At 69.8% G+C, this 57,080-nt stretch carries 48 protein-coding genes and 1 tRNA gene (1 of these 49 running past the window's edge); 27 read left to right on the top strand and 22 right to left on the bottom strand.

All coding sequences use genetic code 11. The features are described 5' to 3' along the window. Both VGO10_RS01285 and VGO10_RS01280 read right to left on the bottom strand, forming a co-directional pair. Positions 1–351, bottom strand: partial view of a pyridoxamine 5'-phosphate oxidase family protein gene (locus VGO10_RS01285; RefSeq protein ID WP_327464332.1) — the 5' portion only. The gene continues 114 nt to the left of window position 1, outside the view; only the first 351 of its 465 coding nucleotides appear in the window; the start codon lies at positions 349–351; its stop codon lies off the left edge, out of view. A gap of 104 nt (positions 352–455) precedes the next feature. Then, positions 456–2,507, bottom strand: coding sequence for a helix-turn-helix transcriptional regulator (locus tag VGO10_RS01280; RefSeq protein ID WP_327464330.1), 2,052 nt, complete (start codon positions 2,505–2,507; stop codon positions 456–458). A 144-nt stretch (positions 2,508–2,651) separates the two neighbouring features. On the opposite strand from VGO10_RS01280, the gene VGO10_RS01275 reads away from it, so the two are divergent. Beyond that, positions 2,652–3,293 (top strand): response regulator transcription factor, encoded by a 642-nt coding sequence (locus tag VGO10_RS01275; RefSeq protein ID WP_327464328.1) that lies wholly within the window; start codon positions 2,652–2,654, stop codon positions 3,291–3,293. Then, positions 3,290–3,529, top strand: coding sequence for a histidine kinase dimerization/phospho-acceptor domain-containing protein (locus VGO10_RS01270; protein ID WP_327464326.1), 240 nt, complete (start codon positions 3,290–3,292; stop codon positions 3,527–3,529). The genes VGO10_RS01275 and VGO10_RS01270 overlap by 4 nt, the downstream gene beginning before the upstream one ends. Here the strand turns inward: VGO10_RS01270 and VGO10_RS01265 are convergent. Continuing rightward, entirely contained in the window at positions 3,526–4,524 is a 999-nt protein-coding gene (locus VGO10_RS01265; RefSeq protein WP_327464325.1) for a 3'-5' exoribonuclease YhaM family protein, read from the bottom strand. The two genes, VGO10_RS01270 and VGO10_RS01265, sit on opposite strands and share 4 nt — an antisense overlap. Positions 4,525–4,613: 89 nt before the next feature. On the opposite strand from VGO10_RS01265, the gene VGO10_RS01260 reads away from it, so the two are divergent. From VGO10_RS01260 to VGO10_RS01235, 6 genes are all read left to right on the top strand, one after another. Next, a complete protein-coding gene (locus VGO10_RS01260) occupies positions 4,614–5,501 on the top strand; it encodes a DMT family transporter (protein WP_327464323.1) in 888 nt (295 codons plus the stop codon). Positions 5,502–5,550: 49 nt separating this feature from the next. Beyond that, positions 5,551–6,186 (top strand): GntR family transcriptional regulator, encoded by a 636-nt coding sequence (locus VGO10_RS01255; RefSeq protein ID WP_327464320.1) that lies wholly within the window; start codon positions 5,551–5,553, stop codon positions 6,184–6,186. Between the two features lie 60 nt (positions 6,187–6,246). Beyond that, positions 6,247–7,797: an MFS transporter gene (locus tag VGO10_RS01250; RefSeq protein WP_327464318.1), complete on the top strand. Its 1,551-nt coding sequence runs from the start codon at positions 6,247–6,249 to the stop codon at positions 7,795–7,797. Beyond that, positions 7,797–8,672 (top strand): alpha/beta hydrolase, encoded by an 876-nt coding sequence (locus VGO10_RS01245; protein ID WP_327464316.1) that lies wholly within the window; start codon positions 7,797–7,799, stop codon positions 8,670–8,672. Before VGO10_RS01250 ends, VGO10_RS01245 begins: the two co-directional genes overlap by 1 nt. A gap of 89 nt (positions 8,673–8,761) precedes the next feature. Continuing rightward, positions 8,762–9,811: an alpha/beta fold hydrolase gene (locus VGO10_RS01240; RefSeq protein WP_349258907.1), complete on the top strand. Its 1,050-nt coding sequence runs from the start codon at positions 8,762–8,764 to the stop codon at positions 9,809–9,811. 43 nt (positions 9,812–9,854) lie between these two features. After that, on the top strand, positions 9,855–10,844 hold the full coding sequence (locus VGO10_RS01235) for a L,D-transpeptidase family protein (RefSeq protein WP_327464312.1): 990 nt from the start codon (positions 9,855–9,857) through the stop codon (positions 10,842–10,844). Between the two features lie 514 nt (positions 10,845–11,358). On the opposite strand, the gene VGO10_RS01230 is transcribed toward VGO10_RS01235, so the two are convergent. The 3 genes from VGO10_RS01230 to VGO10_RS01220 form a co-directional block, all read right to left on the bottom strand. Then, the gene (locus VGO10_RS01230) at positions 11,359–12,366 is read right to left on the bottom strand and encodes a lysylphosphatidylglycerol synthase transmembrane domain-containing protein (protein ID WP_327464310.1); all 1,008 of its coding nucleotides are present in this window, start codon (positions 12,364–12,366) and stop codon (positions 11,359–11,361) included. A 65-nt stretch (positions 12,367–12,431) separates the two neighbouring features. Further along, entirely contained in the window at positions 12,432–12,692 is a 261-nt protein-coding gene (locus tag VGO10_RS01225) for a hypothetical protein (protein WP_327464309.1), read from the bottom strand. Next, positions 12,689–13,618: a DMT family transporter gene (locus tag VGO10_RS01220; protein WP_327464308.1), complete on the bottom strand. Its 930-nt coding sequence runs from the start codon at positions 13,616–13,618 to the stop codon at positions 12,689–12,691. The genes VGO10_RS01225 and VGO10_RS01220 overlap by 4 nt, the downstream gene beginning before the upstream one ends. A 139-nt stretch (positions 13,619–13,757) precedes the next feature. Between VGO10_RS01220 and VGO10_RS01215 the strand changes: the two genes are divergently transcribed. Genes VGO10_RS01215 through VGO10_RS01205 form a run of 3 tightly spaced genes read left to right on the top strand, consistent with a single transcriptional unit; the run spans position 13,758 to position 15,629 of the window. Then, positions 13,758–14,453 carry a winged helix-turn-helix domain-containing protein gene (locus tag VGO10_RS01215; RefSeq protein WP_327464306.1) on the top strand — a complete coding sequence of 232 codons (696 nt, stop codon included), beginning with the start codon at positions 13,758–13,760 and terminating at the stop codon, positions 14,451–14,453. Next, positions 14,450–15,313: a sterol desaturase family protein gene (locus tag VGO10_RS01210; RefSeq protein ID WP_327464304.1), complete on the top strand. Its 864-nt coding sequence runs from the start codon at positions 14,450–14,452 to the stop codon at positions 15,311–15,313. The genes VGO10_RS01215 and VGO10_RS01210 overlap by 4 nt, the downstream gene beginning before the upstream one ends. A gap of 19 nt (positions 15,314–15,332) precedes the next feature. Further along, positions 15,333–15,629: a glutaredoxin family protein gene (locus tag VGO10_RS01205; RefSeq protein ID WP_327464302.1), complete on the top strand. Its 297-nt coding sequence runs from the start codon at positions 15,333–15,335 to the stop codon at positions 15,627–15,629. On the opposite strand, the gene VGO10_RS01200 is transcribed toward VGO10_RS01205, so the two are convergent. Both VGO10_RS01200 and VGO10_RS01195 read right to left on the bottom strand, forming a co-directional pair. Next, positions 15,626–16,807 (bottom strand): AarF/UbiB family protein, encoded by a 1,182-nt coding sequence (locus VGO10_RS01200; protein WP_327464300.1) that lies wholly within the window; start codon positions 16,805–16,807, stop codon positions 15,626–15,628. The genes VGO10_RS01205 and VGO10_RS01200 overlap by 4 nt on opposite strands. Before the next feature lie 12 nt (positions 16,808–16,819). Further along, a complete protein-coding gene (locus tag VGO10_RS01195) occupies positions 16,820–17,470 on the bottom strand; it encodes an SDR family oxidoreductase (protein ID WP_327464298.1) in 651 nt (216 codons plus the stop codon). A 113-nt stretch (positions 17,471–17,583) separates the two neighbouring features. Between VGO10_RS01195 and VGO10_RS01190 the strand changes: the two genes are divergently transcribed. From VGO10_RS01190 to VGO10_RS01175, 4 genes are all read left to right on the top strand, one after another. Further along, on the top strand, positions 17,584–18,993 hold the full coding sequence (locus VGO10_RS01190; protein ID WP_327464296.1) for an ammonium transporter: 1,410 nt from the start codon (positions 17,584–17,586) through the stop codon (positions 18,991–18,993). Between the two features lie 91 nt (positions 18,994–19,084). Next, positions 19,085–19,477: a helix-turn-helix domain-containing protein gene (locus VGO10_RS01185; protein WP_327464294.1), complete on the top strand. Its 393-nt coding sequence runs from the start codon at positions 19,085–19,087 to the stop codon at positions 19,475–19,477. 13 nt (positions 19,478–19,490) lie between these two features. Further along, positions 19,491–19,913 carry a helix-turn-helix transcriptional regulator gene (locus VGO10_RS01180; protein ID WP_327464292.1) on the top strand — a complete coding sequence of 141 codons (423 nt, stop codon included), beginning with the start codon at positions 19,491–19,493 and terminating at the stop codon, positions 19,911–19,913. Between the two features lie 54 nt (positions 19,914–19,967). Further along, positions 19,968–20,393: a VOC family protein gene (locus VGO10_RS01175; RefSeq protein WP_327464290.1), complete on the top strand. Its 426-nt coding sequence runs from the start codon at positions 19,968–19,970 to the stop codon at positions 20,391–20,393. Here VGO10_RS01175 and VGO10_RS01170 read toward each other — a convergent pair. Beyond that, a complete protein-coding gene (locus VGO10_RS01170; protein ID WP_327464288.1) occupies positions 20,344–21,222 on the bottom strand; it encodes an arylamine N-acetyltransferase family protein in 879 nt (292 codons plus the stop codon). The two genes, VGO10_RS01175 and VGO10_RS01170, sit on opposite strands and share 50 nt — an antisense overlap. 183 nt (positions 21,223–21,405) lie before the next feature. After that, positions 21,406–22,371 carry a hypothetical protein gene (locus tag VGO10_RS01165; RefSeq protein ID WP_327464286.1) on the bottom strand — a complete coding sequence of 322 codons (966 nt, stop codon included), beginning with the start codon at positions 22,369–22,371 and terminating at the stop codon, positions 21,406–21,408. Positions 22,372–22,509: 138 nt separating this feature from the next. Here VGO10_RS01165 and VGO10_RS01160 point away from each other — a divergent pair, with 138 nt between their 5' ends. Together VGO10_RS01160 and VGO10_RS01155 are read left to right on the top strand one after the other, a co-directional pair. Next, positions 22,510–23,517 (top strand): NADP-dependent oxidoreductase, encoded by a 1,008-nt coding sequence (locus VGO10_RS01160; RefSeq protein ID WP_327464284.1) that lies wholly within the window; start codon positions 22,510–22,512, stop codon positions 23,515–23,517. Then, on the top strand, positions 23,517–24,284 hold the full coding sequence (locus VGO10_RS01155) for an SDR family oxidoreductase (RefSeq protein WP_327464282.1): 768 nt from the start codon (positions 23,517–23,519) through the stop codon (positions 24,282–24,284). Before VGO10_RS01160 ends, VGO10_RS01155 begins: the two co-directional genes overlap by 1 nt. 14 nt (positions 24,285–24,298) lie before the next feature. Here the strand turns inward: VGO10_RS01155 and VGO10_RS01150 are convergent, their stop codons facing one another. Then, positions 24,299–25,624: an ammonium transporter gene (locus VGO10_RS01150; RefSeq protein ID WP_327464280.1), complete on the bottom strand. Its 1,326-nt coding sequence runs from the start codon at positions 25,622–25,624 to the stop codon at positions 24,299–24,301. After that, complete coding sequence (locus tag VGO10_RS01145; RefSeq protein ID WP_327464278.1) at positions 25,621–27,834, bottom strand: putative bifunctional diguanylate cyclase/phosphodiesterase; 2,214 nt, start codon at positions 27,832–27,834, stop codon at positions 25,621–25,623. The genes VGO10_RS01150 and VGO10_RS01145 overlap by 4 nt, the downstream gene beginning before the upstream one ends. 84 nt (positions 27,835–27,918) lie before the next feature. On the opposite strand from VGO10_RS01145, the gene VGO10_RS01140 reads away from it, so the two are divergent. From VGO10_RS01140 to VGO10_RS01120, 5 genes are all read left to right on the top strand, one after another. Beyond that, positions 27,919–31,716, top strand: coding sequence for a hypothetical protein (locus VGO10_RS01140; protein ID WP_327464276.1), 3,798 nt, complete (start codon positions 27,919–27,921; stop codon positions 31,714–31,716). Between the two features lie 9 nt (positions 31,717–31,725). Further along, positions 31,726–34,695, top strand: a complete 2,970-nt coding sequence (locus VGO10_RS01135; protein WP_327464274.1) for a hypothetical protein — start codon at positions 31,726–31,728, stop codon at positions 34,693–34,695. Between the two features lie 271 nt (positions 34,696–34,966). Beyond that, entirely contained in the window at positions 34,967–35,641 is a 675-nt protein-coding gene (locus VGO10_RS01130; RefSeq protein WP_327464272.1) for a hypothetical protein, read from the top strand. A 239-nt stretch (positions 35,642–35,880) separates the two neighbouring features. Then, positions 35,881–36,753, top strand: a complete 873-nt coding sequence (locus VGO10_RS01125; protein WP_327464270.1) for a hypothetical protein — start codon at positions 35,881–35,883, stop codon at positions 36,751–36,753. Positions 36,754–37,048: 295 nt separating this feature from the next. After that, positions 37,049–37,903: a hypothetical protein gene (locus VGO10_RS01120; RefSeq protein ID WP_327464268.1), complete on the top strand. Its 855-nt coding sequence runs from the start codon at positions 37,049–37,051 to the stop codon at positions 37,901–37,903. A gap of 508 nt (positions 37,904–38,411) precedes the next feature. Here VGO10_RS01120 and VGO10_RS01115 read toward each other — a convergent pair. Continuing rightward, positions 38,412–38,651, bottom strand: a complete 240-nt coding sequence (locus tag VGO10_RS01115) for a helix-turn-helix transcriptional regulator (RefSeq protein WP_327464266.1) — start codon at positions 38,649–38,651, stop codon at positions 38,412–38,414. A gap of 311 nt (positions 38,652–38,962) precedes the next feature. Then, complete coding sequence (locus tag VGO10_RS01110; protein ID WP_327464264.1) at positions 38,963–40,198, bottom strand: MFS transporter; 1,236 nt, start codon at positions 40,196–40,198, stop codon at positions 38,963–38,965. Between the two features lie 127 nt (positions 40,199–40,325). On the opposite strand from VGO10_RS01110, the gene VGO10_RS01105 reads away from it, so the two are divergent. Both VGO10_RS01105 and VGO10_RS01100 read left to right on the top strand, forming a co-directional pair. Beyond that, positions 40,326–40,673 (top strand): STAS domain-containing protein, encoded by a 348-nt coding sequence (locus tag VGO10_RS01105; RefSeq protein ID WP_327464262.1) that lies wholly within the window; start codon positions 40,326–40,328, stop codon positions 40,671–40,673. Positions 40,674–40,765: 92 nt separating this feature from the next. Continuing rightward, positions 40,766–43,705, top strand: a complete 2,940-nt coding sequence (locus VGO10_RS01100; protein WP_327464260.1) for a hypothetical protein — start codon at positions 40,766–40,768, stop codon at positions 43,703–43,705. A 25-nt stretch (positions 43,706–43,730) separates the two neighbouring features. On the opposite strand, the gene VGO10_RS01095 is transcribed toward VGO10_RS01100, so the two are convergent. Both VGO10_RS01095 and argS (VGO10_RS01090) read right to left on the bottom strand, forming a co-directional pair. Then, positions 43,731–44,672, bottom strand: coding sequence for a hypothetical protein (locus tag VGO10_RS01095; protein ID WP_327464258.1), 942 nt, complete (start codon positions 44,670–44,672; stop codon positions 43,731–43,733). Further along, complete coding sequence (gene argS / locus VGO10_RS01090) at positions 44,669–46,225, bottom strand: arginine--tRNA ligase (protein ID WP_327464256.1); 1,557 nt, start codon at positions 46,223–46,225, stop codon at positions 44,669–44,671. The genes VGO10_RS01095 and argS (VGO10_RS01090) overlap by 4 nt, the downstream gene beginning before the upstream one ends. A 311-nt stretch (positions 46,226–46,536) precedes the next feature. On the opposite strand from argS (VGO10_RS01090), the gene VGO10_RS01085 reads away from it, so the two are divergent. Continuing rightward, a tRNA-Thr gene (locus VGO10_RS01085) sits at positions 46,537–46,609 on the top strand. A 56-nt stretch (positions 46,610–46,665) separates the two neighbouring features. Here the strand turns inward: VGO10_RS01085 and VGO10_RS01080 are convergent. Genes VGO10_RS01080 through argS (VGO10_RS01055) form a run of 6 tightly spaced genes read right to left on the bottom strand, consistent with a single transcriptional unit; the run spans position 46,666 to position 53,772 of the window. Continuing rightward, on the bottom strand, positions 46,666–48,267 hold the full coding sequence (locus VGO10_RS01080; RefSeq protein ID WP_327464254.1) for a PQQ-binding-like beta-propeller repeat protein: 1,602 nt from the start codon (positions 48,265–48,267) through the stop codon (positions 46,666–46,668). Positions 48,268–48,278: 11 nt separating this feature from the next. After that, the gene (locus VGO10_RS01075) at positions 48,279–48,632 is read right to left on the bottom strand and encodes a chorismate mutase (protein ID WP_327464252.1); all 354 of its coding nucleotides are present in this window, start codon (positions 48,630–48,632) and stop codon (positions 48,279–48,281) included. After that, positions 48,629–49,597, bottom strand: a complete 969-nt coding sequence (locus VGO10_RS01070; protein ID WP_327464250.1) for a hypothetical protein — start codon at positions 49,595–49,597, stop codon at positions 48,629–48,631. Before VGO10_RS01070 ends, VGO10_RS01075 begins: the two co-directional genes overlap by 4 nt. 1 nt (position 49,598) lies before the next feature. Continuing rightward, positions 49,599–50,108, bottom strand: a complete 510-nt coding sequence (locus tag VGO10_RS01065; RefSeq protein WP_327464248.1) for a GNAT family N-acetyltransferase — start codon at positions 50,106–50,108, stop codon at positions 49,599–49,601. Further along, positions 50,105–52,273 (bottom strand): aminodeoxychorismate synthase component I, encoded by a 2,169-nt coding sequence (pabB, locus tag VGO10_RS01060; protein ID WP_327464246.1) that lies wholly within the window; start codon positions 52,271–52,273, stop codon positions 50,105–50,107. Before pabB ends, VGO10_RS01065 begins: the two co-directional genes overlap by 4 nt. Next, positions 52,273–53,772, bottom strand: a complete 1,500-nt coding sequence (gene argS / locus VGO10_RS01055; protein WP_327464244.1) for an arginine--tRNA ligase — start codon at positions 53,770–53,772, stop codon at positions 52,273–52,275. Before argS (VGO10_RS01055) ends, pabB begins: the two co-directional genes overlap by 1 nt. 431 nt (positions 53,773–54,203) lie before the next feature. Here argS (VGO10_RS01055) and VGO10_RS01050 point away from each other — a divergent pair, with 431 nt between their 5' ends. Continuing rightward, positions 54,204–55,553, top strand: a complete 1,350-nt coding sequence (locus tag VGO10_RS01050; RefSeq protein ID WP_327464242.1) for a cytochrome P450 — start codon at positions 54,204–54,206, stop codon at positions 55,551–55,553. Further along, complete coding sequence (locus VGO10_RS01045; RefSeq protein WP_327464240.1) at positions 55,550–56,893, top strand: SidA/IucD/PvdA family monooxygenase; 1,344 nt, start codon at positions 55,550–55,552, stop codon at positions 56,891–56,893. The genes VGO10_RS01050 and VGO10_RS01045 overlap by 4 nt, the downstream gene beginning before the upstream one ends. Positions 56,894–57,080: the final 187 nt, after the last annotated feature.

Raw genomic sequence — 57,080 nt, 5'->3', positions numbered from 1 at the left:
GTCCTGTCCGCCGCCGTAGCGGCCGAAGATCTCCAGCCCCAGGTCGGTCACAAGGTCAACATCGCGGTGGATGATCGTTTCTGTCTCGAACATCACCCCGCGCAGCTCCTGGTAGACGTCACGCCCGGCCTCGACCTGCAGCGTCGCCCGCGGGTCGCGCTCGAGGTTCTTGGTCTTCTGGGACTTGGCGAAGGTCCACGCCCACAGCCGTCCGTCGCGCACGACGTACCAGAGCGGCATCAGGTGCGGCCACCCTCGGGGACCGAGGGTGGCGCAGGTCATCACGCGCTCCTCGTCGAGAAGCGCGAGGACCTCTGCATCGTCCATCGTGATCAGATCGCGTCGGCTCACCGGCGCAGGAGGCTAACGGGCAATAGCTCGCGCAGGGCGCTCGCTATTGCTTGCGGGCGTTCGCCCAAGGGGCGATACCCGCTTTTGGGCGGGGTCGGCCTGGTCTAACGGACGGCAAGCTGGAGGCGATCGACGGCTGCGCGGACGGCCTCGCGGGCCTCCGGCGGCGAGACGACGGCGGCGTCGCCGGCCTCGGCCAGCACCTCGCGCACCAGCCAGTCGGTGCCCTTGTAGGGCAGCTCGACGATGACCGAGCCGTCGGCGAGCTCCTGGGCGACGCGGCGCTGCTCCCGCGACCAGCGGGCGCGCTCGGGGGAGATCCAGACGCGGGCGACGCGGGAGGCCTCGACCAGCCCGGTGCTGGGCCAGCCGGCGACATCGGAGGCGGGGTCGACCTCGGGCCGCGGCGTGAAGGCGACGTCGAGCACCTCGGCGGTCTTGACGCGGTCCAGCCGGAAGTGGCGGACCGCCTCGCGCGCTGGATCATAGGAAGCGACGTACCAGCCCTCGCGGCCGTTGATGAGCGCGTAGGGCTCCACGACCCGCTCGGAGAACTCGTCCTCGTTGGCCTTGCAGTACTCCAGGCGCAGCTGGTGGGAGTCCGAGATGGCGCGCGAGACGACGCGGGCGATCTCGGAGTCGTCACCGGCCCCGGACGCGACCTGCAGGCCCTGCTCCATCGGATCGGCGCCGAGCGCGGCGACGATCTTCTCGCGCGCCGAGTTCAGTGCGCCTTCGGGCAGGTGGTCGCCGATCAGGTCGATCGCGGCGATCAGCGCCTTGGCTTCAACGGGGAGCAGGCGCGCCGGGCGGTCGAAGTTGTCGGAGTACGGCTCGGGGTCGACGTCGATCATGCCGTCGTCGCGAACGTCGGCGTAGAGGACGTAGGAGCCGCCGCCGAAGTTGACGACGTTGAGGACGTTGATGTCCTCGCGCAGCTCGGCGTCGGAGACCTGGAGGCGCTGGCAGAGCTCGTTCAGCGACAGGAGCTCCTTGGCGCGGCCGGCCTGGATCAGGATGCTGGCGAGCGTGACGAGGCGCGCGAAGCGCTCGGGGCGGATCGCGGTCTCGCGCTTGGCGATGGGCTCGACGATCTCCTCGGTCTCGTCTGCGGGCAGGACGGCGGCCAGGTCGAGCTCGCCGGTATGACGCTCGTGCAGCTGCTCGATGCGCTCGGTGATCTCGGTGACGAGCTCGTCGGGGCCGAGGATCCGCGCGTGCTCGCCCAGGCGCAGCGCCCAGGCGGCCAGCTGGCGGACCGAGGCGTACTCGGTGACGAAGATCATGTCGCCGCTGTCGTCCTCGGCGGGGCGGATCGTGCCGAAGCGGCCGAAGTGCCGCTTGACCTGCCAGGCGATGCGCTCGGAGATCCAGACCTCGGCCTGGCCGACGGGCTCGCCGAACTGCCAGTCGGCGCGCGTGGCGTAGGAGCGCGGGTCGAAGTCGGTGGGGCGCTTGAAGTCGTGCTCGGCCTTGGTCGCGTAGGCGACCTTGCCGCGGATGCGGGAGAGGCGGAAGACGCGGATGGCGTCGCGCTCGTGCGCGCGGCCCAGGAGGTAGAACTGGCCGCCCTGGAAGAGCAGGTGATAGGGATCGACCTTGCGAGCGCCGACCTCGTCGCGCTCCATCGTGTAGTAGTCGAAGGTGATGGTCTTGTTGCGGAAGATCGCCGTCTCGATCTTCGCGAGGCGCTGGGAGAGGTCGTGGCCGCCGGCACTGGCGGTGACGCCGAGGGCGATGGAGCCCTGGTCGGGCGCGTTGAGCGGGCTGGGGCGGCCCCAGGAGATCTGCTGCAACGCCAGGCGCAACGGCTCGGCGTAGGCGAACTCGCCATCGAGCAGCGTCAGCGCGAACTGCAGGCCGGCAAGCTCCTCGTCGGTGAAGGCGATGGCGGGGAGATGGAAGTTCTCGGGCCGCAGCGAGTAGTTCTCCTGCTCGGCCACGCCGTCGGCGGGCTTCTCGACCGTGAGCTGGATCCCGAGCGAGTCCAGCTCGGCGCGGTCGGCGTAGAAGCGGCGGGCGAAGGCGTCCTCGTTCATGCCGCTGTAGCCCTCGACATCACGCCGGATCTCCAGCGCGGTGACCGGACGGCGTTCGGCCATGAGATATGAGATGAGCGAGAGCTGACGGATCAGCTTCTCGGTGTCCTTCGCCATATACAGACGACGATACGGCCCTTGACCCCGTGATGGGCCCCTCCTTGCAGAAGTCCGCGCGCTCTTTCCGCAGATTCGGTACCGGGGCGGCGCGAGCCCTGACAACTGCCATTGCACCTACACGCCGTGTACGGTTCGGCCCTCATGACCAAGCTCGTGATCGTCGACGACCACGAGGCCCTACGGGAGGGCCTGGTCGCGCTGCTGCAACACGGTGGCCTGGAAGTCGTGGGTGCGGCGGGCAATGTCGCGGCCGGGATCGACCTCGTCGAGCACGCCGAGCCGGATGTCGCGATCGTCGACATCCAGTTGCCTGACGGCAGTGGCATCGACCTGACACGCGAGCTGCTGGCCCGTCGGCCCGAGCTCGGCGTGATCCTCTACACGGGCGACAGCGACGCCGAGCTGCTTTACGACGGCCTCGACTCCGGCGCGCGCGGCTATGCCCTGAAGGCCGGATCGATGGATGAGCTGATGGCCGCGATCGAGCGCGTCGCGGGCGGCGGCTCCTACGTCGACCCGCGGCTGGACCGCATCCTGCTCTCGCCGCGCGCGACGGCGCACGTCCCGCAGCTCTCGCCGCGTGAGCGCGAGATCATGCACCTGATGGCCGAGGGCATGACCGCCGAGGCGATCGGCGACAAGATCAGCGTCTCGGTCGAGACCGTCCGCACCCACGTGCGCAACGTGATCCGCAAGCTGCAGGCGCGCAATCGCGTTCACGCGATCGCGATCGCGCTGGAGCGCGGCGAGATCGCGCTGGACTCCACGCGCGAAGAGCGATGAGCTCGGCGGGCGGCGCCTGGCCGGCCGACCCCGACGAGCGCCTCGCCCGCCTCGTCCACGATCTCCGCACCCCGCTGACGATCGTCCAAGGCTTCGCCGAGCTGCTGGATCGGGGCGCGGTGACCCTGGATGAGGAGCGGCGCACCGAGTATCTGGGGCGGATCGCGGCGGCGGGGCGGGAGATGAAGGAGATCTTGGACGACGAACGCGACGACAGGTTGTCGTCGGAGCGCTAGGCGGCCTGTGACCGCCGCCGGTCCTCGGCGGTGATCGGCGCCGCTGACGTGCCCGCCGAGCCGAAGTAGGCGCCGGCGCCGATGGCGCGGTCAAAGCCGGACCAGACCTGGCCGGGCGGGAGCTGCTTCTCCAAGCGATCGAAGGAGCCGAGGCGGCCGCCGAGGTTGTCGATCATGTGCACCAACGTGGCCTCGCGCGTCGCCGGCACGACGGGCGAGCCGTGCTCGAGCGCGCCGTGGTGGCTCAAGATGATGTGCACCACGCTCTGCGCGAGCTCCTCGGGGAAGCCGTCGAGATCTTCGATGCAGCGGCGCACGCGGTAGTAGCCGAGCGGGATCTCGCCCTGGAGGCGACCCTCGTCGGTCATGTCGATCGGTGCGTCGCAGGTGTAGGCCTCCAACTTGCCGATGTCGTGCAGCAGCGCGCCCGTGACCGCGACGTCGCGGTCGATGCCGGGGAAGGTGGCGCTGATCGCGCTGACCGCCTGGGCGACCGTGAGGCAGTGCTCCAGCAGCCCGTGCAGGTAGGCCTGGTGGTAGCGCTTGGCGGCGGGCGCGATCCGATACAGCGCCCAGGTCTCGGAGCCTTCACCGAAGAAAGTGTCCAACAACCGGCGCAAGTGCGGGTCCTGCACGGTGGCCAGCAACTCGCGGAAGTCGGCCTCCATGTGATCGACGCGGCGCGGTGGGCCGTCGTGCAGCTCGGCCGGGTCATAGGTGCCGGCGAGCGCCGGGCGCAGCTTGAGGATCGTGATCTGCGCGCCCCAGCGCTGGTGGACCTCGTAGCGGCCGACGACGTGCACGGGTGAGCCCGCGCGGCAGAGCTCCAGCGCCTGGGCGACGTCATCCCAGACCATGGCCGGCACGCCGCCGGTGCGATCGCCGAGGACCAACTTGAGGAACTCGCCGCCGTCGCGACGCTGGCGCCGGTCGGCCTCCCGAACCAGGAACACCTGGTCGAGGTCGAAGCCGTGCTGAAGGTCACGAACGAGCACGGCGGCAAGGTGACACGGCCAGCGGACGGACTGTGGCACCTGCGCACTCTTGTTACATCTTCGTCACAGATTGTGGAACAATTGCTGAGATGTCGCGCGTCCAGGTCCTCCTTGCGGCGGTCTGCTTCGGCACCACCGGCACCGCGCAGGCGCTCGGTCCGGACGCCGCTGCGGTGACCGTCGGGGCGGTCCGGATCGCGGTCGGCGCCGTCCTGCTGTTGCTCGTCGCACGCGCGGTCGCAGGCGACGGCACGGCGGCGAGCGCCCGCTGGCCCCGCGGCCCGCTTGCCGTCGGCGCGCTCGGCGTCGCCGCCTACCAACTCTGCTTCTTTGCGGCCGTCAAGGACACGGGCGTGGCGGTCGGCACGGTCGTCGCGCTCGGCTCGGCCCCCGCGCTCGCCGGTGCCGGCGGCTGGCTGCTGGACCGCCGCGTGCCCGATCGCTCGTGGGCCCTGGCGACCGCCCTGGCCTGCGCCGGCGTCGCGACGCTCGCGCTCGCGGGCGGCGGCTCGGAGGTCAGCGCGCCGGGCGTCGCGCTCGCCGTCGGCGCCGGCGCGTCCTACGCGGCGTTCACGCTCGCCTCCAAGCGGCTGCTCGATGCGGGCCACGGCATCGAGCCCGTCATGGCCTCCCTCTTCGGGCTCGGCGCCATCCTGCTCAGCCCTGTCCTGGTGTTCGGTGACCTCCACTGGGTGACGAGCGCCGGCGGCGTCGCGATGGCGCTCTGGCTCGGCGCGATCCCGACCGCGCTGGCCTACCTGCTCTTCGCATCGGGCCTGCGCCACCTGCCCGCCAACGAGGTTGCGACCTTGACGCTCGCCGAGCCGGTCACCGCCACGCTGCTCGGCGCGATCGTCCTCGACGAGCGGCCCGGAGCGGTCGCGATCGTCGGGATCGTGGCGATCCTCGCCGGGCTGGCCGTGCTGGCCATCCCCAAGCGCGAAGAGCGCACTCCGCCAGTTGAGGTGATCGCATGACTGCCACCGCTGTTGCCCGAAGCGAACCACGCCCGACGCCGGTGATCGCATGAGCCCCACGGCCGTGGATCGCGTCGCCGCCGTCCTGCGCGAGCAGATCCTCGATGCCCAGTTGGACGCCGGCACGCGGCTGGTCGAGGGCGATCTCGTCGAGGCCCACGGCGCCGCGCGCCACACCGTCCGCGCGGCCCTGCGCGCGCTCGCCGACGAGGGTCTCGTCACGATCGCACCGCACCGCGGCGCCCGCGTGGCCGGCTTGGACGCCGACGCGATCGTCGCGCTCTACGAGCTGCGCGCCGCGCTGGAGGTCGAGGCCGCGCACCTCGCGCTGGCCAAGCACGGCGATGTCCTGCCACCGTCGGTCCACGAGGCCGCCGAGGTCCTGGCTCGCGCCTGTGGCCGCGCGCGCCCCGGCTGGCCGACGGTCTCCCGCGCCCACGCTGACCTGCACACCGCGCTGGTGCGCGCCGCCCGTTCGCCGCGGATCGAGGCGGTGCACAACCGGCTGACCGCGCAGACCCGCCTCTTCCTGTTGCAGGTCCGCCCGCACTACACCTTCGCGCGCCTGGCCGATGAGCACTTGGAGCTGGTCGACGACCTCGAGCGCCACGGGCCCGAGGTCCTGCGGCTGCACCTGCGCGCCGCGGCGGGCTCGGTGGTCGACGGCGTGCTGCGCGACCCATAGGGCGCGCGCGAACGCCCCGGGGCTTGCCTGCCGCCGCCGCGGGTAGTTGACTCGACAGCTATGTCCACGCCCAGTCAGTCGTCTGACCCCCGCCGCTGGTGGACGCTCGGTGTCGTCTGCGTCGCCACGTTCATGCTGCTGCTCGACGTGACGATCGTCAACGTCGCCCTGCCCGACATCCAGAAGGATCTCGGCTCGTCGTTTCAGGATCTGCAGTGGGTCGTCGACGCCTATGCCTTGACGCTGGCCGCGTTCCTGCTCACCGCCGGCTCGCTGGCCGACCGGCTGGGTCGCCGCCGAATCTTCGTCGGTGGCCTGGCGCTCTTCACCGTCGCCTCGCTGTTGTGCGGGTTGTCGGGCGCGCCGACGCCGCTCAACCTCTCGCGCGCGCTGCAAGGCGTCGGTGGCGCGGCGATGTTCGCCACCTCGCTGGCGCTCTTGGCCGCCGCGTTCACCGGGCGTGAGCGCGGCACCGCGCTGGGCATCTGGGGCGCGACGACGGGCGCCGCGGTCGCCGTCGGGCCGCTGGTCGGCGGCGTGCTGGTCGAGCACGTCAGCTGGCAGTCGATCTTCTACGTGAACCTGCCGATCGGCCTCGCCGCGATCGCGGTGACCTTGCGCATGGTGAGCGAGAGCAAGGATCCCGACCCGGCGCCGATCGATTGGGCCGGGCTGCTGACCTTCTCGGCGGGGCTGTTCGCGCTCGTCTTTGGGTTGGTCCGCGGCAACGGCGAGGGCTGGGGCAGCGCGCAGATCGTCGGGCTGCTGATCGGCGCGGTGGTGTTGTTGGTGATCTTCGTCTTCGTCGAGCGCCGTCAGGAGCGGCCGATGCTCGACCTCATGCTCTTTCGCAAGCCGTCCTTCGTCGGCGTCTCGATCGTGGCCTTCGCGCTCTCGGCCTCGATCTTCGCGATGTTCCTGTACTTGACGTTGTTCATGCAGAACATCCTCGGCTACGGGCCGCTGGAAGCCGGCCTGCGCTTCCTGCCGATCACCGTGTTGTCGTTCTTTGCCGCCGCGCTGTCGGGCAACCTCACCGAGCGCGTGCCGGTGCGCATCCTGCTCGCGACGGGCCTCGGCTTAGTTGGCATCGGCCTGCTGCTGATGAGCGGGCTGGACGCCGACTCAGGCTGGACGGCGCTGCTGCCGGGATTCCTGCTCAGCGGCGTGGGCGTCGGTCTCTGCAATCCGGCGATCGCCTCCACCGCGGTCGGCGTCGTCGAGCAGCGACGGGCAGGCATGGCCTCCGGCGTCAACAGCACGTTCCGCCAGGTCGGGATCGCGACGGGGATCGCCGGCCTCGGCGCGATCTTCCAGGCGTCGGTGACGACGAAGATCACCGACGCGCTGCGCGATGCCGGGGCGCAGCGGCCGCCCGGCGCCAAGCTGCCGCCCGCCGAGGTGCTCGCGCAGGGCAACCCGCGGGTGCTCGGGCCGCTGCACGATGCGTTCGTCACCGGCTGGACGGGCGCGCTGAACGAGATCTTGGTCATCGCGGCGATCGTCGCGCTGGCCGGCGCGGTCGCCGCGGCCGTCCTGATCCGCGGCCGCGACTTCGTCGCCCACGGGGCGCCGGCGCCGGCGCCCGAGCCCGTGGCGCGCGAGGACTGATGCGCGAGCCGCTGGTCGAATACCGCCTGACGCTGGGCGACGTGGAGACGCGGGCGCTGGAGCTCGAGGGCGACGGGCCGCCGCTGGTGTTGCTGCACGGCTTTGCCGACTCGGCCGACACGTGGCGTTTCGCGTTGGATCTGCTTGCGCGCCACGGTCGGCGGGCGCTGGCCGTCGACCTGCCGGGCTACGGCGAGGCCGATCGTCTCGCGGCCGACGTGCCCGTGTTGGAGCAGTACCGGACGTTCGCCCGGGCGGTGGTGGAGCACGCGTCGGTCGAGGCGGGCGGCGCCGGCGTGATCCTCTGTGGCAACTCGCTGGGCGGCGCGATCGCGCTACGCGCCGGCGAGGAGGAGGACCTCCCGCTCACTGCGATCGTCCCGGTGGCGCCGGCCGGCCTGGACATGCCGCGCTGGTTTCGGATCATCGAGCGCGATCCGTTCGTGCGCGCGCTGCTGGCCACCCCGGTCCCGTTGCCGCAGGTCGTGGTTCGCGGCGTCGTGGGTCAGGCCTACCGGGCGCTGGCCTTCGCGGCGCCGCGGGGTGCCGCGGCCGAGGTCGTCGGCTCGTTCACCGCGCAGCTGCGCACCCGCGACGCGGTCTCCGATGTCCTGGCCAACGGCCGCCGGCTGCTGCCCGAACTGCACGACTGCTTCGCGCTGGAAGCGGTGCGCGTGCCCGTGCTGCTGGTCTGGGGCGACCACGACCGGATGGTCACCCACGAGGGCGCGCGCCACATCCTTGATGCGTTGCCCGACACGACCTATGCGTTGCTCGACGGCGTCGGGCACTGTCCCCAGGTCGAGGCGCCGGAGCGCTTCGTCGCCGCGTTGGAGGACTTCACGGCGACGCTCACGGCGGACGCCGCACGCTGATCCGCCACAATGGCGGGCGGTTGCTGCCCTCGCTGCCACTGATCCCCAAGCCGGACGACGTCGCCCACGCCGCGGCCAATGCCTTCGACATGCTCGTGCGCGGCGGGGTCGCCGACCTGCGCCGGACGCCGGCGGCGATCATCGACGAGCAGCCGCAGGGCACGGTCTTTCAGTACCTCGCGCCCGAAGAGCGCACGCGGCACCTGCCGGTGTTGCTGGTCCCGCCGCTGGCCGCGCCGCCGATCTGCTTTGACCTGCGCCGCGGCTGCTCGATGGCCGAGCACCTGCTCGGCCTGGGCCACCCGACCTACATGGTGGACTACGGGTCGATCGCGTTCTCGGATCGCGACCTCGGGCTCGAGCACTGGGTGCAGGACGTGTTGCCTGGTGCGATCGCGACGGTCTCCGAGCATGCGGGCGGCAAGCCCGTGCAGGTCGTCGGCTGGTGTTTGGGCGGGATCATGTCGCTGCTCGCGCTGGCCGCTCGGCCCGATCTGCCGGTCAACTCGATCGCCACGGTCGCCAGCCCGTTCGACTTCGCCCAGCTGCGGATGTTCGCGCCGATCCGCGGGGTGGCCAACATCACCAACGGCCTCTTCGGGACCGCGGTCTACCGGGCGTTGGGCGGTGCGCCGGCGCCGATCGTCAAGCGGATGTTCCAGCTCTCGACGCTGGACAAGTACCTCACCAAGCCGGTCGTGGTCGCGACCAACCTCCACGACCGCGACTTCCTGGCCCAGATCGAGGCCGTCGACCACTTCATCGACAACATGCACGCCTACCCAGGGCGGACCATGGGCCAGCTCTACCACCAGTTCTTCCGGGTCAACGACCTGGCCGACGGCAGGTTGTCGCTCGGCGATCACGACATCGACCTGGCCGATGTGCGCGTGCCGGTGCTGGCGATCGCGGGCAAGACCGACACGCTGGCGCCGCGGGCCGCTGTGCACCATGTCGGTGAGCTGCTGACCGGCGCGCCGGAGGTGCAGTTGAAGACGGGTCCGGGCGGGCATCTGGGTGTGTTGACGGGACGGGCGGCGGCGCGGACGACGTGGCACTGGATCGACGAGTTCTTTGCGCGGAATGAGTTGGTTGAGAAGCCCGTGGCGCCGCGTCGTCGCCGCCGTCGCGCCGCATAAGGCCTTGCGAAATGGCGCGATGTCGCCGCTACCCTCGACCGCCATGTCGCGCGCCCGTGTCTTTGTTGTGCTGCTCGTCGCTGCTCTTGCGGTGACCGTTCCTGCCGTCGCTTCGGCCCAGAAGAAGGACCCGACGAACGTCCCGGCCGGGGTCACGGCGGGCGGTGTGGATCTCTCGGGCCTGACGCTCGTCGACGCGCAGGCGCGGCTGGAGACGACGGTCGGCCCGAAGGTCAATGCCGATCTGATCCTCGGCGCCGCGGGGAAGCCGTGGACGCTGAAGGCGGCCGACGCCAAGCTGACGTTCGACGCGTTGACCACCGCGAAGCGCGCGCTGCGCGCCAAGGCGCCGGGCGATGTCGGGCTCAAGCTCAGCCACTCGCGCCTCGCGGTCCGCGGGTGGGTCGCCGGCGTGGCGGCCAAGGTCGGCAAGCCGGCCAAGAACGCGACGGTCAAGATCACGTTGAAGCACATCTACCGCACGCGTGGCGGTCACGGTCGGGCGCTGGATCAGTCGGCGGTCGCGGCGCAGATCGACGCGGCGCTCGACGACGGCGTCACCGCCCCGCGCACGCTGCACACCGCGCTGAAGAAGACGTCGCCGAAGGTCAACGTCAACGATCTCAAGCGCGTCTACGGCACGATCATCACGGTGGACAAGGCCCACTTCAAGCTGCGGCTCTACAAGGGCCTCAAGTTCAAGAAGTCCTACATGGTGGCCGTCGGCCAGCCGGCCTACCCGACGCCGAGCGGCCTGTTCCACATCGCCGACAAGCAGGTCGACCCGGTGTGGTCGGTCCCCAACTCGCCGTGGGCCGGCGAGCTGCAGGGCACAACCGTCGACGGCGGCTCAGCGGCCAACCCGCTGAAGGCGCGCTGGATGGGCATCATCAACGGCGTGGGCATCCACGGCACCGGCGAGGACTACTCGATCGGCTCCGCGGCGTCGCATGGGTGCATCCGGATGCATGTGGCTGATGTGAAGGATCTGTACCCGCGCGTCCCGGTGGGGACGTCGGTGTTGATCAAGTAGCTGGCGGCTGCGCAGGTCGCGTTTGCGTACGTCGTTGGCGCTCAGCGCGGGCGTTGGTTGGGGTGCGGTGCGTGGTGTGATGGCGGCGAAGAGAGCGAGCGGGGCGGTGGCTCGCGGCGTGGCCCGTCGTCCGTCGGCGCCCCGGGAGGGTGGGCCTGTTGGGCACGATGTGGTCTCGTTGAACGGGCCCACCCTCGAAGCGTCGAGCGCGTCGAGGTCCGGGGCGTCTAGCCCCTGATATGCGAGGGGTAGGCGACACGGACCGGACGTTCGGGCACGAATCATCGATCCGGGGCGTCTCGTGGTGGACTATTGACCACCAATCGACCCGGATCTCCAGGGTCGGCAATTCCGCCCCGAATCGCGCCGCCACGACGGCTCAGCCACACCAGCCCCGCCGCGCACCGCCCGCCGCGCTTCTCGCCCTCGGTGCCGACAGACCCCGCACCGCACGCCGACCAACGCCGTGCACTGCTCACCAAACCGCACGCGCGCAGACGAAGCGAACGAAGGCCTACGCCTTGCTCGGCTCCGCTGCCGCCGCAGCGGCGCGGTGCCGCGCGACGGCCTCGCGGGCGGCGCGGATCGCCGCGCGCGGCGACCACGTACCCAGCTCCGCGCCCAACGCGATCACGCCCACGATCAGCCCCGCGAGCATCAGCAGCGCCCCGACGCCGAACGTGAAGGTCGTGATCGCCGCGATGTCGACGGCGTGGCCGGTCGTTTCGACGAAGCCGTAGCTCAGCATCGCCAGGCGCAGGCCGGCGCTCGCGGGTGCCAACGGGATGATGCGCCCGCCGCCTTGGGCGGCCATCACCAGCACGACGGTCGACACCGTCACCGGGAGGTGGAAGGCCTCCATGAACAAGGCGAGCGAGCCGAGGCGGATGAGCCGCGCGAGCGCCTGCCAGCTCGCCACCCCCGTCACGAACCGGCGCGGCTGGCGGAGGATCACGATGCCCTGGCGCAGGCGCGACGCGAGGTCAGAGACGCGGCGGCGCAGCACGCCGTAGAGCAGGTACGCGCCGCCGGCGATCAGCAGTGCGCCGCCGCCAGAGAGGAACGGATGCTCGATGATCAGCGTGACGTCGACGTGCGGCAGCTCGCCCGAGGAGGTCGGCACCGGCAGGAAGCCGCGGCTCAGCGCCCAGACCACGAGGGCGAAGCCGAAGAGCGTCTCGAACAGCGTCTCGGGGAGGAAGGTCGCCGCCAGCGTCGGGTAGCGCGCGCCCGGGATGCGCCGGTGCAGGAGCCAGAGCTTGACGATGTCGCCGCCGCGCGCGGGGATCACGCCGTTGAGCCCCGCGCCGGCCAGGTAGGCGGCCATCGTGTGGCGCGGTCGCAGCTCGCGAGCGTCCGGGTAGGCCGCCTTGATGATCGTGTGCCAGCCGCGCGGCCGCACGGCCTGGGCCAAGATGTAGGTCACGATGCCCAGCGCACAGAGCCACGGGTTGACGCTCGCGGCACGGTGGAGCAGAAGCTCCAGCGCGTGGTCGGCGGTGCGGAAGACGTCGCTCAGCATGTCCACTCCGTGTTAACGACACCTCATGGGTGCAAGTAGAGCGGGTCGGTGAGATTGCGTGTGCGTCAGGACCCCTGCCGTGGCGGCAACTCATCGGGCCAGTGCCCGTGGCGATCGAAGTACGCGCGGGCCTCGTCTTCCTCGGCGCGGTCGCGATCGCCGCTGATGCCCATCCGATAGAGCCAGTTGAGCAGCCCCACGCTCAGCCCGGCGCCCCACAGCGCCGCGGCGCCGTCGATCGACGTCTCGTCGCCACCGCGGACGACGATGAGCACGATGCCCGCGAGCAGGATCGTGACCGGCAGCCAGATGCGGACGTAGGTCATGACTCCTCCACCGTAGCCCTCCGGCGGGTGGTGAGCACCAGCCCGGTGAGGATCGCCGCGACGCCGACGAGCTGCAGCCAGCTCGGGCTCTCGCTGAAGATGATCACGCCGAGGAGGACCGAGCCGACGGGCTGGATCGTCAGCAGGATCGACGTCAGCGCCGCGGGCAGGCGCGGCAGCGAGGCGGAGATCAACAGCCAGCCGACGACCTGCGAGGTCAGCGCCAGCGTGACGAGCCAGCCGTGTGCCGGCCACGACGGGACGAGGTCGAGGTCGCCGACGACCGCGCCGATGGCCAGCGCGCCGAGCGCGGCGACCCAGGTGGCGTCGAAGAGCGGGCCCGCGGGCCGGCGCAGATCCGAGCCGCCGGCGCGCAGCACGAGGATGAACCCGGCGTAGCTCACGCCGGTGGCGATGCCGAAGACCACGCCTTGGGCGGGCCGGTCGCCGTAGGCGCCGGACTCCAGCGCGCCGGAGATCAGGACGATGCCCGAGAGCATCAGCGGCAGCGTGACGAGCACGCGAGCGCCCGGTCGCTCTTTGAGCACGGCCCACGCGATCAGCGGGACGAAGGCGACCTGGAGGTTGCCCAGGACCGTCGCCAGCCCGGCGCCGACGTCCTCGATCGCGTGGTGCCAGCAGACGAGGTCGACCGCGAAGAAGACGCCGGCGATCGCGGCCAGCCGGCGGTCCTTGGCCGGCCGCGGGCCGTGGCGGCGGTTCTCCACGCGCGCGAGGAGGAAGAGGATCGGGACCGCGTAGGCGCAACGGAAGACCGCGGCGGTCGACGGCGAGACCTCCGCGAGCCGGACCAGGATCGCCGAGAACGCGATCGCCAGCGCGCCGAGCACCGCCATCGCACGCGGGCGCGCGGCGAGCTGCTCGAGGCGCGTGGAGGCGGCGGTCGCCGTGGTCGTACGGGCCACGGCGACGCACGGTAAGGGTTCAGCCGGTTCCGAGGCCATCGAGGGACGATTGGATCTCGCTGTACGAGATCCAATCGTCCCTCGATGCCGAGTGGGGGAATGGGTGGCGGTGGGCGCGTGCACCTGGTACAACCAGTTCATGTCACTGGTTGGACCAGTCGAGACACGGTCGGCGGAGATTCACCGTGCTCTGCGCGGCGCGATCCTCGATGGGCGCTATGGGGCTGACGACGCGCTGCCGTCGGAGCGGGTGCTGAGCGAGGAGCTCGGTGCCAGCCGCCATGCGGTGCGTGAGGCGCTCAAGCGGCTGCAGCAAGCGGGGCTGATCTCGATCAGCCAGGGCGGATCGACGCGTGTGCGCGACTGGCGCCGCCACGGCGGGCTGGATCTCATGCTCGCGCTCGGTGCCGAGGGTGAGCTGCCGCCGGAGGGGCTCGGCCTTGTGCGCTCGCTCTTTGAGATGCGCGCCTCGATCGGCGCCGATGCCGCGCGGCTGGCGGCACTGCGGGCCGATGCCGCCGCGCGCGCCGAGCTCGAGGCCCGCGCCGCCGCGCTGGCCGCCGCTGACGACCCGGCCGCGCGCACCGCGATCTACGACGTGCTCTGGGACCGCATCATCGACGCGGCCGACAACCTCGCCTACCGGCTCGCGCTCAACACGCTGGTCGCCGGCCAGCACGTCCTGTCCTTCGACGCCGCGACCGTCGGCGCGGAGATCGCCGACGGCCCGGCGATCTGCGCGCTGGCCGCCAAGATCGCCGACGCCGACCCCGACGGTGCCTTCGCGGTGGCGAGCGAGTTGCTGCGCCGCTCGATCCCGGAGACCACGCCATGACCGAGATCCTGTACTACGCCTTCCCGTACTTCATCCTGTTGTTGCTCGTCGAGTTTCTGTCCTTCCGGCACCTCGAGGCCGACGGCATGGTCGGCTATGACCTCAAGGACTCGCGGACGTCGATCACGATGGGGATCGGCAACGTCATCATCAACGTGGGCTGGAAGTTCGTGGTCCTCGCGCTGTACGTGGTGCTCTATGAGCTCGCGCCATGGCACCTGCCGACCGACGCATGGTGGGTCTGGGTCGCGCTCTTCTTCGCTGACGACTTCTCCTACTACTGGTTTCACCGCGTCTCGCACGAGAGCCGCGTCTTCTGGGCCAGCCACGTCGTCCACCACTCCAGCCAGCACTACAACCTGAGCACCGCGCTGCGCCAGACGTGGGTGCCGATGACCTACGCGCCGTTCTGGCTGTGGATGCCGCTGGTGGGCTTCGCGCCATGGATGGTCCTGTTGGCCCAGGCGTGGAGCCTCATCTACCAGTTCGGGATCCACACCGAACGCATCTCCCGGCTGCCGCGACCGATCGAGGCCGTGTTCAACACGCCGTCGCACCACCGCGTCCACCACGGCTCCAACGAGCAGTACTTGGACAAGAACTACGGCGGCATCCTCGTGATCTGGGACCGGATGTTCGGGACGTGGGAGCCCGAGGGTGAGCGCGTCCGCTACGGGTTGACCACCAACATCGAGACCAACAACGTGGTGCGGGTCGCGTTCCACGAGTACGTCGCGCTGTGGGGTGACATCCGGCGCGCACGGACGTGGCGGGCACGCTGGGGGCTCGCGCTGCACGGGCCCGGCTGGGCGCCGGTCGAGGAGCCTGAGCTCGAACCGTCCTCCGCCGCGCGCGGCTGAACCGCCTACGCTCGACGTCATGATCGAGCTCTACCAAGCCGAGTGGTGCCCCTTCTCCCACCAGGTGCGCCAGCGACTGACCGAGCTGATGGTGCCGTTCGTCGCCCATCAGGTCGAGCCCGAGCCCCACGAGCGCGACGCGATGGAGGCGGCGACCGGCGATCGCACGATCCCGGTCGTCGTGCTGGACGACGGGACGGTCATCGGCGGCGACACCGAGGAGATCCTCGACGCGCTCGACCGGTTGTTCCCCGAGAACGACTTCACCGTCGCCCACCACGAGCGGCGCGTCGAGGCGCACCTCTTCGAGCGTTAGGCGCCCGCGAGCATCAGCGCGCCCCAGTCCTCGGTCGCTCCGAGGCGGGCGAGGACGCTTGCGAGCTGGCCCACCGAGCGCACGACGGCCAGGTCGTGTGGCTGCGGCGTGACGGTGGCGGCGAGCTGCAGCGCGGCGGTGAGATGGTCGAGCCCGCGCTCGGCGATCGCCGCCAGGACCGGGCCGTCGAGCGTTGCCGGGCCGCTGAGGACGTCGCCCAGGACGACGGCGGCCAACCCGTATGCCTTGATCGCGTCGGCGGTCGGCAGCAGGCCGAGCCGGTCGGCGACGATCGCGGCGAAGCCGTCCTGATCGCCCGCGCGCCAGGCGACCAGCGCCTCCAGCGCCGCAGCGGTGCGGTCACGGTCGACCGGTCGCGCGAGGCCCGCGCCGAGCAGGCCGACCCGGCCGTTGGCCATCAGCACCACGTGACCGGGCCGCGGGTCGGTGAGGACGAGCCCCGCGTGGGCGGCGGTGACATGCGCGGCGACGAGCACCCGGGCGACCGCAGCCGGATCGGTGACCTTCGCCTTGGGATCGGCCAGCGTGCGCCCCTCCAACAGTTCGCTGACGAGCACGGTCTCGCCGCTCAGCTCCATGTCGGGAGCGGGGACGACGAGCCCGTCGACCCCGCGCAGGCTGCGCCGCAGCTGGCGCTGGGTGGAGGCCTCGTGCTCGAGGTCGAGCTCGTCGAGCGCCGTCTCGCGCACCTCGCGCAGGATGGCGCTTGCGTCCATCGCGCCAAAGACCTGGCGTAGCGGGGTCGCGAGCACGTCGAGCAAGGCAAGGTCATTGCGAACGGCGCCGGTCAGCCCGGGCCGCAGGACCTTGACGGCCACCGCCGTGCCGTCGCGCACGCCGCGGTGGACCTGCGCGCTGGGCGTCACCGCCAGCGGCTCGCGATCGAGCTCGTCGAGGACCTTGCCGTGCGGGCTGCCCCACGCGCCCTTGAGGATCTTCTCCACGTCCTTGAACGCGATCGGCGTGGCGGCGGCCGCGCGGGCGCGCTCCAACTCGGCGGGGAGCCGTGCTAGCGCCGCTGGGACGGCGTCGGCGTCGACCAAGGCGGCCGCGCGCCCGAGCGCGACCCGGCCGCTCGACGAGCGCCGCACGAGCGCGCCGCCCGCCTCCAGCAGCGAGCGCAGCGCGGGCGGCAGGACGGACGGGGAGGCGGCCATGAGCCGCGCAGACTATGGGGCGAGTGCGGCGATCGCCTCGGCGATCGGCGTCTCGCCGGACACGACGTCGAAGGTCATGCCGGCGCTCGACGGGGTCGCGAGGACCGCGGCCAGCACGGCGGCGACGTCGGTGCGCGGGATCTGCCCGCGATCGCGGTGCGGACCGGTGCGGACGCGGCCGCTGCCGGGCTCGTCGGTCAGGCCGCCAGGCCGGACGATGGTGGAGGCCAACCCGCTCTCGGTGAGCTTCTTGTCCGCCTGGCCCTTGGCGCGCAGGTAGGTCCCGAAGGCGCCGTCGTCCTCGGCCTCGGGGTCGGCGCCCACCGACGAGACGATCACGTAGCGGTTGATGGCGTTGCGGCGGGCGACCTCCATCAGCTTGACCGCGCCTGCGTAGTCCAGCGTCCACTTGCGCTGCGGCCCGCTGCCGGGCCCGGCGCCCGCGGCGAAGACGATCGCGTCGGCGCTGCCGATCAGCGCTGCGAGCTCGTCGACGTCGAGCCCCTCGAGGTCGGCGAGCACCGCCTCGGCGCCCGCCGCGCGCAGGTCGGCCTCGTGCTCGGGGTTGCGGATCAGCCCACGCACGCGGTGGTCGGCGCCGGCGAGCAGCCGCTCCAGCTCCAACGCGATCTGCCCGTGGCCTCCGGCGATGACGATGTCCATGGCCACGACGGTAGCTCGCGGCGGCGTTCTCGCAAGTGGAGCAACGAACCGCCGAATCGTTGTCCACCGGGATAAAGACGCAGCCTGCGCCGTCCGCCACGCTGATCGGCCGCATGATCCTGGCCGACGCGACCACGGACACCCTCGGCTTCGCGGGACGGCTCGGCGCCGACGTGGGGTTGAACTCCGCCTGGGTGATGGTCGCCGCGGTGCTGGTGATGTTCATGCAGGCGGGCTTCGCGATGCTCGAGATCGGGTTCGTCCGCGGCAAGAACGCCGGCTCGGTCGTGGCCAAGATCCTGGTGAACTTCGCGCTGGCCGCGCTGGGCTTCTACGCCGTCGGGTTTGCGCTGGCCTTCGGTGGCGACGGCGCGCTGCTTGGCACCCACGGCTTCTTCGTCGCGCACGCGCAGGACATCCCGCTCGCGTTCCCGACCAACCGGCACGGCGTGACGGCCGAGACGCTGTGGTTCTTTGAGTTCGTCTTCTGCGCCGTGGCGCTGGCGATCGTCTGGGGCACGACCCTGGAGCGCATCAAGTTCGGCGTCTACATCGTCTACGCGATCGTCTTCTCCACGGTGATCTACCCGGTGGTCGCGCACTGGATCTTCGGTGGCGGGTGGTTGGCCACCAACATCCACGTCCAGGACTTCGCCGGCTCGATCGTCGTCGACGTCTGTGGCGCGGCCGGCGCGCTGGCGATCCTGCTGCAGCTCGGGCCGCGGCGCGGCAAGTACGGCGGCGACGGGCGTCCGCATGCGATCCCGGGCCACAACATGCCGCTCTTCGGGCTCGGTGTCCTGATCCTGTGGCTGGGGTGGTTCGGCTTCAACCCCGGCTCGACGCTGACGGCGCTCGACGGTCGCTTCCCGACGATCGCGATGATCACGCAGCTGGCCGGTAGCGCCGGCGTCGTCGCGGCGATGGTCGTCATGTACGCCAAGACCAAGACCTTCGACATCGGGATGGCCGGCAACGGCGCGATCGCGGGCCTGGTCGCCATCACGGGCCCGGCGGGCTACATCGATCCGTGGGCGGCGCCGATCATCGGCGCGGTCGCGGGCGTCATCGTCGTCTACGGCGTGCTGGCGATCGACCAGCGGATCGACGACCCGGTTGGCGCGCTCGCGGCCCACGGCCTGGCCGGGATGTGGGGTGCGATCGCCTGCGGGTTGTTCGCGGCGCCGCGGTTGGCACACCACAACCTGCCGGGGAGCCGTGGCGGTTTGCTGACAACGGGCTCGCTGCACCAGCTGGGCTCGCAGCTGGTCGGGATCGCGGCCGTGGCGGCGTTCACGTTCTCGGTGTCCTACGCGGTCTTCTGGCTGGTGGGCAAGACCTATGGGTTGCGTGTCAGTGCGCAGGACGAGAACGCGGGCCTCGACATCTCCGAGCACGGCATGTACGGCTATCCCGAGCAGTTCATCCCGGGGGCGGAGCTGGTCGGCTATGGCGCGGTGCCCGCCGGCCTGCGGCTGGGCACGGGTCCGATGTCGGACCCCGAGGTGACGGCCGGGAACTGACGCTTCACCCGCAGGGCGATGGCCGGCCTGCGCATCTTCGACCGTCGGGCCATGTGCGAACGAGCCACGCGCGCCTAGCGTTCGGGCCCGAATGCTCATCACCGAAGATCGCATCGAAGTCGAGTTGCTGGAGGAGGCACGCCAGGAGATCCTCGAGCTCAGGCTGCAGAACGCCGAGCTGACTGCGCGGCTCAATGAGGAGTACGCGCTGCGCAACCTCGTCGACGGGCGTCATGCCGCGGCGATCGCGACGCTCGCCGCCTATGACGCCCGGCGTCGCACCGCGCTGCTGCAGACGCTCGAGCACCATCTGCGCGACCGCGGCGCGCTGGCCGCCACCGCCCGCAGGCTCTTCATCCACACCAACACGCTGCGTCAGCGCCTCGAGCGGGTCGAGTCGCTCACCGGCCTCGACCTCGCACGGGAGGATCTCCTGTCGCTGGAGCTCGCGCTGAAGCTGGTGCGGCTCCGCGACCGTCGTTGATTCAATAGGGGCGATGGCTGCGACCGCCCCGCCCGCTCGGCACCTGCTGCGCGCCCGCGACCATGTCGACGTGCACTACGGCGACGCGGCGCTCGACGTGCCGGCGCTGGCGCGTCGGGCCCACGCGTCGCCCGCCCACTTCAGCCGCTGCTTCAAGGAGACGTTCGGCGAGACGCCGCACCAGTACCTGCAGACGCGCCGGATCGAGCGCGCGCAAGAGCTGCTGCGCCTCAGCGACCTGACCGTCGGCGAGGTCTGCGTGGCGGTCGGGTACCGGTCGCTCGGGTCCTTCAGCGCGACGTTCAAGCGCACGGTCGGCCTGTCGCCGACGGCGTGGCGCGACCAGGTCCGTGGGGAGGCGCTGCTCGCGCGCATCCCCTCGTGCTTTCGCCGCGAGTGGCAGCGGCCGCGCGCGGTGCCGGACACCACGCGCTGAAGCCCAGCAGCTTTCGAGAAGCACGGGCCGCGCCTGCCGCGTACCGTCGCAGCCATGCCCAACCTCAAAGTTGCAATCCTCTGCGCGATGGTCGGCGACCAGGATGAAGCGCTTGCCTGGTACACCGAGAAGCTCGGCTTCGAGCAGCGCGCGAACGTCGACGCCGGCGAATGGCGCTGGATCACCGTCGCGCCGCCCGGCCAGAACGACTTCGAGATCTCGCTGATCGACCCGTCCGTGCGGCCGGACGTCGAGCCCGACGTGCGCTCGCTGATGGCCCGCGGCGGCCTCAACGGCATCATCATCCAGACCGACGACTGCCGCGCCTCCTACGCGGAGCTGATGGCGCGGGGCGTGGAGTTCACCAGCGAGCCCGAAGAGGTCTTCTACGGCATCGACTGCGGCTTCCGCGACCCGTTCGGCAACGGCTTCAGGCTGACCCAGATCGCCGATGTGCCGGCCCCCGTTCCGTCGAGCTGACGAACGCCTCGTGCTGGGCGCAGGCCTGGCCCCAGAGGCGAGCGACGCGGTCGGCCCCGAGCGCCTCGGGGTCGATCGCGAAGACGTCGCGCAGCGTGCTCGCGAGCGCGTCGCGGTCCGGGAGGACGGTGCGCTCGTCGCGGTCGGGCCCCTTGCGGCTCAACGTTCGTGAGCGGAGCGTGACGATGTGGTCGTCGGTCGGCTGCTGGATGACGAGCGTCGTGACGAAGCTCGAGTCCGGGGCGCTGGCGAGGCGCTCGTGATGCGGTGCGAAGGCGTCCAGCGGCGCGGAGGCGGCGGCGAAGCGAAAGCCCGGCGATGAGCCCCAGGCGTGCTGGCCGACCCACCACGCGCCGCCGTCTTCGGTCTCGATCGTCCAGGCCAACGGTCCGGCCGCGACCGTCCCGGCGGTCAGCGGCATCGGGTCCAGCGGACCCTCGCCCCAACCCGCATCGCAGATGTACCGGTCGCCCGCCGCGGTCGTGGCGACCAAGGCAAGGTGGTTGGTCGGCTGACCCTCGGCGAACGCGCTGCGCGGCCCGACGATGCCCTGGCGGCGCTCCATCGTGAACCCCAACGCCTCCAACAACGTGAGCAGGATGGTGTTGATCTCAAAGCAGTAGCCGCCGCGGCCGGTGCTCAGCGTGCGCTCGATCAGCGCAGCGGGCGCCAGCGGCGCGTGCTCGCCGAGCTGCGCGGTGATGCCGTCGTAGGCGAGGTGCGTCAGAAACGCGCGGTGGACCGTGTGCAGGCCATCGTCGTCGGGCGCCGGCCGCTCGCTGAGGCCGATGTGGCGCAGGAGCTCGTCGATCGTCGCGGGGTCGGGCATGGCCGGGACTCTATGACGCTCGGTGGCCCCGCCTTTTGGGCGGGGCCACCGGACGGCTGGGCCCCGGACTCGCCCTCAACGAACAGGAGACGAGGGGGCGGCCCGGTGCACATTCAGCTGAGGTCGGACTGTCCCACGCCGGCGGCGCGACGTCCACAGCCAAACGGGCAACGTTCGATGTGCCTATTTGGTGTGAATCGTGACGGTTGCGCCCGTGTTCGGGACGTAGCTGCCGTTTGTCACCCCTGCGTACACGCGGTATTTGCCGCCGGAGCGGATCGTCACGTGCTTGCTGTACTTCGAGGCGCTGCTGCTGGTCTTGTGCGTGACGGTGCCGGTGACCGTGACCCAGTGCTTCTTGGAGTTCAGCTTCTGGATGGCGATCGGCGTGCCGCCGTCCTTATCGGGCGAGACCGAGCCCTGGAAGGTGAGCTTGTGGCCACGCTTGACGGTCCGGGTGCCGAGGTGCGTCGAGACGCGCACCGAGACGCTGACGACCACGATCGGGCTGACGACCGACGGCTTGTCGGGAAGGGCGACGCGGAACTGGGTGTTCAACGCGACCATCTGCAGCCCGAACGAGAAGTTGCCCGTGGCGTCGGTGACGAGCTTGTTGCCCACCGCCTTGAAGCCCTGGGTGTAGGGGAACGGGTTGCTCTGCAGGACGACGTCGCGGCCGCCGTTGCCGGTGCCCGTGAGCTGTCCGGCCAGCGTGGTCGTGGCGCCGGGCAGGAGCGGGTTGGGCGTGGCGGCGAAGGTCACGCCGAGCGGCTGGACCAGGGTCTTGAAGCTGCGGTCGGCGCCCTTGCTCAGCCCCTTGCCGTTGCGCGCGATCAACCGGTAGTGGTAGATCGTGGCCGGGGCCAGGCCGGCGATGTCGGCCGTGACGGCCTTCTTGCCGTCGCCCGTGACGGTCTGCTCGGGCGTGACGGCCCCATAGGCGCTGGTCGTGCCGTACTGGAACTGGATGGTCGTCGCAGCGCCGTTGGGGTCGACCGACCCGGTGAGCCGCGCGGTCTGCTGCGCGACGTTGGCCGCGCCGCCGGTGGTGGCGACCGGTGCGGTGGCCGCTTGGGCGGCCGCGGGCAGCGTGAGCGCCAGCGCGAGCGCGCCGGTGCGCAGCGCCCATTTCATGGTGGTGCGGTGCATCGTCCCTCCCAGTGGGATCAAGGTTCGTTGGTTTCCTTACAGCCAACACGGCAAGTGGCCGCGTGTCGCGGTGCGGTACCCAGATTTCACGGGTGTGCAGCGCTTGGTGGCGGTCTTGCCGTTGGTACGGTCCTCGCCATGTCTGACACCAATCGCCAGATCCGCCTCGCGGCGCGCCCGCAGGGCGAGTGCAAGCCGACCGACTGGGCGCACGTCGACGAGCCGCTGCGCGAGCCGGGCGAGGGCGAGTTCGCGGGGCAGACCAAGATCATCTCCTTGGATCCCGCGATGCGCGGCTGGCTCAACGACGCCCGCTCCTATGTCCCGCCGGTGGGCCTCGGCGAGGTCATGCGCGCCGGGTCGGTCGTCGAGGTCACGGCGTCCAACCACCCCAAGTACGCGGTGGGCGACCACGTCGTCGGCATCTTCGGCGTGCAGTCGCACGTCGTCTCTGACGGCAAGGGCGCGCTGAAGGTCGATCCGAGCGCCGCGCCGCTGCCGACCTACCTCGGCGCGCTGGGCATGCCGGGGATGACGGCGTACTTCGGTCTGCTCGACGTCGGCGCGCTGGCCGAGGGCGAGACGGTGCTGGTCTCGGGCGCCGCGGGGGCGGTCGGCTCGCTGGTCGGGCAGATCGCCAAGGTCAAGGGCGCGCGCGTCGTCGGCATCGCCGGCGGGCCGGAGAAGTGCGCGCTGTTGACCGACGAGCTGGGGTTTGACGCCGCGATCGACTACCGCGGCGACGACGTCAAGGGCGCGCTGCGGGCCGCGACGCCCGACCGCGTCGACGTCTACTTCGACAACGTCGGCGGCGACATCCTCGACCTGGCTTTGACCAGGTTGAACATGAAGGCGCGCGTGGTGATCTGCGGCGCGATCAGCCAGTACAACAACGAGTCGTCCATGCGGGGGCCGTCCAACTACCTGTCGTTGCTGGTCTGCCGCGCGCGCATGGAGGGCTTCGTCGTCTTTGACTACGCCAAGCGCTACCGCGAGGCGGCGGCGGAGATCGCGGGCTGGATCGCCGAGGGCAAGGTGACCACCAAGGAGCATGTGGTCAAGGGCGGGATCGATGATTTCCCCGAGACGCTGCAGATGCTCTTTCGCGGTGACAACGTCGGCAAGCTCGTCCTCGAGATCGCCTGATGGAGCTGCGCGACAAGGTCGCCCTCGTCACGGGCGGCGCGTCCGGGCTGGGGCGGGCGACCGCGCTGGCGCTGGCCGCCGAGGGCGTCGAGGTCGTCGTCGCCGACCTCGACGAGACCGGGGGTCGCGCGGTCGCCGAACAGGTCGGCGGGCACTTCTTCGCCTGCGACGTCTCGGACTTCGAGGCCAACGTCGCGCTGGTCACAGCGGCGGTGGATGCCGCCGGCGGCCTCGACATCGCGTACCTGAACGCGGGCATTGCCAGCGGCTGCTCGGTCGGCGAGGACTTCTCGCCGGAGAAGTACCGGCTGGCCAACGGCGTGAACCTCGACGGCGTCGTCTTCGGCACGCACGCCGTCCTGCCGGCGCTGAAGGCCCGTGGCGGCGGCGCGATCGTCGCCACCGCCTCGCTGGCCGGCCTGACCAGCGTTCCGTTCGACCCGATCTACGCCGCCAACAAGGCTGCCGTCGTCGGTCTCGCGCGGTCGCTCGGGCCCGCGCTGGCCGCCGACAACATCACCTACAACGCGATCTGCCCGGCGTTCGCCGAGTCCAAGATCGTCGACCCGATCCGCGAGATCCTCAGCGCCCAGGGCGTCCAGCTCATCCCGGCCGAGACGGTTGCCGAGACGGTCCTGCGCATCATCACCGGCGGCGCGACCGGCGAGGCCTGGTTCGTGCAGCCCGGTCGCGAGCCGTCGCCCTTCACCTTCCGCAACGTGCCCGGCCCGGGCACGGGCCAGGCGGCGCGCCCGGGCGACATGTAGGCGTTGCGAGACCCTCAGCGCCCGCTGGGCACACCCAGCGGCTCGAGGTCGATCGAGTCCACGTACTGCTCCGGGTACCCGTACATCCCGTGCTCGACGATGTCGAGGCCGGCCTCTTCCTCTTGCGGCGTCACCCGCAGACCGAAGACTGCCTTGATCGCGGCGAACGTGATGTAGGACAATACGAAGACGACGACGAACGCGATCGTCAGCCCCAGCGCCTGGACGCCGAGCTGCGTGAACGACCCGGTGTAGAAGAGGCCGGGGTCGCCGACGACGTCGGGGCTCCCAACCAGGCGTGGCGAAGAAAACAGGCCGCAGCTGAGCGTGCCCCACACGCCCGCCACGCCGTGCGCGCTCAGCGCGCCGATCGGATCGTCGAGGTGGCGGTCGATCACCAGCACCGAGACGACGACGATCAAGCCGGCGACGAAGCCGATGATCGGCGCGGCCCAGAACTCGACGAAGCCCGACGGCGCGGTGATCGCGACGAGCGCCGCGATGGCGCCGTTGCCGATCATGCCGACGTCCAGGCTGCGCGTCAGCAGCGATGCCGCCAGCGCGGCGCCGACGACACCGGCCGCCGCGGCGAGGTTGGTCACGACGACGACCTCGGCCATCCGGTTGCCGCTCGTCCCCAGCGTCGAGCCCGGGTTGAAGCCAAACCAGCCCAGCCAGAGGATCAGCACGCCGATGCCGAAGAGCGGCATCGAGTGGCCGGGGATCGCGCGCGGCCGGCCGTCCGGGCCGTACTTGCCCTCGCGCGGGCCGAGCAGCAGCAGCGCCGCGAGGCCGCCGGTCGCGCCCGTGAGATGCACGACGGTCGAGCCGGCGAAGTCCTGCATCCCGGCGCCGAGCTGATCGAGCAACCCGCCACCGAAGATCCAGTGCGCGACCAGCGGGTAGATGAACCCGGCGAAGACGACGCCGTAGATCGGATAGGCGATGAAGCGGATCCGCTCCAGCGTGGTGCCCCAGACGATCGAGAGCGAGACCGCGCAGAACACCATCTGGAAGAAGAAGTAGCCGGCGCCCGCGCCATCCAGCGACCCGGCGATCGGGCTGCCGTGGTGCAACACGCTGCCGTGGTCGAGGAAGAACCCCGAGTCGCCGGCCAGCGCGGCGCCGCCGCCGAAGGCCAGCGCGAAGCCGACCATCCACCACGTCAGCGACGCGACGGAGAAGTTCACCAAGATCTTGGCCACCACGGCGCCGACGTTCTTGCCGCGCGAGAAGCCCATCTCGACGCACGCGAAGCCGGCCTGCATGAACATCACCAACACGCCGGTCACGAGCACCCAGGTGGTGTCGAGCTCCGAGGCGATCTGCTGCACCTTCATCGAGACGTCAGCTCCTCCAGCGCGAGCTGGTCAGCGGGGGTGGGACGGCCGAGCAGGTAGCCCTGGCCGTAGGGGCAGCGGTGCTCGCGCAGGAACGCGAGCTGCTGATCGGTCTCGATGCCCTCGACGATCGTGGTCATGTCGAGCGCCTCGGCCAGCGCGAGGATCGCGGCGACGATCGACGCCGAGCCACGGTCGTCGGGGACCTTGTCCAGGAACGCGCGGTCGACCTTGAGCACCTGCACGGGCAGGTCGCGCAGGCGGGCCAGCGAGGAGTGGCCGGCGCCGAAGTCGTCGATCGCGATCGTCAGGCCGGCCTCGTGGAGCTCGTCGAGCAGCGAGCGGTGGCGGTGCGCGTCGCTCATGACGGCCGTCTCGGTGAGCTCTGCGCAGAACTGCTGCGGGCGCAGGCCGTGGGCGGCGATGCACTCGGCGATCGAGGAGACCAGGTCGGTCCGGCGCAGCTGGCGCGGGGAGAGGTTGAACGAGAGGCGCGGGCGGTGGCCGGCGGCGCCCCAGCGCAGGGCCTGCTGGCAGAGCTCGTCGATGACCCAGTCGCCGATCGCGTCGATGAGGCCGGTCTCCTCGGCGATTGGGATGAAGTCGCCGGGCGGGACGAGTCCGTGACTGGGGTCCTCCCAGCGCACGAGCGCCTCGGCGCCGGCGAGGCGCCCGTCGGTCAGCGAGACGATCGGCTGGTAGTGGAGGCGCAGCTCGCCGTCGCCGATCGCGCGGCGCAGGCGGCTGGTGAGCGACAGCCGCGCGCGGGCGTCGCCCTCCTCCTGCTGGTAGACGGCGACGCTGCCGCTGCCCGTGCGCTTGGCCTGGTACATCGCGGAGTCGGCGTGTTTGAGGAGGTCCTCGGCGTCGTCGGCGTGCTCGGGAAAGAGCGCGACGCCGATCGACGCGCCGACATGGAACTCGGCGTCGGAGATCTCGTAGGGACGCTCGAGCGCGCTGGCGATGCGCTCGGCGGCCAGCTGGGCGGCGGCGCCGGCGGTGTCGGCGCCGGTGCAGTGCATCAACAACAGGAACTCGTCGCCGCCCTGGCGGGCGAGGACGTCGCCGCCGCGGACGAGCTCAGACACTCGGCGTGCCGTCTCGCGCAGCACCTCGTCGCCGGCGGCGTGGCCGAGGGAGTCGTTGACGAGCTTGAAGTTGTCCAGGTCGAAGTACAGGAGCGCGACGGCTTCGCCTGAGCGGCGAGCGCGCACGAGGTCGGTGCGCAACTGCTCTTCGAGCTGGGTGCGGTTCGGCAGACCGGTCAGCGCGTCGTGATAGGCGAGGTAGGCGACCTGGGCCTCGGCACGACGGCGCTCGGTGACGTCTTCACCGGAGCGCAGGACCGCGATGATCTCGCCATCCTCATTGTGCAGGGCCGAGTTGCGCCAGGCGATCTTGCGGTCGTCGCCGTCCTTGGTGCGGACGAAGGTCTCGAGGCTGTCGCGGGGCGGTTCGACGCCGGACACCAGCCGGGCGAACGCGCGGCGGGCGTCGAGGCGATCGGCGGCGGGGACGACGGCGTCAAACCAGTCGCGGCCGCGGAGGTCGTCCTCCTCGAAGCCGAGCAGCTCGCAGCCCTGGCGGTTGATGAGCTCGACGTGGCCGCGCTGGTCGAGCACGACGACCAGCGTGCTGGCGACCTCCAGGTAGCGCTGCGCGCGATCGCGCTCCTCGCGCAGGGTGCGCTGTGTGGTGATGGTCCCCGTGACGTCGGCGAAGGTGAGGACGATGCCCGAGTCTGTGCCGCCGCCGGCGCTGAGCGGTCGCGCGTGGACGCGCAGCCACTGGGGGTTGCCGTCGCCGTCGATGCGGGTCGAGGTGCCGGCGACGGGCCGGCCTTCGAGTTGGGCGATCGCCGAGAGCGACTCGCCAGGCTTTAGCGTGCGGCCGTCGTGCTCGGCGATGATCTGCAGGTCGTCCTTGAACGGTGCGAGGGCACCGGCCAGCTCGGCCGCCGAGAGCTCCAGGATGCGCAGGGCGCTGGCGTTCCAGGAGACCGCGCGCCGCTGCGCGTCGGTGACCACTACCCCCTCGTCGAGCCCTTCCACGACGACGCGGCTGAGCTGCTCGGCGGCTCTCGCCGCCTGCCGGGCGCGCTGCTGAGGTCCGAGATCGACGACGAGGCCGCGGCTCTTGAGCTGCCCGGCCTGCCTGCCCTTGCGGTGTCGTTCCCCGAAGGGCGCGCTGAATCCCCTGCCCTGCGGCATGTTGTCCCGATACATCGACGAAGGGGTTCAGGGATTGAGGCGTTTGCAGAACTGCGTGCAAGCGCCTGACAGTCGCGTGTCGTCATGAGGACATCCGCAAAAGTCCCGCAAATAGTTGAGCACTCAGCCACTTCCGAGCCGATAAGCTTGCATTCGGGAACAGTCGTGGCTATATTGGCCCCCGTTCCGGATCGATGGATCGTTTTGCACGTTGCCGGATGGGTCTGTCGCCGTGCGCTGGGCCGCAATAAAAGCAGTGGGTTGGAGGGACGGATGAGCGTGATGACCATGCCGACAGGCTGCGCTTTGCGACGCCTACGTGCAGCTTTCGCGATGGCGATCGTGGCGTTGGCCGTGCTGTCGGCAGCGTCTGCTCAGGCCGTGACGTCCACGTCCACCTACGTTCCAAGGGACTTCTTCGGAGTCCAAGGGGCAGGCGCCGGGGAGTTCCAGTCGCCAGGAAGCATCGCCGTGGAGCCGGCGACCCACAACGTCCTCGTCGCCGACACCGCCAATGCGCGCGTCCAGGTGCTGACACCCAGCGGCACCGGTGTCCAGTATCTGACGTCCTTCGGCACCGGCACACTGACGGCGCCGTTCGGACTGGCCATCGATCAGACCTCGGGCGCGGTCTATGTGACCGACACCGATGCCGGCACGCCGGTCATCCGCCGCTACACGTCAGACGGCGCGGCGACGCCGACCTACACGCTCGACACAGGCTTCACGAGCCCGGCGATCGTCAGCGCGCACAGCACGCTCGCGGTCGACCCGACCACCCACGATCTCGTCGTGGCCGACACGGGCACGCAGGAGGTCAAGCGCTTCGCCGTGGGCGACGGGCATCTGATCAGCTCGTTCAACGGCGCGGCGTCGGGTGGTGGTCCGTTCATCTCGCTGCGGAGCGTCGCGGTGGCGCCGTCGGGGACGGTGTATGTGGTGGACGAGCCGTATCGGGACTCGGTCTTCCTTGACCCGGGCACCGGCCGCGTCGAGCGATTCGATGCTCTGGGCGCGCCGCAGGGCGCGTTGCAGGGTATGGATCAGGCGTCGTCTGTCACCGTCGATGGAGCCACCGGAACGGCACTGGTGAGCTGGAACAACGGCTACGACCGGTCTCCGCGTCACCTGTCGCTGTTCTCGGCGTCCGACGTGGCAAGCTCGTCCTTCGACCTTCCGGGATCGGTGGCCGGTGGTGTGGTGGGCTTGGCCTATGACGGGGCCAGCCCGCACGACATCTTCGCCCTGCTCGATCAAGAGCTCGGCCAGATCGGCGGCCCTGGCGTCCAGCGTCTCACGCCGGGTGAGATCCCGGGCGTGGCAATCGGTCCGGCGAACGCGGTTGGCGAAACCACGGCGCAAGTGACGGGCTCCGTCGCGCCAGGAGTCGCATCGGGCGCTGCCACCGTTCACTTCGAGTATTCGTTCGCCGGCGGGCTCACGCAGGTCACCCCGGACCAGGCGGGCATTGCTGGTCCCGGCGAGACGGCGGTATCGGCGGAGCTGACGGACTTGCGGCCGAACACGACCTACTCGGTTCATCTTCATGCCGCGAATGACGACTTCGCGGCCGACTCTTCGGAGGGAACGTTCACCACGGGCGCCGTCGTGCCGGCCGTCCAGGACGGCGGCGTCACCGACAGAGCCGCCAGCTCGGTCGTGGTCAACGGCCGCGTCAATCCTCTCGGCCAGCAGAGCACGTACCACTTCGAGTACGGAGAGACCGCCGCCTACGGGAGCACGGTGCCGGTTGGCGACGACGACGTCGCGGGGAACGGCTACGCCTTCCGGCTCGCCTCCCACGGCATCTCAGGTCTGAAGCCGGGAACGACCTATCACTACCGACTGGTCGCTCACAACGCATCCGGCTCCTCGGCCACGCCAGACGCGACCTTCACGACCCGGCCGGCCACCGAGCCGGTGCGGGCATACGAGCAGGTCTCTCCGGTTGACAAGGGCGGGGCCGTGCTCAACACGTACGCCTACTACTACGCGCGAGCCGACGGCAACGCGCTGGCCTATCAGACCAAGAACGCGATGGATCTGCCAGGCACACAAGGCTCGCCGCTCGAGTCGCGCTATGCCAGTCGCAGGACGAGCGCAGGCTGGGATCTCCGCGCGCTCGATGCTCCGACGAACGTCGTGCCTGCCGGCCAACTGCTTTCAACCTCGACCATCGCGGTGTCCTCGGACTTCTCCCATGCGCTCGTGAGCAGCAACCGCAAGCTCGCACCCGGGGGCGTCGACGGGGACGGCAACCTCTACCGCCGCGATGTCGAGACCGGAGCCTTTGAGCTGGTGGCGACCGGCTTGCCATACGGCTTGCTCAGCGGTCCGTCCGGCGCAATCGTCTACTTCGGCGGGTCGCCGGACTTCTCGATGATCGCGATCGAGTCTGCCGCAGCACTCACGCCTGACGCCACGCCCGGTTTGGAAGGTCTGTATCAGTGGAGGGTCGGCCACGGCCTCCATCTGATCTCGCGCAAGCCGGACGGCTCGCCAACGGACGGCGCCGTCGACATCGGCAACCGGCTCAACTGGCCTGCGCGCAACCTCGTGACGGCCGACGGCTCGACGCTGTACTTCACCGTGCAGGGCGGCACGGCCGACGGGATCTATCGCACACGGGACGGTGTGACGGAGCGCGTGCTCGATCTCGGCGCTGCGGGTCGTCTGGTGGACGTCACGCCCGATGGTCGGTACCTCGTGTACGTCGTCGGCGACAACAACGATCTGTATCGGTACGACGTCCAGAGCGGCACGAGCACGTTCATCTTCTCCGGGGTCGCTGTCGGAGGTGGCATCGGCTATATGGGCGTGAGCGAAAATGGATCGTCGATCTTCACGACCGGCGACGGCGGCGCGGCGCCCACCGTCTGGCATGACGGCGTCATCTCCGCGATCGGCTCGATGTCAGGCGTCGAGGGCACCGCGTTCTGGGGTGTCGGCGCGAGTCCGAACGGCCGATACTTCGTCTTCGACACCACGTCCCTCGTGGGGCAGTCCTATGACAACTCCGGCTGTCCCGCCAATCCCGTTGACGGTGACCGCAACGGCAAGTGCTTTGAGGTCTACGTCTACGACGTCTTGCAGCACACCTTGACCTGCGCGTCTTGCCCTGCCGACGGCACGCCGCCTGCAGGCCATGCTCATCTCGGCCCGAACGTCCTCGAGCTCAACCTCCGCGGTGGCCGGTACGTCAACGACAACGGCCAGGCGTTCTTCACCACCCCCACCAAACTCGTTGCCGCCGACACGAACGGCAGCGGCGACGTGTACATGTACCAGGACGGAGAGGTGCAGCTCATCAGTCCCGGCAGGGGGAAGTACAACGCGACGCTTGCCGACACGAGCGCGGACGGCAGCGATGTGTTCTTCACGACCGACGAACAGTTGGTCGGGCAGGATCACGACGATCAGCTCGATATGTACGACGCGCGGATTGGCGGCGGGATTGCGGCGCAGTCGTCGCGTGGCGACGAAGTGGCCCCTTGTGGCGGGACAGAGTGCCGTGAGGCAACCGCCGGGCCGACGACGTCGCCAACGATCGCAAGCCAGATCGCCTCCGGCCTCCCCGAGACCATCGTGACGGCCGGCAAGGCCAAAGTGACGGTGCTGAAGGTCACGCTCACCGCATCCTCGTTGCGGGTAAAGGTCCGTGTCTCGAGCCGCGGGGTCGTGCGGCTCTCGGGCAACGCGGTAACGACCAAATCCGTGACCGTCACCAAGGCTGGCACGTACACCGTCGAGGCGAAATGGACGAAGAAGACGCGATCGTCGCGACGTGCCAAGCGACGAGTGAAGGTCTCGGCCAAGGTGTTGCTGACCCCGCCGTTCGGCGCGTCAGCAGCGGCCAGCATCAAGCGGACCCTCGGAAAGTAGGTGTTGAAGATGCACACGCACAACACGAGGGTGATCGCTCGCACCGTGCTCTTGGCGGCGTTGCTCGCCGTCGCCTTTTCCTCGGTGGCCCGCGCCAACTTCGGCATCGATCTCGCCACGGGGAGGTTGACCACGGCCGACGGTCTCTTCTCACGGCAGGCGGGTGAGCACGCCGACATCAACATCCGCATCGCGCTTCCCCGGACGGCCGACAATGTGGCCGATGGAAGCGTTCACGACGTGAAGGTCGACCTTCCCGTAGGCCTGGTCGGCAACCCGACGGCGGCCCCGACGTGCGACTTCGATCAGCTCATCCCACCTGGCGGATCACCGAACCCTGATTGCCCGATCGCCTCGCAGGTCGGTATCGCGAAGATCACCACGGACTCGAGCCTCGGACCCGACGACCGCGCTGACATCTACACCCCCGTGTTCAACATGCGCCGCTCGTCGGACTCCCCGGGGCTCTTCGCCTTCAACTTTGGCGGCGCAGCGTTGAAGATCGTGCCGCGCGTGCGCCCCGACGACTACGGCATCGGCGCAGACAGCCTCGCCCTGACCCAGGCTTCACCCCCGTACTACATCGACGTCACGCTTTGGGGCGTCCCTGCGGATCCGGCCCACAACTCGGATCGTGAAGACCCGGCGATTCCAGCCTTTGGCGCTTCCAGCCCCGACCCGCGCAAGGCGTTCCTGAGCAATCCCACCTCCTGCTCCGGCAAACCGGCGGCGTTCACCGTGTCCGCCGACGCATGGCAGGACATCGGGGCCTTCGTCTCGAAGTCGTTTGACCAGGATCGCGACGGCACGCCGTTCGTCTTCACCGGCTGCGACCGGGTCCCGTTCAATCCGTCCGTCAACGTGCAGCCGCTGTCGCACACCGCCGACGCGCCGACAGGCCTGAACTTCGATCTGGATGTGCCGCAGAGCGACGCGCCAGACGGCAACGCGACCGCGCACATGCGCAAGGCGGTCGTGACCTTCCCGGAAGGGATGTCGGTCTCGCCATCGTCGGCAGCAGGCCTGGGCGCATGCGCACCCAGCGAGGTCAAGCTCGGCAACAACGAGGATGTGACCTGTCCCAACTCGTCGAAGATCGGGACGGTCGAGATCGACACGCCGGTGCTCGACGAGCCGCTCAAGGGCGATGTGATCCTCGCCAAGCAGAACGACAATCCCTTCCGGTCGCTGCTGGCGCTGTACATCGTTGCCAAGGGGCCCGGCTTCTGGGTGAAGCTCTCAGGCCGTGTCGACGTCGATCCGGTCACCGGCCGGGTGACCACGACCTTCGACAACAACCCCCAGCTGCCGTTCTCCCATCTGCACGTCGCGCTGCGCGGCGGATCCCAGGCACCACTGGCGACGCCGCCGGCGTGTGGGACCTACACCACACGTACCGAGATAACGTCCTGGGCGTCAGATACCCCGGTGACGCTGGACACGCCGTTCACCATCGACGAGCGGTGTGGCACGCGCGGCTTCTCCCCGTCGCTCAGCGCCGGGACGACGAATCCTCTTGCCGGAGCCGAGTCACCGTTCTCGCTGACGCTCACGCGCGCCGACGGCGAGCAGTACTTCCAGAGCATCGAGACGGCGCTACCGCCGGGCTTGCTCGGGAAAATCGCCGCAGCGCCGGAGTGCGCGAGCGATCTTGCTGCCATCGGCGCGTGTCCGCTTGGGACCGAGCTCGGTGAGACCAACACGCTGTCTGGCCCAGGCGGGGCCCCGCTCGCGCTGAACGGGCGGGTCTATCTCACGGGTCCGTACAAGGACGCTCCCTTCGGCCTGTCGATCGTGGTGCCGACGGCCGGGCAGGCCGGGCCGTTCGACCTTGGTGACGTGGTGGTCCGCGCGGCCATCTACGTCGACAGGACAGACGCCCATGTCACCGTGAAGTCCGACCCGCTGCCGACGATCATCCAGGGCATCCCGCTTCGGGTTCGCCAGATCAACGTCACGATCGATCGCGCGGGCTTCCTCTTCAACCCGACGGCGTGTGCGCCGTCGACGGTCTTCGTCAACGTCGGGAGCCTCGAAGGGGCGACCGCCAGCCTGACCGCGCCGTTCAGGGTGGCCGGTTGCGCTGCGCTGGCAATAAAGCAGCGCCTGGCAGTTCGCTTGACCGGCAAGACCCAGACCACCGATGGCAAGCACCCGGGGATCTCGGCGACGCTGACCGATAGCGGCGGCGGGGCGAACTTGCGCAAGGTCGTGGCGAAGCTACCGCTCTCGCTCGCTCTCGACCCTGACAACGCTCAGGCGCTGTGCAAGCCCGAGCAGCGGCTGGCGCGCGCCTGCCCTGCCACGTCGATCGTCGGACAGGCACGCGCCACCTCCGTCCTGCTCGATGCGCTGACCGGCCCCGTCTACTTTGTCGAAGCGAAGCGGCGAAGCGCGTCTGGGCGGCTGATCAGCACCTTCCCGAACCTCTGGATCCCGCTCAGCGCCGACGGTGTGACGATCGACATCACCGCCACCTCGGCGGTGGACAGCCTCGATCGACTTGTGACGACCTTTGACATGTTGCCGGACGCTCCGATCAGCACGTTCCAGTTGTCAATCGACGGTGGGAAGCACGGGATCATCACGGTCTCGGGGAAGCCGGGCGTCTGCGATCGCAGCAGAGTACTGGATCTCCAGCTCACCGGCCAGAGCGGCAAGGTGATGGAGACACCGGTCACGGCGACCGTCGACGGCTGCAAGCCGAAGATCAAGAAGGCGTCAGCGAGTCCGCGTGCGGTGTCATTGCGTTTGTCTGGAGTGGGTGCGGGTAGGCTGACGCTGACCGGTGGCTCGGTCGTGAAGTCGACACGGACGCTCAAGGCTGCGACCGAGGCGACCATCAAGGCGCAACTGACCTCGAAGGCGCGGGCAACACTGCGGCACGTCGGTCGGCTGCGGGTTGCGGTGACCGTCAAGTTCACGCCTCACAAGGGCGCGGGCGTGACGCTCCACAGGTTAATGCGGCTTCGCCGCTGACGACGATCTGTCACACGCGTACCACATACTGGCATGAAAGTGTCAAGAAGGAGCCAGCTGGCTCTGGTGGTTACCGACAAAGGCATGTGTACTGACGGAGTCAGCGCACTTCGTGACAGGTACGCCGATAGGCGTACGGGTTGAGGAGCGGCGACTGACGCCGAGCGGACGGCCGCATCGCCTTCTGGCGTGAGCAGCGCCCGTCCGCTTGGCCCATCTCTATCTGCGCGGCGCAACGACGTTTGTGTCGCGTCTAACCGAAGGGATACACATGTCGAAGTTCTCGAAGGTGGGCCTGCTGATCGCCGTCATGGCGTTCTGCGGCCTGGCGGCCTCCTCGGCCGGCGCGGTCGAATGGCATACGAACGGCCCGCTGGCGTTCAGCAGCACTAATGCCGGTGCGTCGCGGCTGATCATTCATCCCGCCGGCACGGTGGTCTCGTGCTCGACGTCCAGCGGCTCGGGCACGCTCAACGGTCCCACTAGCACGCTGGTGCCGTGGCTGAGCGCAGCCACTGTGACGCCTGCGTTCTCGGGGTGCACGGTGTCCGGCGCGGCCGGCTACGTCGTCGCTTGCTCGTCGGCTGAGCTGCGCGCCAACAGCTACTCCGGTGGCACCACCATTGGCACGGCCGGCGGCGGCACCACGTCGGGGTCGGTGACGGGTGTCGATTGCAGGCTGTCGCTCGGAACGACCACTTGCTCGACTATCACGGGCTCGGTTCCCGCGCAGTACATCAACCCGAACCCGATTGGCACGGGTGCCGGCAAGCTGACTATCTCTGCGACGGGTCAGACGCTGAACGTGACTAAGATCGGCTCCGGCTGCGCCGCGGTGCCGAACGGCACGGGCACTTTCGGCAGCACGGGCCCCGGCTCGTCGGTCACTGACCTCACGTACACGGTGGACGGGAGCAACGCTCCGTACATCTACCAGACTCCGTAAGTCGGAGTGACGACAGGCTGCTGGACGGCTGTTCGGCCGACCTGCGGCCACGTGCTTGGTGGCCCGTCGCATCTGCGGCGGGCCACCGCATTGGTTAGCAAGCAATCCAGCATTTAAACCTTCTCGCGTATCCGTTGACTTCAGGAAACGGTAGCGAGTATGATACGCCGCCGGCGGCCGTCAGACCTTGCCGCGGGCCTACATCAGAGTCCAAGTTCAATCAGGAGGGTTTGATGAGAATGCCTTTGAGGCCGCTGGTCGCGGCCATGGTGATGGCTGGCGCGTTGGGGGTGTCGGTGTCGTCTGCCTCGGCGGCTGCGCCGACGGGTGACTTCACCAACTTCAAGTACTGCCCGTACACGAACGTTGCCGTCGACTCGTGTCTGTACTCCAAGGTCACGTCCGGATCGTTCAAGCTCGGCAATGCCAGCGTGCCGATCACGGCGGCGACGCCGATCGTGTTCCAAGGCGGCTTCACGGTTGATCCGAACACGTTTTTGACGACGTTCTATCCGGCGGTGGGTGCGGACACGCTGGTCAAGCAGGCGATCAAGGTGCCGGGTGGGTTGATCGGCTTGGTCGATACGGGCGGGTTCTCGGGCCTGTTGATCTCGTTGTTCAACGCGGCGGTCGCGTCCGTGAACGACGTGTATGCGACGGCGGAGCTGGCTGGCACGCCGAAGTTCGACTACATCAACTTCGTGGTTGGTTCCGGAACGACGCTTGAGCTCCCGCTGCGGATCCATCTGACGAACCCGTTCCTGGGCTCCAACTGCTACATCGGCTCCTCCTCGACGCCGGTGCGGCTGAAGCTGACGACGGGTACGACGGCGCCGCCGTTGCCGAACACGCCGATCACCGGCGACGTTGGCACGATCACGCAGAACTCGGGCGCGACGGTGACGACGTCGAACGGTGCGAAGCTGGTCGACAACGCGTTCTCGGTGCCGGCTGCGTCCAACTGCGGCTACCTGCTGCCCGACATGCTGGTGATCACGTTCGCCGTCAACCTCAAGGAAGGCTTGCCGGCGGTCGCTGGCAAGAACACGGCCATCATGCAGGGCTTGGTCAGCAACGCCGTTCGCGGCGACGTGCAGGCCAGCGTCCACTAGACGCGCCTGCGAGCGCAAGCCTGGCCTAGCTAGGGAAACCTGGCCTCAGGCATGACGGGCAAAGGGGGGCGCCGAAAGGCGCCCCCCTTCCCGTTCTCCAATCGCCGCCTCACCGAGCGCTGCGTGGACTCAGGACCAATCGGGTATTTAGACCTTCTTGTGTCTCCGTTGACTTCAGGAAACGGTCACGAGTATGATAAGGCGCCGCCTGCGGCCGTTACGCCTGGCTGCGGGCAGACGGAAGAGTCCAAGATCAACGAGGAGGGGTCTGATGAAGAGGTCTTTACGGCCGCTGATGGCGGCTGCGGTGATGGCTGGTGTTTTTGGGGTGTCGGTGTCGTCTGCCTCGGCGGCTGCGCCGACGGGTGATTTCGTCAACTTCAAATATTGTCCGTACACGAACGTTGCGGTCGATTCGTGCATGTACTCCAGGGTGACGTCCGGGTCCTTCACGCTGGGGAATGCCAGCGTGCCGATCACGTCGGCGACGCCGATCGTGTTCCAAGGCGGCTTCACGGTGGACCCGGACACGTTCGTCACGACGCTTTATCCAGCGGTGGGTGCGGACACGCTGGTCAAGCAGCCGATCAAGGTGCCCGGTGGGTTGATCGGTTTGGTCGATACGGGCGGGTTCTCGGGTCTGTTGATCTCGTTGTTCAACGCGGCGGTCGCGTCTGTGAACGACGTGTATGCGACGGCGGAGCTGGCTGGCACGCCGAAGTTCGACTACATCAACTTCGTGGTTGGTTCCGGAACGACGCTTGAGCTGCCGCTGCGGATCCATCTGGAGAACCCGTTCCTGGGCTCCAACTGCTACATCGGCTCCACGTCCACGCCGGTCGTGCTGAAGCTGACCGACGGCACGACCGCGCCGCCGCTCCCCAACACGCCGATCAGCGGCGACGTCGGCACGATCACGCAGAACCCGGGGGGCTCGGTGACGACGTCGGACGGCGCGAAGCTGGTCGATAACGCGTTCTCGGTGCCGGCTGCGTCTAACTGCGGCTACCTGCTGCCAGACATGCTGGTGATCACCACGGCCGTCAACCTCAAGGAGGGCCTGCCGGCCGCCGCAGGCAAGAACACGGCCATCATGCAGGGCCAGGTCAGCAACGCCACCCGCAGCGACGTGCAGGCCAGCGTCCAGTAGGTCGCTGACGCGTGGTCGTGCTCTGCTGAGCAAGGCTGCTCTCACGTTTGAGCGGTAACGGGGCGCCAAAGGGCGCCCCCTTGCGGTTCTCCAACGAGAGGGGAATCTGCCAGGGGCCACAGGTGGCAGCACCCTCGCTACGACCGGCGGCGGCATCACCTCGGGGTCGATCACGAACCTCCATTGCACGCTGTCGATCGGCCTCACCGCCTGCTCGACTCACGGGCTCGATACCGGTGCACTACATCAACCCGAGCCCGATCGCCCATCCCCTGGCGACTTTGCCTCGGCAGGACCTCTCGGCTGGGCCGCTCCGCGTCCCCCGCCGCCTCCCGAGCCCGCTATCGCGGCGCTCAGGTCGGCGGCGAGGCCGCGGCGCTCAGCTGTCCTGCTCCCGGCCTGCCTGCCCCCTTGCGACGCCGCTCTCCGAACGGCGCACAAGAGCTCGCAGACTGCAAGCACGCTCTTGTGCGCCAGCGGACACCGCCGCAAGGGCGCTGATACAGGCTTATCCGACCGGCTCCGGCTCAGGAACGACCTCTGGTGGGGCGATCAACTCCTGGACTGGAACCTTTAGTGCAGCCGCCACCTGCATCACCGTTCGCAGGCGCGGCTCGCGCAACCCGCGCTCTAGCCGACTGACCTCCGTCGGATGGAGCCCGGCGAAATGGGCGAGCATCTCTTGCGACCAACACCGCTCCTTGCGCAGACGGCGCAGATTGGCGGCAAGCTGGAACTTCGCATCCATCGTTGTCTCCTGTCTCTAACCGCGTGGCCTCGAACCTACGGGTGTGTCCGATTCCTCGGGAGTAGTTTGCCCGATTTTGAGCAGTGAGATACGAAAACGTGTGCAAAGGTTTCAGCGCACCGGAGGATGGAGTGGCCCACGGGCTGGCTGGCCGATGTCTCATTCCGTCGCATGTGGGGACCGTAACCCAGCGCCAGCGCTGCTGCCATGGTCTGCCCAGGTGTTGTGGCGATCTTTACTAAACGGGCCCTGCCACTTGGCCCACCTCTCTCCCGCCGTTGCCTTGACACACACGCGAGAACGGGCCGATTTCAGGGGCTGGGCGCCTGGGCCGCGGCAGCCGGCCGCAGGCGCTGGCCCGCCGAGAGGCCGTAGCCCAGCGCGAGCGCTGCCGCGATCAGGCCCCCGGCAGCACCGACGCCCAAGGCCGCGCGCGGTCCCGCCCATTGGCCGATTGCGCCGACCAGCGGGCCGCCGATCGGCGTTGAGCCCAGAAACGCGACGACGTACAGGGCCACGACCCGCCCGCGCATGGAGGGATCGGCTCTGAGCTGCAGCGTGGCGTTGGTCGTCGACGAGAAGACGACGCTGGCGGCGCCGGCCACGGCGAGAAAGACGGCCGCGACCACTGGGCCGGGACTCACCGCTGTGGCGCCGAGGCCAGCGGCGAAGATCAGTGCCGCCGCTGCGATGGTTTTCACCCGTGGGGCAACCCGTCCAGCAATGGTGAGTCCGCCGACCACTGCACCAAACCCCATTGCAGCGTAGAGCAGCCCAAAGCCGGTGGCGTCCAGGCCGAACTGCTGGTGGGCCAGTAACGGAATCGTCACCTGGAACTCGTAGGCGAGGGTGCCGACCAGCGCCATCATCACGAGCGGGATCAACAGGTCGCGGCGCGCCCGCACGTAGCGCACGCCCGCGCGGACGGCATGCGGCGTACGTGCAGGCGGGCTGTCGGGTCGGAACAGGGCCTTGGTGTCCATGGCCAGCAGGCCGAGGATCGGTGCGAGAAACGAGGCGCCGTTGACGAGGAAGCACGCGCCGACGCCGAGCAGGGCGATGATCGTCCCGCCCGCGGCGGGGCCCACCATGCGCGCGGCGGCGGCCACGGTCGAGTTGATGCTGATCGCCCGTGGGAGCGCGGCGTCGTCGACGAGCTCGGACACGAAGGTCTGGCGCGCGGGGACGTCGAGCGCGCGGGCGACGCCGAGGCCGAGGGCGAGGAGCCAGACCATCCAGAGCGCCACGACGCCGGCGACGGTGAGCGCGCCGAGCGTGAGCGCCAGGAAGGCCTGCAGCGCCTGGGTGGCGAGCAGGAGCTTGCGCTTGTCCACCGCGTCAGCGACGGCGCCGGCCCAGGGACCGAGCAGCAGCACCGGCAGCGCCTGCAGGGCGACCGTGATCCCGAGCGCACTGCCCGAAGGCGTCAGCTGGAGCACCAGCCACGCCTGGGCGACCGTCTGCAGCCAGGTGCCGGGGACCGAGATCAGCTGGCCGGAGAAGTAGAGCCGGTAGTTGCGGCGCTCAAGAGGCGACGGGGACGTCACATCCAACGGTGTAGCGGATCGCCCCGCCACTGAGGTCTGCGCAAGTGCTCGGGGCGCCTCCGGCAACGCAAGCGCCCCGGACCTGGCAGGCTTGCGCCATGTCGATCCTGGGCATGAGAAGGCAGCCATGAAGCAGCGTCCGGCGGTCACCATCCTCACGGGAGAGCTCGATCTCCAAGCGTCGCGCTCGCTCGGGCAGCGCTTGAACGAAGAGGTCGGCGCGGGCACCGCGGCGCCCGACGTCATCCTCGACCTCTCCTCGGTCTCGTTCATGGACTCCAGCGCGCTCGGTGTGATCGTCCAGGCCGACCAGCGTCTCGGCCGCCAGGGGCGTGGCCTGGCGGTCATCGCGCCGGAGGGCTGTCCGGCGGCGACCTTGGTGGAGCTGACGCACGTGGAGCGGTCCCTGCGCGTCGCGGAGAACCGCGACGAGGCCGAGGCCAAGCTGGCACAGGATCCCGCCACGCCGTCCTGATCGGCGCCGTGCACACCAGCGCGTGTGCGAACTTCTCGTTTCCTGGGTAACACGGCTGGACGGAGAGCCGGAGCCCTGCAGGAGGGGAACGAATGAGGATGTTGTTCAGGATGCGGCGCGCGCTGGTCGCCGCGGCATCGATTGCTGGTCTGTGCGCGCTTGCGCCAGCTGCTCACGCGGCGTTCGGCGTCTCGAAATTCGATGCGGGCACCTGCACCAAGAACACCGAGCCCGCGCCGCAGTGCACGCGCGACTCGACGCCGGACTTCTGGTACGCGACGGCCGGCGGGCATCCGCAGTGGGGCATCACCGACTTCGCGTTCAACACGGCGGGCCCGCTCGCGACGCCGGACGGCAACGTCCTGAACGTGCACGTCGACCTGCCGGTCGGGCTCAGCGTCAACCCGGAGGCGACGCCGAAGTGCACGACCGCCCAGCTCGAGGCCCAAGCCTGTCCGGCCAACAGCGAGGTCGGGACCAACTACATCACCACGGTCTCCGGCGTGGTCAAGGCCCCGATCCCCACCACCGTCTACAACATGGTCCAGCCCGAGGGCATGCCGGCACGCTTCGGGATGACGGTGCCGGTCGTCGGCGGCCAGATCTACCTCGACGGCGGCGTCGCGTGGGACTCCGATTACCACGAGTCCTTCACGATCTCGAACATCACCGACGCGATCCCGCTGTATGAGACGCGCCTGGTCTTCAACGGGCGCGCCGGTGACGGCACGTTCATCACCATGCCCAGCGGCTGCACCGGCCCGGCGACGACGGGCCTGCAGGTCGACTCCCACCAGGCGCCGGGGCAGTACTTGTCCTACAGCACGCTCACGCCGATCGGCGCGAGCGGTTGCGCCGACCTGCCATTTGCTCCGACGGTCGGCGTCGCGGTCGACACGCGCGTCGCCGGCGCGCCCTCCGGCGTGACGATCGACGTCGGCCTGCCGCACAACCCCAACGGCAAGGACCAGCCCGACACCGCGACGCTCAGGGACGCGCACGTCACGCTGCCCGAGGGCATGACGATCAACCCGTCGGCCGCGACCGGGCTGGCCGGCTGCACCGACGAGCAGCTCGGCAAGGGCACGACGCGCCCGGTCAGCTGCCCGGCCGCCTCGGCGATCGGCACCGTCGACTTCGAGACGCCGGTCCTTCCGGCAGGCTCGCTGACGGGCACCGTCTACCTCGGCCAGCCGCTCAAGGACGACCCGCAGTCAGGTGACAAGTACCGCATGTTCTTGGTCGCCGAGTCGCCCCGCTATGGCGTCTCGGTCCGGCTCGTCGGCCACGTCGTCCCCGATCCGCAGACCGGCCGGCTCACCGCGTCGTTCACCGACAACCCGCAGGTGCCGGTCAGCCTCGTGCGCGTGGCGCTGCGCGGCGGCGACCGCGCGACGCTCGTCAACCCGCCCGCGTGTGGCCGCGCGAAGATCACCGGAAGCTTCAGCTCCTGGGGCGGCCAGACCGCGACGGCGACCAACGACGTCACCATCGACCAGGGCTGTGAGCGCGCGGGCTCCTTCGCGCCGGGGCTCGCGGCGTCGGTGTCTGACACGCACGCGGGCAAGAGCCCGTCCTTCGCGCTTGCGGTCACGCGCCCCGACGGCGACCAGGCGCTGCAGCGCATCGACGTCAACCTGCCGCCCGGGCTGCTCGCCAAGCCCGCCGGGATCCCGCTCTGCGGCGACGCGCAGGCCACGGCCGGGACCTGCCCGGAGACGAGCAGGATCGGGTCGATCGACGTCAGCGCCGGCGCCGGGCCGAGCCCCTTCGCGCTCGGCGGTCGCGTCTATCTCACCGGACCGTACGCAGGCGGCCCCTACGGGTTGTCGATCGTCGTCCCCGCGGTCGCCGGCCCGTTTGACCTCGGGCTCGTGGTCGTGCGGGCATCGGTCCAGCTCGACCGCAACGACGCGCACGTCCGGGTGCTCAGCGATCCGCTGCCGACGATCCTCGATGGCGTTCCGTTGCTGCTGCGCAGCGCCAGGGTGACCATTGACCGGCCTGACACGATGCGCAACCCGACGTCGTGCGCCCCGCTGACGATCGGCGCGACGCTGACGTCGGTCGCATCGCTGACCGCGTCGCCGACCGCGCCGTTCGCGGCCACCGGCTGCGACGCGCTGGCGTTCTCGCCGAAGACGAAGATCGCGCTCACGGGTGCGACCCAGACCTCCGTCGGCAAGCATCCAGGTGTCGACTCGACGGTGACCCAAGCCGCCGGCCAGGCCAACATCCAGCAGGTCCAGGTGACGCTGCCGCTGTCGCTGGCGCTCGATCCCGACAACGCGCAGTCGCTGTGCGAGTTCGTCGACGGCGCGCGTGGCGATTGTCCGCAGACCTCGGTGATCGGCAGCGCAACCGCGCGCACGCCGCTGCTCGACCATCCGATCAGCGGCAAGGTGTACTTCGTCAAGGGCGTGCGGATCGACCCCAAGAGCGGTCGTCAGATCAAGACGCTGCCGACGTTGTTGGTGCAGTTGCGCGGCGACATCGCGCTGGACCTGCGCGCATCCACGACGGTGGATGCCAAGTCGCGCCTGGTCACGACCTTCGCGCCGATCCCCGACGCGGCGGTATCGAGCTTCCGGCTGACCCTCGCCGGCGGCAAGCACGGGATCCTGACCGTGACCAATCGCAACGGCCTCTGCACCGGCGCCAAGCAGCAGGCGGCGCTCGTCGCGACCGGCCACAACGGCAAGCGCGCCCCGTCGACGGTCACGCTGGACACGCCGTGCTCGGCGGCTGCGAAGCTGTCAGGCGTGCGCGCCGTGGGCGGCGGTCGCGTGCAGGTTGCCGTCAAGGCCACGGCTACCGGCCGTGTGGTGCTGCGCGGCGCGGCCGGGCGGCTGGGCTCGTGGTCGCACAAGATGCGCAAGGGGCAGACGCTGCACGTGACGCTGAAGGCGTCGAAGAAGACGCAGACGTCGCTGGCGCGCGGTCGGCGTGTGAGCGAGCGGGTCAGCGCGAAGTTCACCGCGAAGGGCAAGGGCGCGACGACGGTGCGCAGCAAGGCCGTGCGGCTGCGGTGATGCGCTGAGGCGGGGCCGCCGCGTCCTACGGCGCGGCGGCGTGGGCCTCGGTCAACAGGCCTGAGGCGAGCGCGTCGCTGCAGTTGGCTAGCACGTCAAGGGCATAGCCGCCCTCCTGCACGACACAGATCGGCAGGCCCCGTGCGGCGAGCAGCCGGCCGATGCCGGCGAAGATGTCGGGGTCGAAGTTCCAGCTGCCATGCGGGTCGCCGGCGACCGTGTCGTAGCCGAGCGACACGACCAGCACGCGCGCCGTCTGCGCCAGCACCTGCAGCGACTCGTCGACGGCGTCGAGGTAGGCCTCGGGCTCCGGCGCATCGCGAAACTCCACCAAACGCTCGCGGCCCGTGCGCGGCAGCGCCGGATCCAGCGGCGCGGTGGTGACCGGCCAGGCGTGGAGCGAGTGGAGGGCGACGTCCTCCATGTCGGCGACGATCGCCGAGGTGCCGTTGGGATAGTGGAGACCGAGGTCGAGGATGCCGACCGGGCCGGCCCCCGCCGCATCCAGCGTGTAAGCCGCTGCGGCGGCCGTGTTAAGGCAACAGCAGCCGCCGAGGAAGGCTGGGCCTGCCTGGTGTCCCGGCGGACGGCAGAGGGCGTAGGCGAAGCGCGCGCCCGTGGCGACGTGGCGTGCCGCGCTGATCGCCGTGCGCACCGCCTCGCCGGCGGCGGTGACGAGCTCGGGGCCGATCGGGATGTGGGGCTTCAGATCGTGCAGCGTCACGAGATACTCGAGATCGTGGATCGCATACAGCGTGCGCTCGACGTCGGCGTCAGACGCGCCGGACCCGATCGCGCGTACGCCGGGGTGGCGACGCAGGCCCGCCTCCACGAGGCTCACGCGCAGTCCGCCGTCGAGCAGCCATGGCTCGTCGCCGTCGATCGAGCCGCCACGCTGGCGCACCATCACCAGGCCCCGCACGCGCTGCTCGCGGCGCGTCGGCTGGTCGATCGACAGCGTGGTCACCGCGGACCCTCCAGCCCGAGCCCGCGCGCGCTGCGGTCCAGCAGCGTCTGCACGACGCGCTCGACGTGCTCACCGCGATCGCGCTCCATGGCCCAGTGGGCGAGGTGCTTGAGATAGAGGGCCAGCGGGCTGACGTCGAGCCGCTGCACGGCCAGGCGCAGATGTTGGCGGTAGAGCTCGGACTGGATGACCGCGAAGCGATACTCGGGGTCGTCGGCGGGCCGGCCGACCTGCCCGATGTTGCCCGTGCTGCGCCGCGCCCGGGCACGGACGAGGTCCCAGCCGACGCTCTGCTTGTCGCGCAGGAGCTTGGGCTGGTCGAACTCCATCGGCCGCGCCGCCGGGTAGGGCAGGAAGTAGCCGAGCGCGATCTGGGGCGCCATCCGCTCTGGCGTCGGATGTCGACGGCGGAGCTCAAGGGTCACGGGCTCGGCGTCCATCTGCTCGTCGAGCCAGTCGATGAGGTCGTCGATGAGCAGGGCGCCTTCGCTGGAGGCCAGCGCCCGCTTCTGTCGCGCGACCATCGCGTTGAAGATGTCGTGGGTGGGGTGCAGGCTCCCGTTGCCGTTGGGGACCAGCTCGTCCATCAGCTTGCGTCGGCAGTTCACGTGGCCGACCCACTCGGTGCCGCAGATCTGCATCGAGGTCATGTCCTCGAGATCGGGTGCCGCCATCCAGTAGGCCAGCGCGCGCATGTGCTGCGTGGTCACGCCATCGGGCCGCACGAGCGGGAACTCCTCGAAGCCCTCCAGACCCGTGGCGTAGACGACCACGCCGTCGTCGCGACGCTTGAACCGCCCGTCGCGCAGCCCGGAGGCCGTGAGCTCGGCGGCGTCGACGAGGAAGTCGGATTCGAAGAAGACGCGGTCGAAGGCGACGCCGAGGCGGGCGAGCGTCTTGCGCTGCCCGGCGATGACCCAAGCGCGGGTCTTGTACCAGAGCTCGAGCGCGTCGCGGTCGCCGAGCAGCACGCGCCGCAGCATCTCGTCGGCGTCGTCGTGACGCATCGTCAGCTCGCGGGTCTGGGAGTCCTCGGGATACTCGATCTCGTTGCCGGCGATCGTGCCCGAGGCGGCGACGTAGTCGGCGTAACAGATCCCGACGAAGTGGTCGCTCTTCTCACCGCCGCCGTCCGACCAGCCGCCGGCCTGGCGGCCGCTCTGTGCGACGCCGGCCATGGCCTCGCCCATGCTGCGCCCGGCGTCAGAGATCAGGCTGCGGCGCTCGACCTGTCCCCCTGCCTGGGTCAGCGCCGAGGCGATGGCGTTGCCGATCGCCAGATTGCGAAGGTGGCCGACGTGCAGCGCCTTGGTCGCGTTCGCGTCCCAGAACTGCACCGAGTACCGCCGTCCACCGGCAAGGTCGGAGAGCGATGCCTCGGCGCTGCCGCCGGCCTCCAGGCCGGCGCCGGTCGATTCGATCCAGCTGTCGGTCAGGCGGACCTCGACGCCGTCGCGCTCGCGTCTGACGGCGGCGACCCACGGCTCGGCCTCCATCCGGTCGAGCACCGAGAGGGCATCCGCATCGTCCTGCCAGTTGGTGACGCGGGGCACGAGCTTCAGATCGAAGCGGCGTGGGCGCCGCGGTGCTCGGCCGGCCCAGGGAGCGGGCGCGCCTTCCCGCGGTGACGAAAATTTCAGATAATCAAAGAGGTTGACCGCCATTTGGACCCTTGTGATGACTACTACCTGGCTACGACCCCCAGGTCAACTCTGGGTCAGGACATCTGCGCCGAGCCCATGACAAAGCGATCAGCCCATGCCAAGTGGCTCTTGTGAGGACCTTCTCAGGTCAGATAGAAGTTGCAGACATCGCCGCTGACTGACTTTCAGAATCTGCCTGGTTGTCAGCGGCGTGAATTCGCGCACCTGTGCCCTAATCGGTGAAGGGACCGGATTAGTAATCCGGGCATCAGGGTTCGAGCCCCTGCAGGTGTATCCGGCAATCGCCCGGGCGTAGGAGGTCTACGCCCGGGCGTTTCTGCGTCAGGCCGCTACCCGCCGAGGCGGTAGGCGACTAGCGCGGGCGCCTGGCCCTGGGCGGCGGCGAGGCCGCCGGCGGCGATCACCGTGTTGCCGGAGACGGCCACGCCGGTGTTGGAGTTGGCCGGGAGCGCCGCGCTCCAGACGGTGTCGCCGGTCTTGGCCGACAGCGCGTAGACCTGGCCATCGAACGTCGTCGCGAACACGACGTCGTTGACCACCGTGGTCGCCCCGAAGGCCGGGGCCTGGAACACCTGGTCCCACTTGATCTTGCCCGTGTTGACGTCGAGGGCGACGATCTCGCCCGTGTTGCTCTGACCGCTGCCCTGGGAGGCGCTCCCCGAGAACGTCGCCGAGTTGTTGACCACCGGCACGTAGACCAGCTTGCCGTCGCTGGCCATCGGGGCGATGACGCCGCCAAGGATGCCGGGATAGACCTCCACGCCCTCGTGCAGCTTGGAGTACTGGCCCTTGACGGCGAGCAGGCCGTCATGGTCGTGGCCGTTGTGCTGGCCAACCGGCCGCTTCCACAGCAGCTTGCCGCTCTTGCGGTCGACGGCGATCACGATGCCGCTCTTGCCCGCCTCGATGACGGCGGGCTTGCCCTTGACCTTGGTGAGGATCGGCGGGTCCTGCAGATCCCAGTCATAGATGTCATGCGGCGTGAGCTGGTAGTACCACTTCATCTTGCCCGTCTTGGCGTCGAGCTTGACCAGCGAGTTCGTGTACAGGTTGGGGCCGGGGCGGCTCTTGCCCCACGGGTAATCCGGGTTGCCCGGCCACGGTCCGGGGTTGCCGACACCGAAGTACATCCCGCCCTGAGCGTCAAACGCCGGTGCGTGCCACAGCCCGCCGCCGAGGTTGATCTTGGTGTTTTTGGCCGACCACGTCTTGGTCGGGGCGGTGTCAAAGCTCCAGACGCGCTTGCCGGTCTTGGCGTTCAGCGCCCACAGGATGCCCTTCGTGCCCTCGTTGTAGAACTTCGTGTTGTTGCCCGGCACGGTCGACACGTACACCAGCCCGTGGTGGTAGCCGGGCGTCATGTCGATGCCCTCTTCGTCGTTGCGGATCAGCTTCGCCGACCAGATCTCTTTGCCGGTCTTCTGATCCAGGGCGAACGCGGAGGTGGCGGTGGCGCCGAAGACCCGGCCGCCGCCGACCACGATCCCGTTGGGGCCCTGGTCGGGCGAGCCGTAGGTCTTCTTCCAGAGCACGTCGCCCGTGCGCAGGTTGATGGCCTCGACGTTGGACTCGAGATCCTGCGAGTAGACGACGCCGCCGGCGACGATCGGAATCGAGGCGTAGCTGCCGTACTGGCTCTTGGCCGTGAGCGGGTGCGTCCAGGCCGGCTTGAGCTGCGTCACGTTGGCGCTCGTGATCGGCCCGCCGACCGAGCGCGTGTTGGACAGGTCGTTGTTGGAGTAGCCCGAGCCCGTCAGCGTGGGCTTGGCTGCCGTGTCGGGCTTGGAGCCCGGCGGTGCGGCGTTGGGCGTCGACGTCGCATCGGTCGCCGACGTCGGCTTGTCTGACGACGACCCGCAGGCCGATAGCGCCATGGCCACGACGACCAGCGCCGCCAGCGCCAGCAGTGCCGGTTTCCCGTTGTCCCTCATCCGCTCGAACATCAGCTCGCTTGCTCCTCTCGAGCCCGTGTCAGCTCGTCGATGATCTGGTCTTCCAGGCGGCACGTTGCCGCGATCAGCAGTTCAAATAGGTCGCCGCTGAAGTCCGCCGGCAGGTCGACAGCTGCGCCGCGCTCCAAGTAGCGCGCGCGCACCGCGTCGACGCGGTCGGGCTGCATCATCGGGATGCCGTGCGCGCTCTTGTAGTGCGCCACCGCCCGACAGATGTCAAAGCGCTCACCGAGCAGGTGAGCAATCTGATCGTCGATCCGGTCCAGCCGGCCGCGATACCTCTCCAGGCCACCTCGATCAGATGATGGTCCTGCAGACGCTTGATGGTGGTCTCGGTCACTCATGCCGCATGCTCCTCCAGGAGTCCTGTCGCGAAGGCGTGGCTGCAGTCCGCCAGGGTCTCCAGCGCGTAGCCGCCTTCTTGGATGACGCAGATCGGGACGCCGGAGGCTGCAAGCAGCCGTCCGATCTCCGTGAAGATGTCGGGCTCGAAGCTCCACGAGCCGTGGGGGTCGCCAGCGACGGTGTCGTAGCCCAGCGAGAGCACGAGCGCGCGCGCCGAGCGCGCCAGCGCGGCCACCGACGCACGGACGGCGTTGAGGTAGGTCGCGGGGTCGGGGACCGTCCGGAACTCGATCAGCGCCTCGCGCTCGGTGCGCGGCAGCACGGGATCCTCGGGGGCGTTGGTGACCGGCCAGGCGTGCAGCGAGTGCAACTGCGCGTCGTGCATCTGCGCGACGATCGCCGAGGTGCCGTTGGGGTAGTGGAGGTCGAGGTCGAGGATGCCGACCGGGCCGGCGCCGGCGTCGAGCAGCGTCTGGGTGGCGGCTGCCGCCGTGTTGAGGTAGCAGTAGCCGCCAAGCCACGCCGGGCCGGCGTGGTGGCCGGGCGGCCGACACAGCGCGTAGGCGAAGCGCGCGCCGCCGGCGACGCGCTGGGCCGCGGTGATCGCGGTGCGCACGCCCTCGTGGGCGGCGGCGACGAGGCCGGCGCCGACCGGGATGTCGGGCTCCAGCCCCGGGGCCGTGAACGCCGGCATCAGCGCGGGCTCCTGCTCGGACTGGCGGACGTGCTGGAGCGCATCGAGGTAGCTGGTCTCGTGCAGCGCGCCGAGCACCCGCTCGACGTCGGCATCGGACGCGTCGGCCTCGACGGAGTGCACGCGCGCGTGGCGCCACAGCCCCTCCTCGAGCGCCGCCAGCCGGCGGTCGTGATCGTGGCCGCGCATGCGGCGGCCGCCGTCGACGATCCAGGGGGCTGCGTCGTCGCCGTTGCGGCGACGCTGGGTCACCATCACCAGCTCGGTCACGTCACACGAGCTCCCGGCGCAGTCGCCCGCCGATCGTCCCGAAGTCGTTGCGCAGGTAGAAGCGCCGCGTCGCCTCCAGGTGCGGCCATCCGTCGCGCGGGACGCCGACCTCGATCCGCGTGACCTGCTGGCGTCGCGCCGCGGCGACGAGCGCCTCGATCAGCCCGTGGCCGACCGCCTGGCTGCGCCAATCGCGGTGGACCCACAGGTCCTGGATCAGCCCATAGCGACCGGGGACGTGGATCGCGAGCTGCCAGCTCGCGGCGAGCATGCCGATGATCGCGCCGCCGGCGTCGGCGAGGAAGACCTCGCCGGCGTCGCGGTCGCTGATCAGGGTGCGGGCGGCCGTCTCCATCGCATCGGGGGCCGGCGGCGTGGCGTTGAGCTCGCGCAGCAGGGCGCGTGCGGCAGCGGCGACGACCGGCGCCTCTTCGGGAGAAGCGGGCCGGACCTGCCATCGCCACGCCGCCGCAAGCGACGCGGATGGCTCGACATCGGTGCGGTCGCTCATGTCGACGCCACGGTCGCGGTGGGCTCGATCTCGACCTTGAACGCCTCCGGCGCGGCGCTGCCGGTCACGGCCTGGGCGATCGCCGCCATCGGCGCGCGCGCCTTGAGCAGGATCTCGTCGAACTCCTCCTCGGGATCTGACTGCATGACGATCGCGCCGCCGGCGCCGATCGTCGTCGCGCCCGGGCGCAGGACGATCGTGCGGATGACGATGTTGAGGTCGACGCTGCCGTCGGCGCCGAAGTAGCCGATGGCGCCCGAGTACACGCCGCGGGCGACGCGCTCGATGTCATCGATGATGCTCATCGTGCGCAGCTTCGGCGCGCCGGTCATCGAGCCGCCGGGGAAGCACGCGCGCACGCACTCCACCGGCGTGCGGTCGGCCTCGAGCTGGCCTTCGATCGTCGAGACGAGCTGGTGCACGGTCGGGTAGGTCTCGACCACCATGTACTCGGGGACGCGCACGCTGTCGACCTCGCACACGCGGCCGAGGTCGTTGCGCAGCAGGTCGACGATCATCAGGTGCTCCGCGAACGTCTTCTCATCGGAGAGCAGCTCGGCGCGCAGCGCCTCGTCGGTCGCGGGATCGGCCGCGCGTGGCGCGGTGCCCTTGATCGGGCGGGCCTCGACGCGGCGGTCGCGGTCGACCGAGAGGAAGCGCTCGGGCGAGGAGCTCACGATCGCCAGCTCGCCGAGCTTGAGGTAGGCGGCAAACGGCGAGGGGTTGCGGCGGCGCAGCAGCTGGTAGAGCGGGAAGGGGTCCGGGCTGGCGGTCGTGGAGATCTGATCGGTCAGGCAGACCTCGTAGGACTCGCCGGCGGCCAGCGCCGCCTGGCTGCGGGCGATGTCGGCGAGGTACTGCGTGCGCCCGCGCCCGACGCGGAAGAGCACGGGTTCCTCGGGCACGTCGGCGGCGTGCGCCGCTGAGGCCATCGCCGTGTCGTCGGGTGGTGGTGCGGCCAGCGCCTCGTGCACTGCAGCCTCGGCCTCGTCCAGCCAGCGGCCGGCCGCGCCACCGTCGTCGGCGCCGGTGAGCGCGAGCAGGTGCGTGCGGTGATGGACGTGATCGACGGCGACGACGCGGTTGGCGAACATCATCACGGCGTCCGGGATGTCGGAGCGGTGGACGTTCGGGGAGCCGCAGTCGGCCTTGCACTCGTAGCCGAGGTAGCCCACATAGCCGCCGATCAGACCGCTGGCGATCCCCTCCGGCGGCTCGATCTTGGCGTGGGCGAGCTCGCGATCGAGGAGGTCGAAGATCGAGTCCGTCTCGACGGTTGTTTCTCCCGCGCGTGTAACTAAGACCTCGCCGGCCTCGATGTCGTACTGCAGCAGGCACTCCTCGGCACCGGTGCTCGTGCCGACATAGGAGCTCTGCGCCAGGCGCGTCGGCGCATCGGCGCTGTCGAGCCAGAAGGCGTGTTCGGCGGCGCCGAAGAGCCGCTGGAAGACGTGCTCGGTCGGCGGCTCGACGTCCAGCGTGCGCATGTGGAGCTCGAGACCAGTGCGGCCAGTCTCGCGCGTGGGCCGCGGTGGACGGGCCTCCGGCGCGGGTGGCCGGCGCGGCTGGCGCCGGCGGCCGGGTTGATGCTCGCGGGCCATGTCATAGAAGTTCTTGACGATCGCGCGCCCGTGCTCTGAGGCGATCGACTCAGGGTGAAACTGCACGCCCCACAGCGGCCGGCGGGTGTGCTCGATCCCCATGACGACGCCGTCCTCGGTCCACGCGGTCACGCGGCCCTCCGGACCGAGCGGACCCGTGACGGCGAGCGAGTGGTAACGGACCACCGAGAAGTCCTGGGGCACATCGGCGAAGAGGCCGGTCCCGGTGTGCTGCACGTGGCTGAGGCGCCCGTGCATCGCCTCCGGTGCCGTCTCGACGATGCCGCTCAGCACGTACCCCAGGCCCTGGTGGCCGAGGCAGACGCCGAGCACCGGGATCTCGCTGGAGCGCAGGATGTCGGAGCAGACGCCGAAGTCATGCCAGCGGTCTGGCCGGCCAGGACCGGGCGAGAGCACGATCGCGTCGAAGTCCCAGCGCTCCAGGACGCGCCAGGACACCATGTCGTTGTGCACGACGATGGGCTCCTCGCCGCTGACCTCGGCGAGCAGGTGAAAGACGTTGTAGGTGTATGAGTCGTAGTTGTCAATCAACAACGTGGGCATCAGGAAGCCTCCAGTCCGAGCCCCCGCGCGCTGCGGTCCAGCAGCGTGTGCACGACGCGTTCGACGTGCTCGCCGCGGTCGCGCTCCAAGTGCCAACGCGCGAGGTGCTTGAGGTAGAGCGCGAGCTGGGTGACGTCGAGCCGCTCGACGGCCAGCCGCAGGTGCTGGCGATACAGCTCCGATTGGACGACCGCGAAGCGGTACTCCGGGTCGTCGGCCGGCCGCGCCGTGTCGGTCTTGACGCTGCCGCGGCGCGCCCGCGCGCGCACGAGGTCCCACCCGACGCTGTCTTGCTCGCGCAGGAGCTGCTCGGGCTCGAAGTCGATCGGCCGCGCGACGGGGTAGGGCAGGAAGTAGCCGAGCGCCACCTGCGAGGCGATGCGCTCGGGCGCGGGATGCCCGAGGCGCAGCGCGCGCCAGTCGGGAACCTCGTCGATGCGCTCGTCGAGCCACTCGATCAGGTCGTCGATGAGCAGCGCGCCCTCGCTGGAGGCGATCGCGCGCTTCTGGCGGGCGACCATCGCGTTGAAGATGTCGTGGGTCGGATGGATGCCGCCGTTGCCAGGCGGCGTGAGCTCGTCCATCAACTTGCGCCGGCAGGTCACGTGGGCGACCCACTCCTCGCCGCAGACCTGCATCGAGGTCACATCGCCGAGGTCAGGTGCGGCCATCCAGTAGGCCAGCGCGCGCATGTGCTGCGTGGTGACGCCGTCGGGCCGCACGAGCGGGAACTCCTCGAAGCCGTCGATGCCGCTGGGGTAGACGACCACGCCGTCGTCGCGGCGCTGCAGGGTGCCATCGCGCAGGCCGGAGGCGCTCAGCTCGGCGGCGTTGGCCAGGAAGTCGGATTCGAAGAAGACGCGGTCGAAGGCGACGCCGAGGCGGGCGAGGGTCTTGCGCTGTCCGGCGATGACCCAGGCGCGGGTCTTGTACCAGAGCTCGACCGTCTCGCGGTCGCCGAGCAGGACCTGTCGCAGCAGGTCGTCGGCGTCGTCGCCGCGCAGCGTCAGCTCGCGGGTCTGGGAGTCCTCGGGGAACTCGCCGTTGTCGCCGGCGGCCGGAATCGCCGTGGCGGCGACGTAGTCGGCGTAGCAGATGCCGACGAAGTGATCGCTCTTCTCGTTGCCGTCGGGCCAGGTGTGCGCGTGGCGAACGCCCGCCATCGCCTCGCCCATGCTGCGGCCCGCGTCGGAGATCAGGCTGCGCCGCTCGACCTGGCCGCCCGCCTGGGCGAGCGCCGAGGCGACCGCGTTGCCGATCGCCAGGTTGCGCAAGTGCCCGACGTGCAGGGCCTTGGTCGCGTTGGCGTCCCAGAACTGGACCGAGAAGCGCTGCCCGTGGGCGAGGTCGGAGAGCGTCGCCTCGGCGCTGCCACCGGCCTCCAGACCGGCGCCGGTGGTCTCGATCCAGCCGTCGTCCAGGCGGATCTCGATGCCGGAGGGGTCGCGCGTCACGGCAGCGACCCAGGGCTCTTGCTCGATCTGCTCTAACGCGCTCACCGCCGCAGCGTCCTCTTCCCAGGCGGGGGAGCGTGGGAAGAGCTTGAGGTCGAAGCGAGCGTGGGGTCGACGTGGCGAGCGTGCCGCCCACGGGGCGCCCGCGCCACCGTGCGCAGGCGCCCCTTCCAGAAAGTCAAAAATATTGTCTGCCATGTCAAACTCGGCGGCGAGTGTGGCAGTACGAAATGCATTGGACAACAGCCAATGTCGATAAATTTCTGCACTAGGCCAACCGGCGAAGCGGTTTCAAACGCTGATGGCGTATCTGCCAGTTGGCTCTTGTGGGGCCTCGTTCGGAGCGGATACAACTAGGCCACAGCAGCGAGGCGCGGGCAGCCTCGTATCACTGTGCACATTTTGTGTACAAGTCTTGTATGAGTTAACGAGCCCCGGCCGGCGGCTGGTGTTTTAAGGGAGGAGAGGCCGTCGGCATGAACTCTTTGGCGGTCGATGACGCGCAGGACGCGGGTGCCGCGGGCAAGGGACGCCCGGCGCTGCCACCCGGCCCGCGGATGCCGGCGGCGGTGCAGGCCTGGCAGTGGACGCGCAGCCCGCTGCCGTTCCTCGACAGCTGCCGGCGCCGCTACGGCGATGCCTTCACGCTGCGCATGAGCCACTCCGGCACCTGGGTCGTGCTCTGCGACCCCGAGGACGTCAAACGCGTCTTCACCGCCGACCCCGTGCAGATGGGCGTGGCTGAGGCCAACGCCGTGCTCGGGCCCCTGCTCGGGCGTCGGTCGGTGATGCTGCTCGACGAGCCCGAGCACCTCACGCGCCGCAAGCTGATCCTGCCGCCGTTCCACGGCCGCCACATGGACAGCTACGCGGACATGATGAGCGACATCGCGCGGCGCGAGGTCGCCCGCTGGCCGGTCGGCGAGCCGTTCGAGCTCTGGCCGCGGATGCAGGCGATCACGCTCGAGGTGATCATGCGCATCGTCTTCGGCGATGTCGGTCATGACCGGCTCAACGAGGTGCGTACATCGATCGAGCAGCTGACCGCGTGGCTCAACGACCCGCGGCGCCTGGCGGTGCTGTCGGTGCTCGGACCGCGCTGGATCGCCAGCGACCGCGGCTTCCGTCGCGCACGCGGGCGCGTCGAGCAGGCCGTGCTGGGCGAGGTGCGGCGGCGCCGGATGGAAGGCACCGATGAGGTCGGTGGCGACATCGTCTCGCTGCTCGGTCGCGCCCGGTATGAGAACGGCGCGCCGCTGACCGACAAGGACCTGGGCGATGAGCTGATCACGCTGCTCTCCGACGGGCCGACGTCGACCTCGCTGGCCTGGGCGTTCGAGCGCCTGCTGCGCCATCCCGAGAAGCTCGACCGCCTGCGCGAGGAGGTGCGCGCGGGCGAGCAGGACATCTACCTCGACGCCGTCGTCAAGGAGACGCTGCGCCTCTGCCCGCCGGTGCCGGTCGTCGTGCGACGGCTGCGCGAGCCGGAGTGGCTGGGCGGTCACCTGATCCCGGCCAGGACGGTCGTCGCGCCGTCGGTCTACCTGATGCACCGCCGCGAGGACGTCTATCCGGACGCGGGGAGCTTCCTGCCCGAGCGCTTCGTCGGGCAGGCCACGGGGACCTACACCTGGATTCCGTTCGGCGGCGGCGTACGCCGCTGTCTGGCGGCGAGCTTTGCGATGCAGGAGATGAAGCGGGTGCTGCGGATCGTGATCGGGGAGGTGGACCTGCGACCGGCCGGCACGCGCTCAGAGGGCGTCGCCCGCAGCTCGATCGCGTTTGTCCCCGACCGCCGCGCGCTTGCGGTGGTGGGGGCTGCATGAGTGGCGCCGCCGACCTCCTGGTCGTCGGCGCCGGCGCCAAGGCCGCCGCCGTCGCGGCGAAGGTCGACGCGATCAATCGCCTCGGGCTCGGGCCGATCTCGGTGACGATCGTCGAGGGCGTCGAGCCGGCGGCGTCGTGGAAGGGCCTCAACGGCATGACGTCCGGCGACGAGCCGCTGGCGGTGACGCCGATCAAGGACGTGGGGTTCCCGTACGAGAGCGGCAAGGCATTCGGCGACCTCGGGCCGGCGATCGACCGCGAGGTGATGTCACTCTCCTGGCAGCAGTACCTCGTTGGCCGTGGTGGCTGGGCGCGCTGGGTCAACGCCGAGACGCCGTCGATTCGTCATCGCGACTACGGCGCGTACCTGGCTTGGGTGCTGTCGCGGGCGACCACCGGCGTGCGGATCGTGTCCGGGCGCGTGCAGCAGGTGGGCTTCACGCCGGGCGGTGAGGGCTGGACGGTGGAGGTCGAGGGGCGAGAAGGGTTGGAGCGTTACGAGGGTGGTGCGCTGTTGCTGACCGGCCCGGGCGTCCACCGCCATCTCTCGCACGACCCCGAGGCCGCGCCGCGGATGTTTCACTGCGACAGCAAGCGCGGAGACTTCCTGACCCGTGTGCCGGCCGAGGGCAGCCCGGAGATCGCGATCGTCGGCGGCGGAGAGAGCGCGCTGAGCTGCCTGGCGTTCCTGCGCCGTCATCGGCCGTCGGCGCGGCTGACGGTTTACACGCCCACGCTGCCGATGAGCCGCGGTGAGAGCTTCCTGGAGAACCGGGTCTTCGCCGACCCCGACTGCGTTGGCTGGAGCGCGCTGGAGCTCTCGCAGCGGCGGCTGTTCGTGCGCCAGTGCGATCGTGGCGTCTTCGATCCCGGCGGCCTGTTGAACATCGCCTACGACGACCACTGTCGCTTTTTGACCGGGCGTGTCGTGCACGTGGCTTCGGTGAGTGGTGGTGATGGTGTGGCGGTGGACTACGCCTCGCCGGAGGGGCCGAGTGTTGACGCCTACGAGTTCTTGGTCAACTGCAGCGGCTTCGATCTGCTCGAGCAACTGCGCGGGCTCTTCGCACCTGGGGTGCGGGCTGAGATCGAGCGTCAGTCGGGACCGCTGTGGGATCGCCCGGCCGATGTCGAGGTGCCGATGGGGCGTGCGCTGGAAGTTGTAGGTCTGAGTCCGCGGCTGCACATCCCGGGGCTCGCCGCGCTGGCCCAGGGGCCGGGGTTTGCGAACCTCGGCTGCCTGGGGTTGACGGCGAACCGGGTGGTCGCACCGCTGCTGGTGGGCGACGAGGCGCCGGCCGCGATGGTGGTGACGCGGGGCGACGAGTTGGGGTTGTAGGTCGGGACGGGCGTCGTCGGTATTCAGTGCGGGTGCTGGTCGTGGGCGCGCAGCGTGGTCTGTTTGGCGGCGAGGAGAGCGAGCGGGGTCGGCGCTTCGCGGCGCTTGCTCGTCGTCCGCCAGCGCCCGAGAGGGGTGGGCGAGAGCATCCGAGGGTGCGGGGCGTCTCGTGGTGAATAATTCACCA

Origin of the sequence: Baekduia sp. (assembly GCF_035996765.1) — a bacterium.
Classification (GTDB): Bacteria; Actinomycetota; Thermoleophilia; order Solirubrobacterales; family Solirubrobacteraceae; genus Baekduia.
Note: the sequence above shows the minus strand (reverse complement) of the source record. Positions and strands in the feature narration are given on the sequence as shown.

Coding starts and splice junctions, on each gene's coding strand:
- VGO10_RS01280 (WP_327464330.1), bottom strand. CDS start 2,507: ATGGCGAAGGACACCGAGAAGCTGATCCGTCAGCTCTCGCTCATCTCA.
- VGO10_RS01275 (WP_327464328.1), top strand. CDS start 2,652: ATGACCAAGCTCGTGATCGTCGACGACCACGAGGCCCTACGGGAGGGC.
- VGO10_RS01270 (WP_327464326.1), top strand. CDS start 3,290: ATGAGCTCGGCGGGCGGCGCCTGGCCGGCCGACCCCGACGAGCGCCTC.
- VGO10_RS01260 (WP_327464323.1), top strand. CDS start 4,614: ATGTCGCGCGTCCAGGTCCTCCTTGCGGCGGTCTGCTTCGGCACCACC.
- VGO10_RS01255 (WP_327464320.1), top strand. CDS start 5,551: ATGAGCCCCACGGCCGTGGATCGCGTCGCCGCCGTCCTGCGCGAGCAG.
- VGO10_RS01250 (WP_327464318.1), top strand. CDS start 6,247: ATGTCCACGCCCAGTCAGTCGTCTGACCCCCGCCGCTGGTGGACGCTC.
- VGO10_RS01245 (WP_327464316.1), top strand. CDS start 7,797: ATGCGCGAGCCGCTGGTCGAATACCGCCTGACGCTGGGCGACGTGGAG.
- VGO10_RS01240 (WP_349258907.1), top strand. CDS start 8,762: ATGCTCGTGCGCGGCGGGGTCGCCGACCTGCGCCGGACGCCGGCGGCG.
- VGO10_RS01235 (WP_327464312.1), top strand. CDS start 9,855: ATGTCGCGCGCCCGTGTCTTTGTTGTGCTGCTCGTCGCTGCTCTTGCG.
- VGO10_RS01230 (WP_327464310.1), bottom strand. CDS start 12,366: ATGCTGAGCGACGTCTTCCGCACCGCCGACCACGCGCTGGAGCTTCTG.
- VGO10_RS01225 (WP_327464309.1), bottom strand. CDS start 12,692: ATGACCTACGTCCGCATCTGGCTGCCGGTCACGATCCTGCTCGCGGGC.
- VGO10_RS01215 (WP_327464306.1), top strand. CDS start 13,758: ATGTCACTGGTTGGACCAGTCGAGACACGGTCGGCGGAGATTCACCGT.
- VGO10_RS01210 (WP_327464304.1), top strand. CDS start 14,450: ATGACCGAGATCCTGTACTACGCCTTCCCGTACTTCATCCTGTTGTTG.
- VGO10_RS01205 (WP_327464302.1), top strand. CDS start 15,333: ATGATCGAGCTCTACCAAGCCGAGTGGTGCCCCTTCTCCCACCAGGTG.
- VGO10_RS01200 (WP_327464300.1), bottom strand. CDS start 16,807: ATGGCCGCCTCCCCGTCCGTCCTGCCGCCCGCGCTGCGCTCGCTGCTG.
- VGO10_RS01195 (WP_327464298.1), bottom strand. CDS start 17,470: ATGGACATCGTCATCGCCGGAGGCCACGGGCAGATCGCGTTGGAGCTG.
- VGO10_RS01190 (WP_327464296.1), top strand. CDS start 17,584: ATGATCCTGGCCGACGCGACCACGGACACCCTCGGCTTCGCGGGACGG.
- VGO10_RS01185 (WP_327464294.1), top strand. CDS start 19,085: ATGCTCATCACCGAAGATCGCATCGAAGTCGAGTTGCTGGAGGAGGCA.
- VGO10_RS01180 (WP_327464292.1), top strand. CDS start 19,491: ATGGCTGCGACCGCCCCGCCCGCTCGGCACCTGCTGCGCGCCCGCGAC.
- VGO10_RS01175 (WP_327464290.1), top strand. CDS start 19,968: ATGCCCAACCTCAAAGTTGCAATCCTCTGCGCGATGGTCGGCGACCAG.
- VGO10_RS01170 (WP_327464288.1), bottom strand. CDS start 21,222: ATGCCCGACCCCGCGACGATCGACGAGCTCCTGCGCCACATCGGCCTC.
- VGO10_RS01165 (WP_327464286.1), bottom strand. CDS start 22,371: ATGCACCGCACCACCATGAAATGGGCGCTGCGCACCGGCGCGCTCGCG.
- VGO10_RS01160 (WP_327464284.1), top strand. CDS start 22,510: ATGTCTGACACCAATCGCCAGATCCGCCTCGCGGCGCGCCCGCAGGGC.
- VGO10_RS01155 (WP_327464282.1), top strand. CDS start 23,517: ATGGAGCTGCGCGACAAGGTCGCCCTCGTCACGGGCGGCGCGTCCGGG.
- VGO10_RS01150 (WP_327464280.1), bottom strand. CDS start 25,624: ATGAAGGTGCAGCAGATCGCCTCGGAGCTCGACACCACCTGGGTGCTC.
- VGO10_RS01145 (WP_327464278.1), bottom strand. CDS start 27,834: ATGCCGCAGGGCAGGGGATTCAGCGCGCCCTTCGGGGAACGACACCGC.
- VGO10_RS01140 (WP_327464276.1), top strand. CDS start 27,919: ATGAGGACATCCGCAAAAGTCCCGCAAATAGTTGAGCACTCAGCCACT.
- VGO10_RS01135 (WP_327464274.1), top strand. CDS start 31,726: ATGCACACGCACAACACGAGGGTGATCGCTCGCACCGTGCTCTTGGCG.
- VGO10_RS01130 (WP_327464272.1), top strand. CDS start 34,967: ATGTCGAAGTTCTCGAAGGTGGGCCTGCTGATCGCCGTCATGGCGTTC.
- VGO10_RS01125 (WP_327464270.1), top strand. CDS start 35,881: ATGCCTTTGAGGCCGCTGGTCGCGGCCATGGTGATGGCTGGCGCGTTG.
- VGO10_RS01120 (WP_327464268.1), top strand. CDS start 37,049: ATGGCGGCTGCGGTGATGGCTGGTGTTTTTGGGGTGTCGGTGTCGTCT.
- VGO10_RS01115 (WP_327464266.1), bottom strand. CDS start 38,651: ATGGATGCGAAGTTCCAGCTTGCCGCCAATCTGCGCCGTCTGCGCAAG.
- VGO10_RS01105 (WP_327464262.1), top strand. CDS start 40,326: ATGAAGCAGCGTCCGGCGGTCACCATCCTCACGGGAGAGCTCGATCTC.
- VGO10_RS01100 (WP_327464260.1), top strand. CDS start 40,766: ATGAGGATGTTGTTCAGGATGCGGCGCGCGCTGGTCGCCGCGGCATCG.
- VGO10_RS01080 (WP_327464254.1), bottom strand. CDS start 48,267: ATGAGGGACAACGGGAAACCGGCACTGCTGGCGCTGGCGGCGCTGGTC.
- VGO10_RS01075 (WP_327464252.1), bottom strand. CDS start 48,632: ATGAGTGACCGAGACCACCATCAAGCGTCTGCAGGACCATCATCTGAT.
- VGO10_RS01065 (WP_327464248.1), bottom strand. CDS start 50,108: ATGAGCGACCGCACCGATGTCGAGCCATCCGCGTCGCTTGCGGCGGCG.
- pabB (WP_327464246.1), bottom strand. CDS start 52,273: ATGCCCACGTTGTTGATTGACAACTACGACTCATACACCTACAACGTC.
- VGO10_RS01050 (WP_327464242.1), top strand. CDS start 54,204: ATGAACTCTTTGGCGGTCGATGACGCGCAGGACGCGGGTGCCGCGGGC.
- VGO10_RS01045 (WP_327464240.1), top strand. CDS start 55,550: ATGAGTGGCGCCGCCGACCTCCTGGTCGTCGGCGCCGGCGCCAAGGCC.